A 57,671-nucleotide genomic window follows, 5' to 3' on the forward strand; every position below is an offset into this window, starting at 1 on the left:
TCGCTTCAATTGGACAAAGTTTGCTTCAATGGTCCCCGAAGGGCCTGAACAGGATTTGCCATGCACGGGTTTGCCATTCCCTTTCTGCGCCATTTCAAACGCGCGGCCAACGCAATTACAAAGCGACCTACGATCAAAAACGAACGGTCCTTCGCATCGGACGAAAGCGGTGCTATTGCCGTTATTTTTGCAGCCGTCTTGATACCGATAATACTGATGCTCGGAGCTGCGGTTGATTATTCCCGCATCGCACTGACCCGCTCCGAAACTCAGGATGCGATTGACGCAGCGACGTTGGCCGCCGTCAAAAAAATCTCTCAAATGACCGACTCCGAAGTGCGCTCGATGATCGAGGCCTATGTGGACGCCAACTTGTCGTCCAGTGTCAGTGTCAATATTGATCTTGTTGAGATAGAACGCAATCCTAGCGCGCTAAAAGTCTGGGCCAGTGGCTCGACAGACACGACCTTCATGCGCATTGCTGGCATCAATACGTCTGATTTCAAGGCAAACAGCAGTGCGGTTGCGTCAGACAAGAGCATCGAAGTGGCTCTGGTGCTCGACAACTCGGGGTCAATGAGTGGCTCCCGCATCACAGCCTTGAAAGAAGCAGCGACGTCTTTGGTCGACATTCTGGAAGAGAACCAACAAAATACCGAAGACCTGAGTATTGGCGTCGTTCCTTTCAACCACCTTGTCCGTGTTGATACTGACAGTGCCGACGACACCTCATGGTTGGATCTGGATGTCAAAACATCAATCCACCGCAACAATCTGCCAACAAATTCCAACCGCTTTGACCTGTTCGAAACGTTAAAAGACCCCTACACAGGCAAATCGGAAGAATGGGAAGGCTGCGTTGAGGCGCGCATGCACCCCTACGATATCAAGGATACGGCACCAAACGACAGCTTCAAAGAAAGCTATTTCCTGCCATTCTTCTACCCGGATACGAGAGAACATTTCGACAACCAATATAATTCCTATAATTCTTATTTGCCGAACTCTGTAAGCAAAAACAGCCCTTCGAAAAGCATATGGAAAGAATTCGGCGAATATTATCAGCAGACCTTCACAAAGAACCGAGGCCCTAACTACAGCTGTTACGTCAAACGCCTGTTGCCTATGACAACGAATATGGATGCAGTGCGCACACACATCAGCGGTTTGGGAGCAAGCGGCAACACGAACATCCATCTGGGAACCATTTGGGGATTGCGCATCCTGTCACCTCAAGCACCTTACACTCAGGGCCGCAGTCATTCTGACGATGAGAATGTCAAATTCCTGATTGTAATGTCCGACGGAGCCAACACCTACAGCAGGTATCAAGCTTATGGCTGGAGCAACGATGGGCGTATCTCAGGGGCAAGCAGCACAGTAAAAGAAATGAACAACCGAACATTGGAGGCCTGTTCAGCGGCAAAAAGCGAAGGCGTCATCGTCTACACCATCGCTTATGGTAATGTCGGATCATCAACGACAACCATGATGCAGAACTGCGCCACATTGCCAGCCAATGCTTTTACTCCGCAAACCACATCGGACATGGTTGCCGTATTTAAAGAAATTGCCGCTGCACTCAACACCATTCGCCTTACAGACTAGGCAAAAAGAGCCGAGCAGCAATCAAGACCATCAGAAAACGGCTCAAAAACGTCATTTGGGCCGTTTTCCTATTTGCGCATGTGCAGCATTCCAAGTATACTAGGATTATTCCCTGCAGTTTTAGAGAATTTCCAGAAGGCCGATCCGGTTAAAATCCAGATTGAGCAACATTGAGGATGTACCATGTCGAATGCACCACTGATGCCGAAAGCTACCGCAGTTTGGCTTGTCGATAACACAGCCCTGTCTTTCGATCAGATCGCTGCCTTCTGCAAGCTGCACCCGTTGGAGGTTAAAGCTATTGCCGATGGAGAAGCAGCACAGGGCATTAAAGGGCTAGACCCCATTATGAACGGCCAGCTGACGCGCGAAGAAATCGAGCGGGCTCAGAATACACCGACCTATCGCATCAAACTTGCTGCGCCAAAAGTAACCGTTCCAGAGCCTAAACGCCGCGGCCCCCGTTACACACCGGTTTCCAAACGCCAGGATCGTCCCAATGCCATTCTTTGGCTCGTGCGCAATCACCCAGAGCTGAAGGATCCACAGATCATTCGTCTGGTTGGCACCACCAAACCAACCATTGAAGCCATCCGCAATCGCAGCCACTGGAACAGCGCACAGTTGAGTCCGATGGATCCTGTGACCTTGGGAATCTGCAAGCAGTTGGATCTTGATCTGGAAGTCAAAAAATCTGCAGCCGATGCGCCAGCGCGGCCTGAAATGGACGAACAGCAAACCCTGCTCTCCACCAGTGAAACAATCAATCCAGCAGATCCGTTTGGTAACTTCAAAAGCGTTGAGCAAGAGAAGCCCGATGACGAGAAAATACCGGACGCTGCATCTGTCTTTGCGAATTTCCAGCCCGCTGAACAAACAGACGAAGACGATCAGTAAAATGTCGCGCTAAAGCGCAAGCGATAAACAACAAAAGGCCGGGTCATTGACCCGGCCTTTTGTTGTTTATCGCTACGCAAGCTTCACAGAAAATCTAGAACCAGGATTTATTCCCTTGAACATAGACTCGCTCAAACTCTTCATCTGAGCGAGTGAGATATATAATGAATTCAACAAAAGCAATAAAGCCCATTATAAAAGTAGGAATGCCGATCAGAATGAGTCCTAGCAAAGATACGGCCAACATGATAACGCCCGCTGTATTTTTACCGAGATAGAATTTGTGGATGCCGAGCCATCCTAGGAAAAACGCAAGTAAAGCAGCTACAATCTTGTTTTTGCTATCAGTACCACTGCCGATCTCCATATAAATTTCACTTGCGTCGCCGGATGGATCCAATTGGAAATCCACCTTACCACCCGCACGCCCACCAAGAGATGACTTAATATCACCCTCAGAAAATACGTAGCGCTTGCCATCATCGCCACTGATCACACCTTGACCATTCGCAGCGTTAAAATCAAGTATTGTGCCCTTCATTGAACCATCCCTTAGAAACGATATACCCCACAACCACCCGCCAATCCAATGCGACGATTGGTTGTATTTAAGGCTTATCACTCCCTGTAATATCAATCAATAGATCATGCAATCGAAGGTAGTGCATTTGACCAGATAATAGGACACGATGCCGTTCGTAACGAGGGGCTTTGACACGGTTCTTTGGTCACTTATAAAATATGACTTAAAGCCCCCTTCTATAATGCGCCAAAAGATCACCAACTTACAGTATCTAATCCTAACGCCTGTTGCCGAGTGGATTGAAGTAAACGTTTCAAACCACTCGGCATTCTTAGACGGATAGACTATCCAAAAGCAATGAAGTGACCATTATGGCAAGCCCACAAAAACATCAGGCAACGAGCGTTCTGTTCACTAGATGCCATGCTCGCGCAGAGCCAGTTCGATTTCGTCCAGAATGGCAGGATCATCAATCGTAGCAGGCATTTTATAATCCTGATGATCAGCAATCGCTCGCATAGTGCCACGCAGGATTTTGCCTGACCTGGTTTTTGGCAAACGATCCACCGTCACAGCAATCTTAAAGGCTGCGACCGGCCCGATTTTCTGGCGCACCAGTTTGACCAACTCCTGTTCGATCTCAATAATCGGTCGATCTACTCCGGATTTAAGCACGACAAAGCCAGCAGGAAGCTGTCCTTTCAGCTTATCAGCGATCCCGATAACAGCACATTCCGCAACATCTGAATGACCGGCCAAGACCTCTTCCATCGCGCCTGTAGACAAGCGATGTCCAGCCACGTTGATGATGTCATCTGTGCGCGACATAATGTAGAGATAGTTGTTTTCGTCCATATAACCAGCATCGCCGGTCTGATAATAACCGGGAAATTCTTCCAAATAGCTGGTTTTAAACCGCTCATCATTCTGCCATAAGCCCGGCAGGTTGCCCGGTGCCATCGGCAGTTTAATGACGATATTACCCATCTCATTGGCGCCAACTTGATGACCATCAGCACCAACGATCTGCACATCATAACCCGGCATCGCTACGGTGGGCGACCCATGGATGACCGGCAAAAGCTCGATACCGACCGGATTGGCCGCAATCGCCCATCCTGTTTCGGTTTGCCACCAATGGTCGATAACAGGTACTTTCAGCATATCCTCGGCCCACTGCACGGTATCAGGATCGGCCCGTTCACCAGCAAGAAACAGTGTACGCAACTTTGAAAGGTCATACTTGCCGATAAAGGTGCCCTCGGGATCTTCTTTCTTGATTGCACGAAACGCGGTCGGGGCCGTGAATAACGCCACAACATCATGCTCGGCAATCACACGCCAGAATGTACCTGCATCAGGCGTACCCACAGGCTTGCCTTCAAACAACAGTGTGGTCGCACCATGCACTAACGGTGCATAGACGATATAGGAATGGCCAACCACCCACCCCACGTCAGATGCGGCCCAAAAAACCTCGCCGGGTTTAATGTCGTAGACATTCTCCATGCTCCATTCCAAAGCGACCATATGGCCACCATTGTCACGAACCACACCCTTGGGTTGACCGGTGGTACCTGACGTATACAAAATATAGAGGGGATCCGTCGCCAAGACCGGCGTGCAAGGCACTTCGCGACCAGCAGCAATAGCACTGGCAACAGCGGCACCGTAATCAACGTCACGGCCTTCGATCAGATCACAATGCAACTGTTCGCGTTGATAGACAATGCAAGCACTAGGCTTATGGGTCGCCAACGCCATGGCTTCGTCCAACAAGGGCTTGTAGGCAATGGTCCGGTTAGGCTCAATGCCGCAAGATGCTGAAATAATAGCCTTAGGCTTGGCGTCGTTCAGGCGGGTGGCAAGCTCATTGGCAGCAAACCCTCCAAAAACCACCGAATGAATAGCCCCAATCCGGGCACATGCTAGCATAGCAAATGCAGCCTGAGGAATCATCGGCATATAAATGACTACCCGGTCACCTTTCACCACCCCCCTATCCACAAGCACGGCAGCAAGAGCTTGAACTTGCGTTTTCACGTCAGCATACGAGAAGGTTTCTTTGCTATCTGTAATCGGGCTATCATAGATAATAGCGGCCTGATCTCCACGACCAGCATCAACATGACGGTCTAGGGCATTGAAACAAGTGTTGCACTCGGCCCCCGAGAACCAGCGACCATAAACACCAGCGTCCGCATCGAAGATTTTATCCGCGGGTTTGAACCAATCGATCTTCTCAGCAGCCGCGGCCCAAAAACCTTCTGGATCCTGCTTCCATCCTTCATAGACTTTTCTATATTCGGCGCTCATCAATGCCTCCCAGCGATTGTCGGTTTCCGCTTATGAATACCGCGTCAAACCGCCTCAGGTCTATTCGGCAAAAGGGGAAGGCAGGACAGATTTTCTTTGACTTTTTGCTGCAACCGAACGGATAAAGCGCACAACGCATTTTTTCCCACCCGAAAGCCACGGTATGATCACTGATTCGCTCTTCTATTTTGCCGCTGTTCCGGCAGTCATCCTCGTTGGGCTGTCAAAAGGCGGTTTTGGCGGCCCCTTAGCCATGCTGGGTGTGCCTATTATGGCTCTTGTGATATCACCGGTACAAGCCGCAGCGATCTTTCTGCCCATTCTGGTCATTATGGACATGGTGGGACTATATTCTTATCGCGGCAAAGCCAATTGGCCGGTTCTCAGAGGCATCTTGCCTTATGCCATGCTAGGCATTGGTGCTGGCTGGTACATGGCCGATCAAGTGGATGAAGAGATTATCCGCTTGATGGTCGGAGTGGTCGCCCTTGCTTTTGTCGCAGATTACATCTGGCGGGTTGTGCGCAAAAAACCGGTTGCAGCACGCGGATCCCTATCCGGAGTCATTTGGGGCTCGATTGCAGGCTTCACCAGTTTCGTCGCCCATGCGGGTGGCCCGCCTTATCAAATCCACACCCTTCCAATGGGCATGCATCGTGTGACCTTTGTTGCAACATCTGTTTATTTTTTCTCCATCGTCAATGCCGTAAAACTGATTCCCTATTTTGCACTGGGCCAATTCTCAACCCAGAATCTAACCACAACGCTTGTCCTACTGCCGATCGCTCCGCTGGCAACATTGCTCGGCATTTATCTGGTCAAACGCATCAGTCAGACCTTCTTTTATCGCCTTACCTATTTGGGTATGTTCCTATTGGCATTAAAGCTGTGCGCTGACAGCCTGCCCGCACTGCTGTAACAAAATCACGCAAAAAACCAAATTACCAATTGACGAAAGGTTCAGCTTGGCAATCATGGTATCAAGGGAAACACTTACCCAGACAGAAATTCCAGAAATGGCCGGAGCTGGCAAAGCAGACACAATCGGCAAAAGGCTTCAGTAATAGGAATGAGGAAAAGGCATAATGACCAATACTCCGTTTTCAACACATCTGGATCAGAATCCGGCCAATTATGTTCCTCTTTCCCCCATCACATTTCTGGAACGCGCAGCCACCACACACCCGGACCGGACCGCCTGGGTCCATGGCCAAGATCGCAAATCCTATCGAGACTTTTATGCCCGATGCCGCCAGCTGGGATCAGCACTCAGTCAGCGCGGACTGGGTCATAGTGATGTAGTTTCGGTTATGCTGCCAAACGTGCCTGCAATGCTGGAGGTCCATTACGGCGTGCCGATGATCGGGGCCGTAATCCATTCCATCAACACCCGTCTGGATCCGGCGATCATCGCCTTCCAGCTTGAACATGCCCAAAGCAAGCTGGTCATCATCGACACCGAATTTTCCGAGGTAATGAAAGAAGCCCTCGCCTTGGCTGACATCGATCCGGTGGTTGTGCAATATGAAGATCCGCAATTCACTCAGAACGGCCCCTATATTGGCGAGCTGGAATATGAGAATTTGCTGGATGAAGGAAATGCCGATTTCCAGTGGCCCGGTGTACCTGATGAATGGGATGCCATTGCTCTTAATTACACGTCAGGCACCACAGGGGACCCCAAGGGCGTGGTTTACCACCATCGCGGTGCTTATCTGATGGGGTATGCCAACATCATTTCAGCCAATCTGTCCAGACATCCGGTCTACCTCTGGACCTTACCAATGTTTCATTGCAATGGCTGGTGTTTCCCGTGGTCTATATCCGTTGTAGCGGGCACCCATGTCTGCTTGCGTTCGGTGCGAGCCAAACCGATCTATGACGCCATGGCTGATGAAGGCGTCACCCATCTGTGCGGTGCGCCTATTGTTATGTCAACGCTGCTCAGCGCCACAGAAGATGAAAAACGCGCCCTGCCTCATCAGGTGGACTTTATCACCGCGGCGGCCCCTCCACCCGAATCCATTCTTGCAGGCATGGCCAAGGCAGGGTTTCACGTCACTCATGTCTATGGATTAACCGAGACCTACGGCCCGTCAGTGGTCAATGAGTGGAAATCAGAATGGGATGAGTTAAATTCGGCCCAACGCGCCGCCAAAAAAGCCCGCCAAGGCATTCGCTACCCAGCGCTGGAAGGCCTGACTGTGATGAACAGCAACACGATGACGCCTGTTCCCGCAGATGGCGACACCATTGGCGAGGTCATGTTCCGTGGCAACATTGTCATGAAGGGCTACTTCAAAAACGAAGGCGCAACCAATCAAGCCTTCTACGATGGCTGGTTCCATTCTGGCGACCTCGCTGTACTGCACCCCGACGGCTATATTCAGCTCAAAGACCGCTCAAAAGATATCATCATTTCAGGCGGAGAAAATATTTCCTCTATTGAGGTCGAGGACGCGTTATACAAGCATCCCGATGTCGAAGCGGCCGCAGTGGTTGCCAAACCCGATAACAAGTGGGGCGAAACCCCTTGCGCTTTTGTTGAGCTGTCTCAAGGACACGAAACCTCAAAAGAAGATTTATTCAGCTGGTGCCGGGATCACCTCGCCCATTACAAAGTACCCAAAACAATCATTTTTGAAGACCTACCCAAGACCTCCACAGGGAAAATCCAAAAATATCTGCTGCGTAGAAAAGCAAAACATCTGTAGAATCGAAAACCTGCATACAAAAAAGCCGCAGTCACATCCGCGGCTTTTTTAACTGATTAGAGAGCGACGGTTAGCTCTCGGCCTTTAGCTGGGCAATTTCATCTCTTAATAGCAGTTTCTTTCGCTTCAATTCGGCTAAATCTAAGTCATCAACGGATGGATGGGCAAATTCCTCTTCGATCGTCTTATCCAGTTCATCATGCTTACGTTGCAGTTCCTGAATACGTGACTCTAACGACATACAGACCTCCATTGGTACGATTGAAACACTTCGATTGTTGCACAAGTATTTCAGACTGTCGACAGGTTTTGACACTTCACCAACACACTGTTTATTTTATACAACCAAACATTCCACTTTGTTAAATGTCATAAATGAAATAAATCTCAACTTGAAAATTACACGCATATAATATACTGAATTTGTTATCTTTTATCATACTGATTGCGGCACGATGACTCCCAAGGAAGAAGAAGAAATCCGCGCCAAAATGGCACAGTTAAAGACGGAACATTCGGATCTCGACATCGCCATTCAAGCGATGGTTGAAAGACCGGGCGGCAATGCCTTGCCCATTCAGCGTATGAAGAAAAAGAAGTTGTCACTCAAGGACGACATACAGCGCCTAGAAAACCGGCTTTTTCCTGATATTATTGCCTGATAGCAACTCTCTTGGACCAATATGAGACGCTGCAACAGCGCTTCCGGAACGGCAACGAATGAGCACCAAATGCGCACATCTTAAAGCTTGTCCCATATATAAACTTCTCTATACTCCCCGACCTTACACAGATTATCACCAGCCGATAAAATCTCTGCCAAGGATCTATCATGTCGCACTCCGGGCCATCCCCTCAGACTCCAGTCGCCATTATCATGGGTAGCCAGTCGGACTGGCCCACCATGCGTCATGCCGCTGAGGTCCTAGACACCTTGGGTGTCGCTCATGAAGCCAGAATCATCTCTGCCCACCGAACCCCGGATCGCATGGCTGATTTTGCTAAAGCAGCAAAAGCAGACGGATTTAAAGTCATCATTGCCGGCGCCGGAGGGGCAGCACACCTTCCTGGCATGACAGCAGCCATGACCCCCCTACCCGTTTTGGGTGTTCCGATTCAATCAAAAGCCTTGAGCGGACAGGACTCACTGTTGTCCATTGTTCAGATGCCCGCAGGTATTCCCGTCGGCACATTGGCCATTGGTCGCGCTGGCGCCGTAAATGCGGGGCTTTTGGCGGCGGCCATTTTAGCAACCACCGATGACGCCTTGGCAGAACGGCTAGATGCATGGCGCACGGCGCAATCAGATGCCATAGCACTGGCTCCGGTTGACCAAGATTAAAAGCAAACACAAAGGCACTCAATCATGCTGCAACCGGGCGATACTATCGGCATTCTTGGTGGCGGTCAGCTGGGCCGTATGATGGCACTGGCGGCGAGCCGGATTGGCCTCAAAAGCCACATCTATTGCCCAGACCCCAACAGCCCCGCTTTTGACGTAACGGCATTTCACACATGTGCCAGCTATGAAGACGAAGCAGCATTGGAAGCTTTTGCCCGATCAGTGCAGCGGGTCACTTATGAATTTGAAAATATTCCGGCTCCGACCGTTGAGTTTCTCAAAGCGCGCCTTCCTGTCCTTCCCGGCGACAATGTGCTCAAAACCTCACAGGATCGTCTGACAGAAAAGAACTTTTTCGCCTCAATCGACATCCCCACCGCGGGTTTCTACGACATTTCATCAGAACAGGACCTGCGCGATGGCGTTGCCAAACTGGGCCTACCTGCTCTGCTCAAAACCCGTCGCTTCGGGTATGATGGCAAAGGACAGGTTTTTCTCAAAAACGAAGCTGATTTGACAGGAGCGTTGGACGCAATTGGCAATCAGCCAGCTATTCTGGAAGCCTTTGTTCCATTTGAACGCGAAATTTCAGTCATCGCCGCTCGCAATGAACAGGGACAGACCGTCTCTTATGATATCGCTGAAAATGTGCACAAAAACCAAATCCTTAAGACAACCACAGTCCCGGCTCACATTAGCCCCGAGGTAGCGGCTCAAGCCCGTCAGATTGGCGAAAAAGTTGCGCAGGCTCTTGACTATGTCGGCGTGCTGGCCGTTGAATTATTCCTGTTACCAGATAGCTTTGATCAACGCCTTGTCGCCAATGAAATGGCGCCTCGGGTTCACAATTCTGGCCATTGGACAGAAAGCGCCTGCCTTGTCTCACAATTTGAACAGCATATCCGCGCGGTTGCGGGCTGGCCGCTGGGCGACACACGTCGGCATAGCGACGTTGTCATGACAAATTTGATCGGCGACGACATCAATGCTTGGCCCAAGCATCTCTCACATCCATCCAGTTCCTTGCATTCGTATGGCAAATCGGAGACACGAGACGGCCGGAAAATGGGACATCTGAATCAAATATCACCGATAAAAGGCGATTAAGCGCGGTTTTTAGTGATTTTTCATCAAAAGCTCTTGCTTACATATAGACAAGCCATCAACCGTCTGTTAGAACCGCCCAAACCTTCGGACACTGCCGAGGCGGTGGTCGATTTTTCGAAAATCCACACATCACGAACTTAGGGATTGACGCGTGCAAGTACTCGTCCGCGATAACAATGTTGACCAAGCCTTGAAGGCGCTGAAAAAGAAACTCCAGCGTGAAGGCGTGTTCCGTGAAATGAAAATGCGGAACTTTTATGAAAAGCCATCTGAAAAGAAGGCTCGTGAAAAAGCAGAAGCCGTTCGTCGTGCTCGCAAGCTGGCTCGTAAAAAGCTGCAGCGCGAAGGCCTACTTCCTTCCAAACCACGTCCTGCTCGCTAAGTTTTGCGAACAAGGTCCTTTGGAATGAATAGCGCAAACGGTTATGCAACAAGGTTTGGTGCCTGCTGATCAGGTCTCGCATGCGAGACCTGTTGTAAGTATGATGCAAACGCTTGTTCTTGTATCTAAGGCCCGATCAGGTTTTAATCTGATTGGTTATACTCCGAATCAGGTCTTCCAAGACTTTTCGGGGAGAACGTACGATTCGGCCAGAAATAGCGGGTAGTCGCCAAACTTTGAACAGACTTTCCTGTCAAAAGTGGCACACCCCTATTGCTCAATTTGAGCGTAGTCAATTTCTGACGAGGTCTGTCAAAAAATGCTCAGCAAGCGCCCTATCAAGCAGTTTCTTGCCATCACTTGTGTTTCTGTAACGCTCGCAGCGTGCCAGACGACAGGAATGGGTAATTCTTCTGACTTTGATCGAAATGCGGGTTCGGCTGACAACATCACCTCACTCAATCAGGTGATCGCACAGAATCCGAATGACGCGAATGCCTTTAACATTCGGGGCACGGCTTTTGGCCGTTCGGGACAGTTCAATCTCGCTATGCAGGATTACAATCGCGCTATTGCGCTTAATCCGCAATTCCATCAAGCTTTTGCCAACCGCGCCTTGATCCATAAAAAAATGGGAAATCTACAAGCCGCAGTTGATGACTATAATCGGGCAATTGTTCTCAATCCCGGTTATGACGTAGCCTTGATCGGTCGCGGTGACATTTTCCGCAATGAAAATGACCCCGCGCGCGCTATCTCGGACTATAACCAAGCAATTGTGGCCAAGACACGTGATCCGCGCGCCTATTATCATCGCGGTTTGATATTCCAGCAACAGCGCAATCACGATCAAGCAATTGAGGACTTTACTTTTGCCCTGAGTTTGGATGCTTCCAATACCGACGCATTCAGTTCACGCGGCATCAGCTATTTGGCTCAGAATGATATCAAAGGCGCGTTGGGTGATTTCTCCAATGCGGTCAGGATTGATCGAAGCAATTATCGGGCCTGGACCAATCAGGGCATCGCGCTGGAAAAAGTGGGCGACTACAGCAAGGCCTTCGATTCCTATTCCAGAGCCAAGGTTATAAATCCCAATTACAGTCCTGCTATCAATGGCATGAACCGTACGCGAAAGCTCAAAAATCAGAGCAAAGCGTAGGAACCAATCATCGCTGTATCACCGGAATCAAAAAGCACGCCCTTGAGCGTGCTTTTTCACTATTGCCTTGCTTATGCTGAGCCAACTTGATCAGAGCAATGTGATTGCCATGAAAACAAGAACTACAATCCCTACAATGGTGCCGTATTTGAACATTGCGATGAAACGATCATAGGTTTTGTTGTGTTCGTCATAGTCCATGACTGGATTGAGTTTGTCCGCCATTTATATCCTCCTCCAGCATCCCGCTGGGCCGATAGGTAATTTGTCTGCGGCAACATAGCGCATCAAACATCATGGTGCAATTAGTAGCTTAGCTGCATTGTCCTATTCGACCGGACCAAAGCTCTCATCAAACCCGCCAGGCGCGGCAGGCAACAACCGTCGAGCAGCACGCACACGCTCGGCAGAGAAATTCTCGATCTGCTTGTTGAACATATCATAGAAATTCAATTCCGCTTTCAGATGCAAGAAGACACCGCCCAGCCCGACGGCAGCACGGTTCATGAAAACAAATTCCCGCGGCACAGTCACCGGCCCCAAACGCTTTAATTCCTGACCAACTTGGAAAGCTTGCCGACGACCATACTCAGCAGGGCTGATACCATCAGCAATCGTGCGCACGCGATCATCTAGCATAGGACCATAGATGAATTTGGCCCAAACATTGAGCGCATGTACCATTTCCGTGCTGAGATTAGAAAAGCCCCACGTCTCATAAGCATGCACAATCTGATCGTGATCCTCGGCCAATATACCGTGATACAGGTCGACAACCCCCTGCACAAACTCGGGCCGAAAAATCCGGATGCAGCCATAGTCATACAGATTGATGCCACCGATCTCGCCATTCTCTTCAAACGCAGAGTAATTGCCCAAATGAGGATCACCGTGAATGATGCCCTGATGAGCAAACGGATACCACCAAGCGTCAAACAAACAGGTTGTTAGATAATTGCGCTCTTCTTGGCTATGGTTGCGATAATCCAACAGCTTACGGCCATCAAGCCACCCCATTGTCAGCAGGCGAGGTGTGGATAGCGTGTCAAAAACTTTAGGAACCCGAATGCCAGAATGGTCACGCAAGATGTTGCGGTACAAATGCATGTGCCAAGCTTCGCGCACATAGTCGAGCTCCTCACGCACCCGATCCCCCAGCTCCTTTGCCACTTCGCGCGTATCGATGGCACTCTGGATGCTACGATGCACAGCAAACAGCATATTCAGCTGCTTGAGGTCGGCCTCTACAGCGGAGGCCATATCTGGATATTGCAGTTTGCAGGCAAGCTGAGAGCCATCCTCCAGCGTTGCTTTATGCACTTGGCCCAACGAGGCCGCAGCGGCAGGTTCATGACTGAAGTCTGCAAAACGGGAGCGCCATTGAGCCCCGAGTTCAGACCGCATGCGGCGTTTGGTAAATGCCCACCCCATCGGTGGTGCATCAGCCTGCAGCTGCGCGAGCTCAGCTGAATATTCTGGCGGCACGACATCGGGCACAGTCGCCAGCATTTGCGCGACCTTCATCAAAGGACCTTTGAGATCACCCAACACACGGGCCAAATCGGCAGCCTCTCGCCCAATGTCATTGTTGTTGCGGCCCAAAATACGAGAACCGGCAGCGCGCGCAACAAAGCCGCCTACGCCCGCATTGACGCGGGCGTAGCGCTTAACGCGTTGTCCAAACCGGTTCTCATCGTCATAAGCGCCCCCCTTGTCAATAAGGGGCAATGCCTGATCATCAGGTGTCTTTTCTTTCGCCATAACAGCTACGCTCCAAGATCAACCTGACAAAGAGCTTTATGCGCCTTCCAGCGCTTCCAGCTCGTCAATCAGGGACTCCACAACCGAAAGACCTTTCGACCAGAAACCGGGATCGCTGGCATCCAGTCCGAAAGGTGCCAACAACTCAGAATGATGCTTGGTTCCACCTGCGCTCAGCATATCGAAATATTTCTGAACGAAGCTCTCATCGCTATTCTGATAGACAGAATAAAGCGAATTGACCAAACAATCACCAAAGGCATAGGCATACACATAGAATGGGGAATGTATGAAGTGCGGAATATAGGCCCAATAGGTCTCATATCCCTCACCCAATCGAACAGAAGGCCCCAAACTATCTGCTTGTACGCTCATCCATAGCTCGCAGATTTGGTCTTTCGTCAATTCTCCTTCACTGCGTGCCGTATGCAGCTTGCGCTCGAATAGATAAAAAGCAATCTGGCGCACCACAGTGTTCAACATATCCTCGACCTTGCCCGCAAGCATGGCACGACGTTCTGCAACAGACGATGTTTTGGCAAGCAGAGACCGGAACGTCAGCATCTCACCAAAAACACTGGCGGTTTCAGCGAGGGTCAATGGTGTCGGAGCCATTAAAGCCCCCTGTTTGGCGGCTAAGACCTGATGAACACCATGCCCAAGTTCATGAGCCAAAGTCATCACATCGCGTGGTTTCCCCATATAGTTGAGCAACACATAAGGGTGTACACTTGGAACAGTCGGATGGGCGAAGGCTCCGGGAGATTTGCCTTCTCGCACAGCGGCATCAATCCAGCCTTTAGCAAAGAACTGCTCGGAAATTTCGGCCATCTCAGGTGCGAAACCACCATAGGCCTCTTGCACGATATCCTTGGCTTCGGGCCATTCAATGGTGCGGGTCGGCACCGCTGGCAACGGCGCATTGCGGTCCCAGTGGTCCAAAGCATCTTTACCAAACCATTTGGCTTTCAAGGCATAATAGCGATGGGAAAGGCGCGGATAAGCATCCTCAACCGCGACCACCAAAGCATCGACCACTTCACGTTCCACACGGTTAGCCAAGTGGCGGCTATCTGCCACATCTTCAAAGCCGCGCCACGTGTCGGAAATAGATTTGTCTTTGGCCAAAACGTTGGAAATCAGAGAAAAGGTCGACAGGTTGTCTTTAAAGGTGGTCGACAAGGCATTGGCCGCCACACGCCGTTTCTCGCCGTCAGAATCCGTCATCAGGTTAAGCGTCTGCTCAATGGCCAACTCTTTGGTTTCACCATCGACCTCCACGGAGAAGCGCAACCCTGCCATGGTTTCGTCGAACAACCGGTTCCAAGCCATCGCGCCAGTGACAGACTTTTCATAGAAAAGCTTCTCAATGGCATCATCCAGTTGATAAGGCTTTTCCTTGCGCAAATCATCAAGCCAAGGCTTGTAATGGGTAAGCGCAGCACTGTTAGCGACGGAATCATCCAGCAACGCGTCTTCCACGCGGTTCAGTTCCAGCTCGAAGAACAAGAGTTGGGTTGATATCGTTGTGATTTTTTCCTGCACGTCACCATAGAATTTGGCGCGCGCGGAATCGGTGGTATTACCCGAATACATCAGACCGGCAAAACTGATCAACTTGCCCATACGCTCTTGCATCGCTTCATAACGCTTGAGGCCCTCAGCGAGACTATCACCGCCTTTTTCAGACAGCATCGCGCTGAGCTTGCCCTGAAAGTCAGCAGCGAATTGCTCAACTTCACTTTGGCATTGGGCAAAATCGGCTTTCAACGCCGGATCGTCCAGACCACTATACAGATCATCCAGATTCCATTCCGGCAGGTCTGCAAGCACTTTGTTGGCACCAGCCTGATCTTGAGCGGCAAATGCGGCGTTGAAGGATGAGAGAAGAGAAAGTGCAGCGACCATGAATGAGTTTCCAGAAAATCGGTGAATATGGGTGGCAGGATCGCATCCAACCAGCATGAGAATGCCCCTTTAAGATAGGCATTCATTCGGGCACGTCAAATGCCTTAGCCAAAATACAGGCAGCAATGAGGCTTTGCACAGAGCAAACCATCTTGTTTGACAGTATGTGCGCCCGGCTATGCACACAAATTTTTGCGAGACTATAACCATAAATTAATGTGCCATTAACCGATAGGCCGCATCGTGGTTCAAAATGAAACAACGATGGCCTGTGCACTGGCTCACTTGAAGGCAACGCATCAGCGCTTTCGTTCGTAGGCAGCACCTGCTCTGCTCGGGTGATTCTCCTTAAAACAAGGCATTGGCACAACATGAGTGAACATATCCTAGTTGTTGATGACGATCCGGTGCAACGCCGATTGCTTGAAGCGATTGTTCAAAAAAGCGGCTTCCAGTCAGTTAGCGCCGAAAACGGCGAGCAGGCTTTGGCTATTCTCGACCAGCATCCCAGCGCCTATTTTGACCTGATCATCCTAGACCTTGTTATGCCAAACCTTGACGGCATGGGGGTTTTGCAAGCACTGCAGAAAACCGCCATAAAGGCCCCGATCATCGTCCAGACAGCCCATGCTGGCATCGATACCGCGGTGAATGCCATGCGCGCGGGGGCCTTTGATTTTGTCATCAAACCCGTAGCCCCCGAGCGCTTGCAAATCGCCATGCGCAACGCCTTAAAGGTCAATGCGCTGGAAGAAGAAATCACCCGCATTCGATCAAAAAGCCAAGGCAGCTATAGTTTTAAAAGCATCATTTCTTCCAGCGAAGCCATGGCTCGGGTGCTCAATTTAGGCCAACGGGCCGCAAAATCACAGATTCCTATTCTGATCGAAGGAGAATCAGGAGTCGGTAAAGAACTGATCGCAAAAGCCATTCAAAATGCGTCCAATCGCGCCAACAAACCCTTTGTGACGGTCAATTGCGGTGCCATCCCCGACAACCTTGTCGAAAGCATCCTGTTTGGTCATGAGAAAGGTGCCTTCACAGGTGCCAGCGAAAAACACACCGGAAAATTTCTTGAGGCCAATGGCGGCACTTTATTTCTTGATGAAGTTGGCGAACTACCGCTGGAAACACAGGTCAAACTGTTGCGCGCACTGCAAGAAGGAGAAATTGATCCAGTCGGCGCGCAAAAACCGGTAAAAGTGGATTTCCGCCTCATATCCGCCACCAACAAGGATTTGATTCAGCAAGTCAAAGACGGAAAATTCCGAGAAGACCTGTATTATCGCCTCAATGTCTTCCCTATTCGCGTGCCCCCGTTGCGTGATCGCAAGGACGACGTTCCGGCGCTGGCAAAGAATTTCCTCACACGGTTCGCCGCCGAAGAGGGCCGCAAAAGCCTTTCCCACATCACAACACAAGCACTGTCTCTGCTGCAGACATATGACTGGCCGGGCAACATCCGCCAATTGGAAAACACGGTTTTCCGAGCGGTGGTTCTGTGTGACGGAGATCAGCTAACGATTGAGGAATTTCCGCAAATCGCCAGTCAGGTCAGCGCATTCAGCGAAACCGTCGTTAAGGCCAGAGCCCCCTACCCTGAGCATCTAATCTACACCGAGCCGATGCACGGGATTGAACAGCAACGAACAGGGGACGAAATACAAAACGTCGAGTCAGCTGTTCAATATTCCCCAACTCTCCCTCTTTCCAACCAAGACGCCCACAATGTTCAAACCATTCATGCTTCGACAGCGCCAGAAGCACCCCGCCAACAAGATCCTTGGGGCTTGCTTCGCTTGCTGGATGAACATGGCAACATTCGCCCTCTGGCCGAGTTGGAAGCAGAAATCATTGGTCGCGCCCTGACCCATCATGACTATCGGATGTCCGATGTCGCCCGCCGCTTGGGCATCGGCCGTTCGACTCTTTATCGCAAACTCAAGGATTATGGTCTTGAGCAAGAAGGAGAAGCATCAACAGATGAAGGCGCAAAAGCATCGTGATCGTTGCACAGCTGCTACACAACCGGATTGTTGTCGAAATTGTGATTCGATTTGTGTTGCTTCTTGGCTCCAACAACGCTTTTGATTTGTTCAGGGTGCAAAAAGATTCGGATAGCAGGACACAACATGATGATGAGGACCACAACGGCTTTGATGGCGATATTGATCGCAGCCACAGGCACCGCCATGGCGGCATCCCAGCCCTCCCTTTCGTCTCGAGAGCCCATTGAGCTTTTCGGGCACAGTCCTGAAACCGCTTTGCGCCCCGAAATCGAGGCTAGAAGCCGTATCAATCAAATCCTGAATAACATGGCGCGCGTTGACACTCACGGAGTGGATCAATTGGCCGATCAGGATACGTTCGATGCTCTGAAGGACGCCATTGGCAGCATTCCGCACACCAAAAATTTTCTACAAAAACGAGACAACGCAGCTCTGGTCGCATTTTATTCAGACCGCGATTTTCAAACCGCTTGGTTTGAAAATGGTGCATGGACCAAACAAGCGCGGAAACTGATTTTTGCACTATCTCGTGTCGATCAAGACGGCCTGAACCCTGCCGACTATGAGACCCCTTTACTTTCAATTGCCAGAAACAAAGGTGCCAGTGCTCAAGACATCGCCCTTGCTGATATCAAATTGTCCATCGCTTTGACTCGTTACACCCGCCATGCCTATGCAGGCCGAGTGGACCCCCGCAGCTTTTCCAAAAAAGAAGTCACAGTCAAACCGCACTATCCCGATTCAATAGAAGCACTGAACAGCATCGCAACCGCAAGCGACCCGGTCGCCTTGATGCGTAGCTACAACCCACCACTCAAAGGGTTTGTGCAGCTCCGCGAAGAATATAACCGCCTGCGCATGGCCAAAAAGGCAGAAACGACGCCCCCCATTCCGGATGGCAAAAGCATGAAAGCCGGCATGCAAGATGCGCGCGTGCCGCTGTTGCGCAAAAAGCTGGAGTTACCAGAAGCGCTGGAGAATCCAACGCTTTACAGCAAGGAGTTGGCGAAAGAAGTCAAAGCCTTTCAGGCTGATAACGGTTTGATTGCAGACGGAATTGCAGGCAAGGCCACTCTTCGTATCCTCAACGACAACCGCAAGGATCTTCTTGCTGATATCGTCGCCAATATGGAGCGCTGGCGCTGGTTGCCACGCGATCTTGGCGATTTCCACGTCATGGTCAATATTCCGACCTATCATGTTCAGGTGATGAATGGCGATCAGAAGCTCCACGAAACTCGTGTCGTCGTAGGCAAGTCATCCAACAAAACGCCGGTATTCTCGGATCAAATGGAATATCTAGTGGTCAATCCCTATTGGAACATTCCAAGGTCCATTGCCACCAAAGAATTGCTACCGCAGATCAAATCTGATCCTTCGGCTTTCTTTTCCAAAAGAAACTACCAAGTATTGGCCAGCGTAAAGGGGCGTACACAGGTCGTTGACCCGTCCCTTTTGGACTGGGACAAGGTGGACGCCAAGCAGGTGCGGCTGCGCCAACCACCAGGCACACGCAACGCGCTGGGCAATATCAAGTTTATTTTCCCCAATCAACATGCCGTTTATCTGCATGACACCCCGTCGCGCAGTTTGTTCAATCGGGACTATCGCGCATTCAGCCACGGGTGCGTTCGCGTTCAAAACCCGATGGATTTTGCAGAGATCATCCTGTCCCAGACTAAGAACTGGAACGCAAATCGGGTTAAGAAAATGATCGGTGGCAATGAACGCCGCGTGAATCTTTCCAAGAAAATCCCGGTTCATTTGGTCTATTTCACCACTTGGATGTCTGACACAGGCACGCTACAGATCCGCTCTGACATCTATGGCCACAACGCCAAAGTCAAAAAGGCGCTCAATCTCTAGCCTTTGGTATTGGTGGGTGCCTGCGCGCACCCATCGCCATCTTTTGCCCCTATTTTACTTATAAGCAAGATGCGTCTGTTCCACTATCACGGGACAAGCGGAGTCATAATTTCGCGTATTCTGCTTTCGTTAACCTAAAGCAAAGCATAATGCTGTTTGAAGCAACAACGAAATCAGCTAGCATAGACGTGTCATCGCCAGCCTTGTTATTTCGTTCCTAGACCTCTTGATCTGAAAGACAGGTTCAACGAGGTGGTGAAACTTAAGTCAGTGCCGAACACTGACAATTTAGTGGATATCCAGTGGCCAGACACCAAGACCATCTGTCCCGGTTCAGACCTGTCAATCAGGCCAGCCAGCAATCGCCAAGCGGTATAAAATCGCCTTGGTTCGCTGCCGCTTTGGCTTGTTTGCTGATGTTTATGATGTGGTTTCCCACACAGGCAACTGCGGCTAACAGGTCCCTGACACTGTATTTCACGCATACCAAAGAAACGACAACCATAACCTACAAACGCAATGGCAAGTTTGATGCTGATGGCTTGCGCCAACTTAATCGTTTTCTACGAGATTGGCGGCGAAACGAAAGCACTCAGATGGACCCGGCCTTGTTTGATTTGATTTGGCAGGTCTACAAGGAAACCGGCGCAAAAAAACCCATTCATGTCGTCTCTGCTTACCGCTCACCAGCCACCAACAATATGCTGCGTAGCCGTAGCCGCGGGGTCGCCAAAAACAGCCGCCATACCAAAGGGCAGGCGATGGATTTTTATCTGCCTGGAGTTTCAGTCGAGACAATCCGTAACGTAGGATTGCGTATGCAAGCCGGGGGCGTTGGCTACTACCCGTCATCCCGATCCCCCTTCGTTCATATCGACACCGGCAATGTGCGCCACTGGCCGCGTATGTCCCGAAAGCAACTAGCCAAGGTTTTTCCGAAGGGCAAAACCGTTCATGTGCCACGCGATGGTAAACCCTTCTCAGGCTATAAAGTTGCCAAAGCACAAGTTGCCAAACGCAAAGCAGACATGATTCGATCATCTCGGTCTGTGCGTCGCTTCAGCCAAGTTGCCAAGGCTGCCCCAAGCACGAAAAAACCAACCAAGGTTCAACTTGCCAAACTTTCCCAGAAGCAACAGCAAGAAAAAACCTCTCTCTTACAATCTCTGCTCAATCAAAAACCCAAGCAGCCACCCAAGCCTGTTTTGAATACGCAAATCACACCGGCCCCTATCGATCTACAGGGCACACCAACGGGTGGACCATTTGCGGCGACACCAGATTCGGCGATGCCACGCCAGTTGGCCACCTTACCCAAACGCCCACAGAACCGTCCCGATCCGGCGCTCAGAGATCAGGTACCACAAGCTCCATTGCCGTCTGATGAAACAACGGCAGAGATTGCTGTCGCTCAAGCGAGCGAACAAGAAGAGCAGCCGAAAGCTCAAGAGCCTGTGACAATGGCCTCATTGCCGCGCGCCCGTCCGGCTTCGGCCAAACAGAAACCTTTCCAACTGGCCAGTGCAGAACCAATAACAGTTCTTGATCCCATAAAGTCGCAAGTGGAAAACCAAGACCAGACAGACAAAGACACAACTGTTGCTGAGACGCCAACAAGCGGAGATACGCTGACGTTAGCCTCTTTGCCCAAAGCCAGATTGACAGCAGAAAAATCCGCCGAACGCACTTTGATCGCCCCAGAATCTGTGGAACCGGCTACAGCGATAGAGCCTGATGCGAGCGCCAGCGCTGTCTTGGCCAGTATGACTCAAAGTAAACCAGCAGATGACAAAGACCAACCGTCCAATCGTTTTGCCTATGCTGCGTCAGATGAAACCTTTGTGGCGGCCTTGCCCACACAGCGCCCACGCGCACGGTTACAAAAAGAGCTAAATGAATTGGGTGTCGCCTCCCTCCCCCAAGACGCCAAACGCACCCAACTGGCAGGTTTGACAAGCCCTTTGTTGACGCCCCCTGAAGCAACCGCCAACACACTGGCAGCACTTCCTCGTACAGCACGACCGGCTTCTTCTTCTGTTGTAACCAAAACGCCGGCCCCACAACAACGCAGCCAGTCGAATCAAATGGCCAAACTGACTTTTGCCTTTGGGCCATCAGGAATGGCGCATTTTGCCCATATGAAGCAATCCACCAAAACGGCAACCTTCGCGCGGTTATCCCGTCCGATCCCGGCCAATCTGCATGGCTTGGTTAGCAAGCCGACAAGCATGATCGAGCAAACTTTCAGTCATCAGACTAGCCAACAGATTGGTGATGCCCATTTTGCTGGAGCAGCCATTGCACATATGGCCGTGCGTAGCTTCAACTAATCCCTGCCTTGCCAAACCATTTGCATATGGCTGTGACGCGCCCCGGCATCATCGGCATATAGCAATGCGATATTCCAATCAGAATCTAATGGTTCAGATCTCTAGATACCCGTTCAAGGGTGGAAGTGTATTTAATATTTGAATGACTTATTACGCGCCTTCAAGAGCATGAGGAATTCAAACATTTGAGCCTATTTGTTAGCGCTGGAATTTCAGAGTTAGGCCAGCTTTGTTTTCTGAATATTCCGAGCCAATTTGTGTGCTATTGCGGCGCTCATGACCAACACTTGCTATCAATTGTGAATATCGATTGAACGAATATTCGGCGCTTAATGTTCCATCGAATACACTATCCCGTCGGCCAATTCCATTATAGACTTCACGCGACAGCGTAGTGCTTGCACCCAGATCCAGATTGTCGCGCACCGCATAGCTGGCTGAGAAACTGGCCGTATAAGTCGCAACACTCGTCGCTCCCGTCGAGCTTGATGTCAAATCGGTTTCAAGCCCGCCAGTCAAGGACCACAAAGCATTGGGAGACCAAGTCAAGCTGGCATCGGCGAATAACATAGAATCCCCCTCCTGCCCGCTAATTTTGGGTCGCCACGATATCAGACCGATGGAGGCTTCACCCGAAAGCGTTTCCCGATTGTTTACCTCCAAACCAATTGAACCACGCAAGCTGTCACCATTCTGGGTGTTGGTGCTCTGCCGATAGACCTTGCGACTCATCTCCAGATCAACAAAGGGAGTGACCTGATCGGTCAGCGCAAATCCTGTGCGCCCCCCAAATGTGAAGGTTTGGAAATCCCGCGTGCTATCTTCCTCATAAGACTCAGCGGCCATAGCACCGCGCAACTGAAAGCGGAAAATACCTGCCCCCTGATCGAGCACAGCTCCGGTGGAAAAAGTAGACTGAATCTCGGCTGTTCCACCCGATGCGACAAGCTCCACACTGTTGGCAGCCTCACGCTCTTGCTGCGCACTGCCCGTTAAGGTCAACTTGGATTGATCAGCCAAATCCAATTCCAAGGAACCATCGATAAACTGCTCGGTATCCGGTTTTCGATTTGGTTCATTATAACCGGTCATGCCCAAACGTGTGGTTACCGACAATGCGTGTCGGCTCCAGTCGGACTCAGCACGCAATTCTAATTCAGTTGTTCCCGATTGCCCGTTCACCCCGACGCTCACATCGTCAATATTGTCCGTCGCTTCAATGGTAAAACTGATCGAAGGATACAGAACAAAGGTCCCCAGCTTGAGCCCTTGGGCCTCATAGGCATCGCTTTGGTCATCCCCATCGCGCCCTGGTCCTTGCAAAGGTTGAACGGGAGTAACAGCCTGATTGGCTGGAGTGACGGGCGCCACTGGGCCTACAGGATATTGAATACGTCCGCGCAATTGAGGCAAAGCAGTCACTGTTGTAGCCGCAGCACCAACATCAGTCGCAGTGTTCGTGGATGTTTCGGAGGCTGTTGATTGCGCTTGATCAACCAACAAATCACCCATAGCATCAGTAGATACGCTCTGTCCCCACGCAGCAGAAAGGGGTATAAAAACCCCAGCCATGAGAGTTGATGTGAGCAACAGCCGCATGTAACAAAGCTCCGAAAATAATTGGTGCCAGATCGGGCCTATCCGCTGATTGGGCCACATGACACATGCGCGGTCTATGCACTGACGGGCTTCACAAAATTTAAAGGTGCCGCAGAGCACAGACAATCCTTTCCAGATCGTAAACAAGTTTGGTTAACAACTCCTTGTCAAACAAACAGCAAGGCTCGCGTAAACATTCCTATTCACCTTTTGTCAGGCCAGCTTCAGTCACCTCTTTCATAGAGCGGCGCTTTGGTATAGAAGTCATTCAAACAACCCCCACACAGCAGGATACCGAATGTCGACGCAATTGGACTGCGAAGTTATTTCGCCCATTCAATCCGCCCATTACACCATCGACAATGAAATTTCAGGCCTTCAGGCCCTGAAACTGGCCTTGGACGGTTCGCTCAAAGAACCGTTTGAGAAGGCGGTGGCGACGATCATAGGGGCCAAGGGGCGCCTGATCGTAACCGGCATGGGCAAAAGTGGCCATATCGCACGCAAACTGGCCGCAACCCTTGCTTCCACTGGTACGCCCGCCTTTTTTGTGCATCCGGGTGAAGCCAGCCATGGCGATTTGGGCATGATCCGCGACGTAGATGTCGTATTGGCAATGTCTTGGTCAGGCGAAACCGCCGAGCTTGCGAGCATCATTTCCTACACCCGACGCTTTAAAGTACCTCTCATTGCCATGACCTCTAAAGAGACGAGCACTTTGGCAGAACAATCTGACATCGCGCTATGTATGCCCAAGATCAAAGAAGCCTGCCCCCATGGCCTTGCACCTACCACATCGACCACAGTGCAGTTGTGCTTGGGCGATGCCTTGGCCGTTGCCCTATTGGAAAGCCGTGGCTTCACACCAACTGATTTCAAAGTTTTCCATCCCGGTGGTAGCTTGGGTGCCAATCTGCAATATGTACGCGACCTGATGCACAAGGGCGACCAAATGCCATTGACCGGCATCGATACCCGCATGAGCGAAGTCATCTTGATCATGTCGCAAAAGGGCTTTGGCTGTGTGGGCATTACCGATAGTGATGGCAAACTTGTCGGCATGGTGACAGACGGCGACTTGCGCAGACACCTATCCGATGACCTGCTGACAAAGTCCGTAAGAGGCGTCATGACTGAAGGGCCAAAAACACTCTCTCCCGACACGTTGGTCCCTGCTGCCATTGAAACAATGAACAGCTCCTCTATTACAGCAATTTTTGTGATTCAGGATCACATGCCAGTGGGGCTGCTCCATATGCATGACATTCTTCGCATTGGCGCGGCTTAAAGCATAGAAATTAGGATCGCTCGCGGTCCTAATTTCATACCGCTAATATGATCACACGCCATAACCATTTGTTATCCCTTTGGTAACCCTAACTAAAATTCCTTCAGATTCATCGTATTTCTGCCCATTCATTAGCAATCCATTAGACCTGATTTCATAAACTGCCTGAGACAAGAAAAGACATCGGACGCAAGATCCGAGATCTGGAACAGGAAATCAGCAATGGATATTGCAACTCTCATTGGTATGGTCGCATCCTTCGCCGTCGTTCTTACAGCTATTTTGCTGGGCGGCACCTTGGGTCAGTTTGTCGACATTCCCTCTGTCCTCATTGTGGTCGGCGGCGGTCTATCCGCAACGCTCATCCGGTTCACATTGGGTGGTATCGGCGGGGCGATTGTTACCGGTGGTAAAGTCGCCTTCAGTGGCAAAAGCTCCAATCCTCGCGATATGATCGAAAAAATCACAGAGCTTGCTGACGTGGCCCGTAAAAGTGGACCTCTCGGACTCGAGAATGTTGAAGTGGTCGATCCCGTTCTAGCCAAAGGCGTCCAGTTCATCGCTGATGGCTATGAGCCAACATTCATTCGTGAAAGCATGGAACGAGAACGCGACCTCTATATCGAACGCCTGCAAGAGGGCAAACGCTTTTATAAACAATTAGGAGATGCAGCACCGGCATTCGGCATGATCGGAACACTCGTTGGTCTGGTACAGATGCTCGCCGCTATGGATGATCCAGCCGCGATTGGCCCTGCGATGGCTATTGCGCTGTTGACCACACTGTATGGCGCTTTGATTTCTAACGTTATTTGTATCCCGATCGTCGACAAACTGGACGCCAAATTGGACGGGGAAGACCTCAATCAAACGCTTATCATCGATGGTGTGATGCAGATCCGAGAGAATAAAAGTCCCAACCTGATCCGTGAAATGCTAATTGCCTATTTGCCGGAAAAAGCACGCGCCAGCTTGCAGGATGAAGCTGCCTGATCGCAGCTTGGATAGTTTGAAATTTTAAGAAAAGAGCAAAGCAATGGCAAAGAAAAAACAACAAGGCGGAGGTGGTGCACCTGATTGGCTCGTAACATTTGCTGATTTGATGTCGCTGCTTGTCTGCTTTTTCGTTTTAATCATTTCTTTTTCCATTCAGGACAATGAAAAATTGCAGGTTGTCGCAGGCTCCATGAAAGATGCATTCGGTGTCAAACCGGTGATGCGTAAGGCAGGCATGATTGAAATCGAAGGCATGCCCGTCCGTGAGTATGTCAAGGAAGTCGCAGCCGTAGCACAAGAGAACGATTCCGAATTTGCGCAAGAACGCCATGACCAGCGCAGCAAACAAGGCCCCGAAGCAAACACCCACGATATCGAAAAAACTCAAATCGAAAAACCGCGCATGTTTGCCACTGCCGCAGCATCCTTGCGTCAGGCTTGGCAGGAATTGCCCGAAATCGCCGAAATCTCGAAGCATATTATTATCGAAGAAAACGAAGACGGACTGAACATCCAAATGGTCGATCAAGACGGGCGTTCGATGTTTGCCGAGGGCTCAAAATATCCCTATGACTTCACGCGCCGCCTACTCATCGCGATGGCCCCCGTGCTGGCCCGCATGCCAAACCGCGTCAAGATTTCAGGCAACACCACAGCGTCCAACGTGCCGGTCAATTCTGGATATACCGGCTGGGAACTATCATCGGATCGCGCCAATGCAGTCCGCGCAATCCTGATGGAGCATGGTCTGCCCGCAGATCAACTTTTTGCGGTTGTGGGTAAAGGGGATACAGATCCGTTGTTCCCCAACGATCCCTATCTGGCAGCCAATCGGCGCATAACAATCTTATTGATGTCCGAGGAACCGCCGCTGCCCCCGACCCATCAGCCTTGATGCGCAGACCAACCGAATAAAGAAAAAGCAAAAGCCGGCTTAGTGCCGGCTTTTGCTTTTTAAATTATCCCTCACCTCACTGAGATGGCTCTACATCCAAGATAGTTCCGTCACTACCGGTCACAACAACCTTGCTACCAGCAGGACAATCGAGGCCCCTGACACGCCAGTAACTATCATTGACTTTAACCCGCCCCTGTCCATTTTCAATCGGCTCATCCAAATGGAAAGAGCGCCCCACCAAGGCTAAGGCTCGTTGATTGAGCAAGGGTTGATCACTCACCGAGCCCCCACTCCGTTTGAGAAGCATCCGCCCCACAATCACAGAAACAAGCGACAAGACACCAAACAGAATGAAGGCGAACTGCCAACCAAAATCAATAACAAAGCTGATACCACCAACGACAACTGCAGCAACGCCAAACCAAAGGAACATGGTGCCTGGAGCTGCAATTTCCAAAACCAGTAGAACCAGCCCAAGGATCAACCAGAACCAAGGCCAGGATGAAGGGCCAAGGTCTGTAAAAAATTGCTGTATCATCTCACTCTCTTTCTCTCAATGGATGCCCATTTCCGTTCCTTGGATTATTGTTCATCCTTGACAGTGGGAACGCGGGACGCGCGTTTGGAATTGACAATATCCTTGCCAAACGCTTCTTTGCTCAACTCGCCAATGCCGCCAAGAGCACCAAGGATAGAGGTGGCTTCAATAGGCAACATGATAACTTTCTGGTTCGGCGCCTTGATCACTTCACCCAGCATGTCGACATATTTGGTCGCAACAAAATAATTGACAGCCTGAACATCACCCTCAGCGATGGCTTTACTGACCATTTGCGTCGCTTTGGCTTCCGCCTCAGCAGCACGTTCACGGGACTCAGCATCCAAAAACGCAGCAGCACGTGCACCTTCCGCCTGCAAAATACGCCCCTGTTTATCACCTTCAGCGCGCAAAATTTCAGATTGGCGAGACCCTTCAGCTTCAAGAATAGAGGCGCGTTTTTCGCGTTCCGCTTTCATCTGGCGCCCCATGGCTTCAACCAGATCCCGAGGGGGATTAATATCCTTGATCTCAATACGTGTGATTTTAATGCCCCACGGTGCAGCCGCTGCATCCACAACACCCAGCAAGCGGGCGTTGATCTCATCGCGATTAGATAACAACTCATCAAGATCCATCGACCCCATCACTGTACGGATGTTGGTCATCGTCAGGTTGAGCAAAGCATTTTCCAGATTATTGACTTCATAAGCAGCGCCTGCTGCATTCATCACCTGATAAAAGGCAACACCATCCGACGTGATGGAAGCGTTATCACGGGTAATAACTTCCTGGCTTGGCACATCCAAGACCTGCTCCATCATGTTCAAACGGGCACCCACGCGGTCAATGAAAGGGACGATAATCGACAGGCCCGGTTTCAGGGTGCGTGTATAAGCCCCAAACCGTTCAATCGTAAAATTATAGCCCTGAGGTACAACCTTGATACCTGCGAGCAAAATGAGAATGAATAGAACCACCAGAACAATGGCAACAATATCAAATCCAACGAAATTCATAGGTTAGTCTCCCTTCTTGGTTCGAAATGTCTGATACAGACTGAATGTTATCCAGCCGGTCTCAACACAAATACAATTGGGATTGTAAAAAGTCAGAGCCATAAAACCCTTGGTATCAAACCACCAAAGGCCATTGGCAAAATCATGCCCCATCAAGTCAATATGGTGCTTGTTACGACCAAGCACAATTACATTTCAACAGCTATTCCTAGTTCGTTTGAGGCAAGACTTAGGCATAAACGCCAAAACCGACACGCCCAAGCATTTGATCCTGCGATAAAAGCAGCGACCGCTTATAGCTGGACATAACCGTATGTCAGCAGCATACATCTCATTTACCTATTTTTCAGTCATTTCTGTCAAATTTGTTTGGTTAGGGATTTGGGAAACCTGACATAAAATTCCGCGATGGGGACCACTGATGTTGAGAAAGATCCAGCATGGCTCGGCTATACTTGTAGACCGAAATGGGTATCAGCTTAAAATGCTGCGCACTTTGCTGCGGTCATCTGGTTTCAATCGTGTCACAGAGTTTGACGATATCGAAACCGGTTTGAATGAAGCTGGAAGATCTCATCCGGATTTTTTGTTCGTCGATTTTGATACCGCCCAGCATTCAGAGCTTTTGCGCGGTCAAAAAAACCTTCGCCGTTCCTATCTCAGCCCGAATACCCATCTTCTCTTTCTGATGCAGAATCCAACCCGAAAACGAGTTATAAAGGCCATTACATGCGGAGGAAGTTGGGTGGTCTCTCGTCCCTTCTCACCGACCAGCCTCAATCGGCGTATCCGTGCCATATTGGATCAAGATTATGGCGTAGCCCTCAAGTCACTCAAACAGTCAGCCAAAAAGGCGACGCCTAAACCAGCGCAAACCGCTAAAGAAGACCTGACTATGAAAGAACTGGCACGTCAAATGGATAATTTGCTCAAACAGTCTAAATTTTTCAAAGACGGGCAATGGGGTAATAACAGTCAAAACCGCAAGGAATTGCTCTCTAAATTTGAAAATCTGGAATCAGAAGCCCAATCGCGCCAAAGAAAATCAAAGACTGAAACTGACGAAGACATTTTCCTCATTTAGGAATAGTCTTCTCACGGTTTGCTGCACTCTATGCCAGAGAAAAAAGCGCTAACACACATATTATACTTGCCTAACTCTGAAACATCAATTATTCATGATATATGGATAACGCCCAAGCAACCACAGCATTTGCGGCACTCAGCCAACAAACAAGGCTCGATGTCTTTCGCCTTTTGATTAAGGCCGGGGCCGACGGTCTCTTGTCTGGAGAAATGGGTGAGATCCTAGCTGTGAAGCAAAATACAATGTCTACAAACCTCAATATACTTTTGCGTGCGGGATTGATCCGCAATCAAAGACATGGACGATCTGTGCGCTATTTCGCAGATATGCAAGGCATTGGCGGCCTTATTGACTATCTACTGCAAGATTGCTGCGGTGGAGCACCGGACCAATGCAAGCCGATCATCAGTACAATATGTGGACCAAACACCAACGCATCAAAAACACAAGACAAGACTGAATAGCGCCCATAAAGAACCACGCTGGTGATCATCGGAAGACAGGCATTCACGCGATTGTCGCGGATTTTCTCAATATATCCCCAAGGCGTCAAAACAGAGGGCGAAGAAGCAGGCCCGATTGATACCACATGCCAAGGTAAATAAAATAATGAGCCCCATCAACATTGACCTTTCCAACTCTGATTTCAATGCAAGGGACCATTTGGCAGACCCAAGCCTGTTGCATCCCATCGATCACAGCTATTTGGCAGGACCGGACGATCCGGGCCATGCCCCGCGCATATTGTTGTTGTATGGTTCTCTGCGTAAACGTTCATTTTCTCGCCTCGTCGCCGAAGAATCAGCCCGCATCTTGACGCAACTGGGTGCAGACACGCGCATTTTCAATCCCTCAGGTTTACCACTGCCTGATGACACCGATGCTGACCACCCCAAAGTGCAGGAATTACGAGCCCTCGCTTCTTGGGCAGAAGGCATGGTCTGGGTGTCTCCCGAACGCCACGGCGCGATGACCGGCATCATGAAAGCCCAGATCGATTGGATACCTCTGTCTCTGGGCGCCGTGCGTCCTACACAGGGCAAGACACTAGCTCTGATGCAGGTAGAAGGCGGATCTCAAAGCTTCAACGCAGTCAACCAAATGCGCATATTGGGGCGCTGGATGCGGATGATCACCATCCCCAACCAGTCCTCCATTGCCAAGGCCTTCACCGAATTTGACGACAAGGATCGCATCAAACCATCCCCCTATTACAACCGCATTGTCGATGTGTGCGAAGAGCTGATGAAATTTACATGGATGACTCGTAGCCGCTCAGACCATTTGGTCGACCGCTATTCTGAACGCGTTGAAACAGGTCAACAATTGATTGATCGTGTGAATTTGAAAAAAATCTAAAGCCTGTCAGCACTCGCATTATAAGCCTGTGAACCGATATAGCGAAGAAAGTCCGCGAGAGTATCCCGCGGGCTTTGTTTTGACTTTACGGTCCAATTAGACTTCTATCTGGCTTCAAGTTGAATAGTCTCGTTCATCAGCGATCACCTTGCCATCGTTTGGCAGGCTTCCCAACGGTACAAGCTGAACGCTACCACCGATTTTAGTCACCTCACGCAAAGCGACAGTCAACTCCATGACAAAAGCGTCGTCTTTGCCGTCGGCTTCGGCCTTAAGCACCATAACATCTTGATCCTGTTGCCGAGAGACTTCTAGCCGCACCTTGCCAAGAGCGTCAAAGCGTTTAACCAAACTGTCCATCTGAGCGGGATCAACAAACATGCCCTTTATCTTAGTGCGTTGATCGGCGCGGCCCATCCAGCCCTTGATTCGCATCGCCGTGCGCCCGCAGGAGCTCTGGCCGGGCAATATGGCAGACAAGTCTCCCGTTGCAAAGCGGATCAACGGGTAAATATCGCTAAAGCAGGTCACCACCAGTTCCCCCACCTCTCCCGGCGTAACGGGGTCTCCCGTTCCGGGGCGCACAATTTCGACAATCACATCTTCATTGACCAACATGCCTCCATGCCCGAGGCTCTCATAGGCAATGATTCCCAGATCAGCTGTTGCATAACACTGTGAAGTCGCAATGCCGCGCCCCTGATAGGCCTCACGCAGTGCGGGAAAAAGAGCCCCACCCGATACCAAAGCCTTTTTAAAACTATCCAACGAGACTCCCATCTCATCAGCCTTGTCGAGCAACAATTTAAGATAATCCGGCGTGCCGACATAAACGCAAGGACGCAAAGCAGCAATGGCCTCGATTTGGGTTTCTGTGTTGCCCACCCCTGCGGGAAAAACAGCGCAGCCCAAAGCCCGCGCGCTCTCATCAAGAATGAACCCACCGGGTGTCAAATGGTACGAGAAAGCGTTGTGAACAATATCGCCCGGTCGCAATCCAGCGGCATACAAAGCCCGCGCTCCGCGCCACGGATCAGCAGCCAGCCCTTGCGGCTCCCAGATTGGGCCCGGCGACATAAACACGCGGCCATAATCAGCAGGCTGCCCAACAACAAAACCACCGAACGGTGGGCTTTCTTGCTGACTTGCAAACAAATCTGTTTTTCGTAGAATCGGAAACTTGGCAAGTCCCTGCCGATCGATAAGACTTGCCGGATCATTGTCCTTCAAATGCAGCGCCCAACCCGGAGCACATTCCTTGGCCTTGGCAACCAGCGCAGGCAGGCGTGCGAAAAGGCGCCGCTCACGAGCGTCCGGATCTTGTAAATCCCGGTCGTCATAATAATCAGACATGGAAAGCTCCATTGCTCAAGCCAGCCAGCGTTTGCGGCGCTTGTAATGCTTCACATTGCGGAAAGACTTTTGACCGTCCCCGCCAACACCCAAATAAAATTCTTTGACGTCCTGATTCTCGGCCAAATCCTTGGCCGCCCCGTCCATCACGACACGTCCGCCTTCCAGAATGTAACCATAAGAGGCATAGCGCAGAGCAACAGATGTATTTTGTTCGGCCAAAAGGAAAGAAACCCCCTCGTTGACATTGAGCTTTTTGACAATTTCAAAAATCTCTTCCACCAACTGAGGAGCCAGCCCCATAGAAGGTTCATCGAGCAAAATCATTGAAGGATTGGCCATCATTGCCCGACCGATAGCACACATTTGCTGCTCACCGCCCGAAGTGTAACCGGCTTGGCTTTTGCGGCGTTCCCGTAAGCGAGGGAAATAGTCATACACCATTTCAAGATCGCGCTTGATAACGGCAGCCCCTTCTTTACGGGTATAGGCGCCGGTCAACAGGTTCTCCTCAATTGATAGATGGCCAAAACAATGCCGCCCCTCCATAACCTGAATACAGCCGCGTCGGACCAGATTGTTCGGCGACAAGGCCTGAACTTCCTCGCCCAAGAATTCGATTGAGCCTTTGGTCACGTCTCCGCGCTCAGCACCCAGCAAATTGGAAATTGCTTTTAGGGTCGTAGTCTTGCCCGCACCATTGGCCCCAAGAATGGCGACAATGCCACCACGAGGAACCGTAAGCGACACGCCCTTGAGCACAAGGATGACGTGATCATAGATGACTTCAATGTTATTCACCGATAGAATGGTTTCGTTGTTCACATCACTCACGGCACTCTCCTCCCTGACAGGCACATCAGGCTTTTCGGTCGTCTTTTGATTTTTATGATTATTTGGCCGTGCCCCAGAGCAAGCTCCGCGACACGGTAAAGGCATATCTCACATCAAGCGCAATTAGTTACACGCACGTTCTGTGATGCCGTTTTCTTTGGCATAGGCTTCAGAATCAGCCTTGATCAATGGCGCGGTGACATCATCCATTGGCTCGACAAAATCACTGATGATAGCCCATTTTTTGGCTTTTGCATCCCATTGCTGAACGGCAATACTGGATGGCCCACGGTGATCGGCGCACGTCACATTCACCGGACCGGTAAAGCCAGCCAAGCCCAACTCGGCCCATTTATCAGCAGAAATTTCCAGATGTTCAAAACCGTCTTTTACCATTTCAGCGGTGACCTGATCAGTCCCATGGATTTCCATTGCCTTGCGGATGGCTTCGGCAACAAGAACGCCAGCATAAACCCCACGATTGTAATGGGTCTCACCAATACGAGATTCAAAGTCAGCATCAACAGCTTTACCTTTGCCATAAACGTAGGTCTTGATGTCTTTGTGCAGCGGGAAGTCAGCACCCACGTTCACAAAATTGACGGCTTTGTAGCCATGTGCGTCATCACCAGCAGGCAAAACGTCATTCTCGCCACCTGACCACCAAACACCAACAAATTTCTCCATGGGGAAACGAATGGATGCAGCTTCCTTAATAGCAACTTGGTTCATAACACCCCAGCCCCACATGAAGACCCAATCAGGGCGCCCACGCCGGATCTGCAACCATGTTGCTTTTTGCTCTTGACCAGGGTGATCAACAGGCAAAAGTGTCAGTTCAAACCCAAGCTGCTCAGACAGTTTTTCCAAGGTCCGGATAGGCTCTTTGCCATAGGCAGAGTTATGATAAACAAGCGCAATTTTTTTGCCTTTAAGCTTATCAGCGCCGCCTTCCGTATCGATCACATGCTTGACTGCAACGGTGGCACCATCCCAATAAGTGGCGGGTGGGTTGAAGACATATTCAAAGACTTTCCCATTGCTTACAGATGTTCGGCCATAGCCGATAGTAACAAGTGGAATTTTATCCTGTGTCACTTTTGGGATCAGCTGATAGGTGATGCCGGTGGACAGCGGCAAATATGCCAATGCACCAGACCCGATATCTTTGGTCTTTTCATAGCATTCCACACCTTTTTTGGTGTTGTAACCGGTCTCACAAGGCACAACCTTGGCCATAACACCATTGATCCCACCATCACGCTCATTGAGCAGAGCGAAATAGTCAGCATAACCGTTAGCATAAGGAATGCCACCCGGAGCATAAGGTCCGGTTCGGTAATCAAGGGAAGGCAAAATCAATTCATTCGCCATGCCAGCCACAGGAGCCAGCAAGGAGGCTGCCAAAACACCGGCGACCATTTTTGCTTTAAACATCTTCATCTTTGTTCCTCCAATAATAGTGCCTGCCTGCTTGTTTTTATAAAGGTCAGGCACTCCTCCAGAATATAAGCTCAAGCGATGAGCTGGGGCAGCCCGCCCCGCACATTTGCTTAATGCGGGAATGGCCAAATTCGTAGTTTTTCCTTCAAGATCTGCCACAAGCGCGCCAGCCCGTGAGGTTCAACAATCAGGAAGAAAATGATCAGAGCACCCATCAACATGATTTGAAAATGCTCTGACATAGCGGTGGACAGGCCAACCGTGTCCACCATGAAATTTTTGAATGCAATCGGGAAAAGCCAAAGGAATGCGGCCCCCAAAAAACTCCCCAAAATGGTCCCTAGTCCGCCAACGATGACCATAAACAAAAGAAGGAAGGACTGGTCGATGCCAAAGGCTTCTGTCGGTTCGGCAGCTCCCAACCAGACCCCGAAATACAGCGCGCCTCCCATGCCGATCAAAAAGCTGGAAACAGCAAAAGCCATCAGCTTGGTGGTTAACGGACGCACCCCGATCAACTCCGCAGCAATATCCATATCGCGAATAGCCATCCATTGACGACCGATACGGCCACGGACAATATTTTTGGTTACCCAGGCAGCCAACGTCACAAAAATCAGACAGAAGAAATACTTATACAGAATTGGCGTGCTAGAGCCGGTCACATCAATGAAGAAGGACGAGCGCGTCGGTGCCGTGATCTGGCCCGTAGCGGAATAATTGTAGAACCATTCCACCTTGTTAAAGAGCCAGATAATGAAAAATTGCGCCGCAAGTGTCGCCACCGCCAGATAAAAGCCCTTGATACGCAAGGATGGCAGGCCAAAAAGCGACCCGACAACAGCCGTAATCAAGCCCGACATCAGCACAACAACGGCAAAATCCAGCCCGGGGAACGATGTCATCAACTTGAAGGACGCATAGGAGCCCACCGCCATGAACGCCCCTGTACCAAGAGAAATCTGACCGCAATAGCCTACCAGTACATTCAGCCCCAACGCGATGAGGGAATAAATCAACAACGGCACAAAGATAGCGTTGCCCCAGTAATCATCGATAAAGAAGGGAACAACCAAATAGGCCACAGCCAAAATCGCCATGATGCCGTAGCGGTCCTGCCGTATCGGAAATATCGCACGATCGTCGGTATAGTTGGTCTTGAATTGACCTGTTTCGCGATAGAACATCTGCTAAACCCTTTCGATGATCTTTTCGCCGAACAGACCCTGAGGCCGGACCAGCAGAAAGGCGAGTGCCAACATATAAGCAAACCAGTTTTCAACGGCGCCGCCAACGAACGGCCCCATATAAACTTCGGCAACTTTTTCACCGACGCCAATAATCAAACCACCAATAATCGCGCCCGGGATCGACGTAAAACCGCCCAGTATGAGCACGGGAAGTGCTTTGAGTGCAATCAGCGACAAGGAGAACTGCACGCCTGACTTCGATCCCCACATGATCCCTGCGACCAAGGCAACGATGCCGGCAACGGACCAAACAACCACCCAAATGGTATTGAGCGAGATGCCGACAGACAAAGCCGCCTGATGATCATCGGCCACAGCGCGCAACGCGCGTCCGACGCGGGTTTTCTGGAAGAACAGAGCCAAAACTGCCACCAATATCGACGCAATGATTGCCGCGACGACTTCCAGCTTTTCGACATACAGGTTATAATTGTCGAGCAGATAGTCCGACGCACCTTGAGGCAAACCGATATCCAAAGGTTTGACATCAGATCCCCAAAGAACATCGCCCAAACCTTCAAGCACATAGGCCAGACCTATGGTCGCCATAAACAAAATGATCGGATCCTGATTGACCAGATGACGCAAAATCAACCGCTCGATCAACCAGGCAAGCAAAATCATTACGCCAGCCGCTGCGGGCAAAGCCAGCCACACAGGCAGCCCTAATTTCTCCTGCACTCCAACAAAGGTGAGCGCGGCGAACAAACACATGACCCCTTGTGCAAAGTTAAAAATGCCAGAAGCCTTGAAAATCAAAACGAAACCAAGCGCCACCAGCGCATACATAACACCAGCCATCAGGCCCGATATGACAGTCTCTAGAAAGAAGCCGAATTCCACACTCATGGATTTGCCTCCGAGTGTTTATAGTGCAAAGAAGAAGCGGAAAACATCAGTGTGACACACCCAAATAGGCGTCGATCACCTCTTGATTGGCCTGCACCTCAGCGGGCGGCCCATCACCAATTTTCTTTCCATAATCGAGAACAACCACACGATCCGACAAGTCCATAACAACCCCCATATCGTGCTCGATAAGGGCAATTGTGGTGCCGTATCGTTGATTGGTTTCGATAATAAAGCGCGACATATCCTCTTTTTCTTCAAGATTCATGCCTGCCATCGGCTCATCCAGAAGTAACAGATCGGGCTCCATCGCCAAGGCACGCGCAAGCTCAACACGTTTTTGCAAACCATAAGGCAACTTGCCGACGGGCTTGTTGCGGATATGCTGAATTTCCAGAAAGTCGATAATTTCCTCGACCTTCTCGCGATTGGCATTTTCTTCATGCAATGCCGGCCCCATATGCAGGCACTGCCACAGAAAACCGGCATTCATTTTCAGCCCGCGTCCGGTCATCACATTATCCAGTGTCGACATGCCCTTGAACAAAGCAACATTCTGGAACGTGCGAGCTATGCCGCTTTTGGCAGCTTCATGCGGCTTCATGCGTTTGCGCACTTTGCCCTGCCACATGATCGTCCCTTCCTGCGGATGGTAAAACCCATTGATGACATTCAGCATCGAGGTCTTACCTGCGCCATTTGGTCCAATAATGGCTCGAATCTCGCCCTTGAAAATATCAAAGGAAATATCGGTGATCGCCTTCACGCCGCCAAATGACAGCGAGACATGCTCAACAGCCAGCATCACCTCGGGGTCTTGATTGTTGTCTGCAGCCCTCAAATTTTCATTCACATTAGCCTGATTGGTCATTCTGCGGCCTCCCCTGCCTGTTTTTCAAAGGGAAACGTTTTAGCATTGGCCAATTTGACCGTGGCTTCGATAATGCCTTTGCGGCCATCCTCATAGACCACTTCGGTCTTAGTGAATTGCTCTTCCTTGTCCCCATACAGCGCCTCAATAAGATCGGCATAACGCTCTGCAACAAACCGGCGCCGAACCTTTTGGGTACGGGTCAACTCACCGTCATCGGCATCCAGCTCTTTGTGCAAGACAAGAAACCGTTTGATTTGCGAGGCGGCCATTATGGGCTCTTTGGACAGATCTTCGTTAACCTGTTCAATATGCTCACGGATCATGTCATAGACCTGCGGATGCCCGGCCAATTCCTGATAGGAAGCGTATGCGATATTGTTACGCTCGGCCCAGTTGCCAACAGCGCTCAAGTCAACATTCACAAACACGGTCGCGTGATCACGCCCATCGCCGAACGCCACAGCTTCTTTGATATTGGGGAAAAACTTGAGTTTATTTTCGATATATTTGGGCGCAAACAAAGACCCATCGGTTAATTTCCCGACATCCTTGGCCCGATCAATAATCTTCAAGTGACCACGGTCATCAAAGAAACCCGCATCCCCAGAAAAGACCCAACCATCATGATCTTTGGTGTCTTTGGTTGATGCGTCATTTTTATAGTAGGCCACAAAAACACCGGGTGAGCGGAACAACACTTCACCATTTTCAGCTATTTTAATTTCAACATCCTTGGATGGTTTGCCAACGGTGTCGGAATAGATCTCGCCATCCGGCTGAACCGTCACAAAAATCGAAGCTTCTGTCTGACCATAAAGCTGCTTGAGATTGATTCCCAAGGACCGATAAAAGCGAAAAATCTCAGGGCCGATTGCTTCACCAGCGGTGTACCCAATGCGAATATTGGAGAAGCCAAAATTATTCTTCAATGGGCCATAAACAAAGAATTCGCCCAACCAATATTTGAGCCGGTCCATGAAGGCGACGGGCTTGCCATTGAGAATATCTTCACCGACCCGCTCAGCATGCTTGATGAAATAGTGGAACATCTGCAGCTTGAAGGACCCTGCATCTTCCATACGGATCATCACAGAGGTGAGCAGAGCTTCAAACATACGCGGTGGCGCAAAAAAGAATGTCGGTCCGATTTCTCGAAGATCCGTTTGCATCGTCTCGGCGCTTTCCGGACAGGAAATGCAATAACCAGCGACATAAGACTGACAGTAGGAGAAGAGGTGATCGCCCACCCATGCCAAAGGCAGGTAAGCAAGAACCTCGTCCGTTTCTGATAGATTTTCTGTCTCACAGGCGTTAATCGCAGAAATCATGACATTGTCATTGGACAACATAACACCCTTCGGCTTGCCTGTTGTGCCAGAGGTGTAAAGCATCACCCCGATATCACTGCCTCTGCCCAGCGCAATCTGATCCAGCCATGCAGATTCTCGGCCAGATTCGGCAGCCAGAGCCGCGCGACCCCTGTCTTGTACGGCCTCAAACGCATGCAAATGCGTTGGATCATAGGCGCGCAATCCCTTGGAATCGTCATAAACGACTTCTCTGAGCGCAGGCAGCTGATCCGAAATTTCAAGGATTTTATCGACCTGCTCCTGATCTTCAGCGATCACCAGCTTGGCGTCCGCATGCTCCAGAATATAGACCAATTCATCCGCCGCAGAATCCGCATACACGGGAACGGGCACAGCCCCCAATGCTTGCGCCGCAGCAAATGAAAAATACAAACGAGGGCGATTGGCGCCCAGAATGGCGACGTGATCACCGCGTCCAATGCCAAGCTCTGCCAGACCGATCGAAAAGGCTCGCACTTCCTCCAAAGTGTCCGCCCAAGACCATGTCTGCCAAATCCCGAGATCTTTTTCTCGCAATGCAGGCCTATCACGCCATATTTTCGCATTCCGCAACAACACGGCTGGAAAAGTTTCCAGGCGTGGCGTTACAGTCTCCTCCGCAACTGACATAGGTATTTCCTCTGTTCCCATTTTTTGGGTTATCAGTGTTTTTTGTAATCTAACGCCCAAAGGCATGGACAAATCAAGGCCTACCAAGCCTTACTAGTCGAAGGGTGAAGACCCGAAACCATCAAATTAAAAAATTTTCATATTACACAAGTAAATGATTTATAAGAATACTTTTGACTTCCGTTTACGTCATTTGTCGAAATTGTATGGCGATATCAGTGGCTTCTTGCAGCGCCACACAACGCACCACTTGTCAATTACGTAAACGGAAGACGCATTCTCATCAGCCTAGATCGAAAATGCATAGCTTAGTGAGCAGTAAGTCGCTTTGCACCCAGCCTGTGAATAACAACCAGATGCCTTGTCATAATTCCCAAAAGGCAAACTCGACCGAGACTCAACACTATTGGCGCCAGGCTGAGCCACCCTTTGCCACAAAACAAAAATGCCGGACCAAAGGCCCGGCATTTTGCATGTCAATCAGAACGATGGCTCGTCCATTTATCCATAAATCACATGAGGCAACCAAGTCGCCAAGCTTGGCAGATGCCACAGCAAGACCAGAGCCAAGATTTGGATCATCACAAAGGGTATGATGCCCTTATAGATTTGGATCGTGCGCACAGAAGGCGGAGCAACCCCTCGCAGATAGAACAGCGCGAATCCAAATGGTGGCGTCAGGAACGACGTTTGAAGATTGACGGCCATCATAATTCCCAGCCAAACAGGGCTCATTGGGTCGCCGTTTGGCATTTCCAGTTGCAGCAAAACGGGAGCAACCATCGGAACGACAACAAACACAATTTCAAGGAAATCGAGGAAGAAACCAAGAAAGAACATCAAAAGCATCACGGCAATCATGGCACCAACAGCGCCGCCGGGAATATCTTTCAGGGTTTCCTGAATCATTTCCTCACCGCCCAACCCGCGGAAGACCAGCGAGAACAGCGACGCTCCGATCAGGATGATGAACACCATGGAGGTCACCTGTGTGGTTCCCTCCATCACCGGAACAAGCACTTTCTTGCGGTAAATCCGGTAAAGAGCACTCAGGATACCAAAAGCCAACAGCAACGCACAGACCGCAGCACCAACAGTCGCAATCATGTCTGCCTGTGAAATATCATTGCGCGCAACACGCAAATCCACATTGGCAGTCAAAATCAGCATCACAATCAGCGCGATCGCCGCCAGAAATATCGGCCAACTGTGATTTTCATCCAACCGATATCCAGCCAACAGAATAGAGCCAACAGCCCCAACAGCGGCCGCTTCGGTAGGTGTGGCAATTCCCCCAAGAATGGAACCGAGCACCGACAGAATCAGGAAGATCGGAGGCAAAAGCGCATGGATAACTTCCCGAGCTGTCACACCGGGATTCTCGGCCTTGGGAATGGATGGCGCTGAACTGGGACGAATGATCGCAATGAACACCTGATAGATGATGTAGAAACCCACCAGCATCAAACCAGGAAGCAATGCCCCAGCAAACAAGTCACCAACCGAAACTGTCTCGGGAGAGAAGATCCCCATTTCCAACTGCGCTTTTTGATAGGCATTGGAAAGCTGATCTCCCAGAATAACAAGAACAATAGAGGGCGGAATAATCTGCCCGAGCGTACCGGCTGCCGCAATCGACCCACAAGCCAATTCAGGAGAATAACCACGCTTGAGCATGGTCGGCAATGATAGCAGCCCCATGGTGACAACCGTTGCGCCGACAATCCCCGTGGAGGCAGCCAGCAGGGCACCAACAATAGAAACAGCAATGCCCAAGCCACCGTGAACGGACCCAAGCATGCGCCCCATCGTATCGAGCAATTCTTCGGCCACCTTGGACCGTTCAAGCATGACACCCATGAAGACGAACAGCGGCACCGCCAACAAGGTCTCATTGGTCATCGTTCCAAAGATACGCTGCGGCAAGGCCGACAAAAACGACATATCAAAGACACCGACCAACCAGCCAATCAGAGCAAAGGCCAGCGCAACACCTGCCAAGCTAAAAGCGACAGGAAAGCCGAGCATCAGAACAACACAGGCAGCGCCAAACATCGCCAAATCGAGAGAATGTGCAAGTGCTTCCATCAGTGATTTCCTCCGATCTGCATGCGACGCAATTCAACTTCGTCGCCTTGCAACGCAGCCCACGACCGAACGGCCATCACAAACGCCTGCAACCCCATTTGCACAGCAAACCCTATAATCGCACTCTTGAGAAGGAAGCGCGCCTGAATACCGGATGTTTCCTGACTGCCTTCCAAAATCGACCAACTGTTGGCCACATAGGCCCAAGAAACATAGATAATCAAAATGCAGAAGGGCATCATCAAGAAAAGCGCCCCGAACAGATTAACCTTAGCCTTGGTACGCGGACGCGCCTCACGATAGAAAATGTCAACCCGCACATGGCCTTCTTTGGAAAAGGTATAAGCGGACGCCAGCATAAACAGAAAGGCGTGCAAATAAATAATGAGCTCTTGCATCCAAATAGAGCCAACACCAAACACGTAGCGCATCAACACCACGGAAAATTGTATGAGAACGATGAAAAGGGTAAACCAGGCAAGTCCTTTGCCCGATGCCACATTGACCCGATCAATCAGGTCCGCGAGTGCACGCATTTATCAAACTCCTGTCCCACCCTGCCCTGACGCAACCGCGGTTAACAACCAAGCCAAAGGCTCTCTTATCAACACGATTTAAGGCAAGAAGACCGTTTGTCGCACGCATGAACAAGAAGCGTGCAACTGCCTTTACGGCTTCCAAATTATAAAGGTGTCCTCCCGGACAAAGAAGCTCCCCCCAAAAAATCGGGAGGAGCCAAAGCATAGGTGTCGTAGTGAGCTGATTAACCCAGCACGCGATCGCGGCTAAGGGTATAGGTCTGCTCAGCAATACGACCCCAATCGCCTACGTTTTTACGGGCTGTGATGTAGCTGTCATAGATGCGCTTGGAAAGCTCATCGGTATCAGCCACTTCTGCAACAACCTCTTCGGAGACTTTGCCAATCGCATCGAACACTTCGTCAGGGAACTGCTTGAGGTTGACACTATGCTTATTGAGCAATGTTTCCAGAGCCGCACCGTTTTTGGCGTTGAACTCGGAATACATGAAATTGTTTTCTGCCATGCAAGCATTCTGCACCACAGCCTGATCGGCTTTGGACAGGCTGTTAAACAGGTCAAGATTCACACCACAAGACAGGCCTGAACCTGGCTCATGAAAACCGGGATAGTAGTAGAATTTGGTGATCTTGTAGAACCCAAAGGCAAGGTCATTCCAAGGGCCGACCCATTCGGTCGCATCAATCGCACCAGACTGCAGGGATGGGAAAATTTCACCACCCGGCAAAGCCACAGCGGACGCCCCCATGCGGCGAAGAACTTCGCCACCAAGGCCAGGCATACGCATTTTCAGGCCTTTGAGGTCTTCAAGAGAATTGATTTCCTTGTTAAACCAGCCGCCCATCTGAACGCCAGTGTTACCAGCCATGAAAGGCTTGATGTTAAATTGTGCGGCCAGCTCGTCCCACAATTCCTGACCACCACCATTGAGAATCCAGGCATCCAGCTCATTGCCGGTCAGGCCCATTGGTACAGCGGTAAAGAAGTTGAAGGCCTTGTGCTTGCCTTGCCAGTAATATTCAGCACCATGATACATGTCTGCTGTACCGGTAGAAACCGCATCGAAGCACTCGAACGGAGGCACCAATTCACCAGCACCGTAAAGCTTGACGGTCAGACGACCATCTGTCATGGCAGTGATACGGTCAGCCATACGCTGAGCACCTGTGCCAAGACCAGGGAAGTTTTTAGGCCAAGTTGTGACCAATTTCAGCGTGCGTTTGTCCTGAGCAATTGCGGGGGCAGCCAAAGTGGTTGCGGCCGCTGCGCCAGACGCGAGCGTAGCTTTCTTTAGAAAGGAACGACGATCCATATATTTTTCTCCTCCAGATGCAATCTATTGTCGATTGCGGACCATTTAGGCCAGTTTTAGTGCTTACAGAAACGCCGATGGACCGGCTAGAGTAGTATCAGCGAGCAATATTGCGTAGAACTACACAATTCCTCAGCCAAAGGCGCAACATGAGCAAGATACGAACACAAAAGCTTTCCAATGCCAACGTAAAATTACCTTTTAAACTCAAAATTTTACTAATTGCTATATTGCCCATTATCGCCGTTTCAGCGCTCACTGGTTGGCTGATCCACATCGGAGCAAACAGTCTCATTGAGGTGGAGACTCGGCTAATTGAAAAGCGCATCCTCGATTTCCGCCAGCAAGAGCTCAAAAATTACATCTCGCTGGCACGCACCGCAATAGACCAAGACTATGTCGACGAAACCGTAGACATCCGAGTGGCACAAAAAGCGGTTCAGCAAATTTTGCACAATCTGAATTATGGTGATGACGGCTATTTCTTTGCGTATGATCGCAAAGGGACCAGCCTTGTTAACGCGCCGTCACCAGATCTCATCGGGAAAAATATTTGGTATATCAAAGACGAAGACGGAAAGTTTCTAATTCAAGACTTGATGCAGAAAGCTGTGAATGGCGGTGGCTTTACCAACTATATTTGGAACAAGCCCTCAACGGGCGAAAAAACACTAAAGTTGGGTTATTCGATCTACCTACCAAAATGGGGATGGATGCTCGGTACAGGTCTTTACCTGGATGACATCAAGCAACAAATAAACTCCTCGAGGGCCGACATGCGCGCCTCTACGCGTAAGGCAGAAACAATATTGTTCCTTGTCGCCCTTCTCGCCGTTGTGGTCACCGCCATCGCCGTCGCAGCCCTGCACTATAACGAACATAAACTCGCCGATGAAAAACTCAAAGCCTTGACCCGTCGCATCGTCGATGTGCAGGAGGAAGAACGCAAACGCGTATCCAATGACCTGCATGATGGCATCAATCAGCTTTTAGTCAGCGTGCGCCACCGTCTGGAGCTGGCCATTGATCATATATCAAAACCGGACAAAGCCTTACCTCTTATGAACAAAAGCCTATCCATTCTCGACACCTCAATCTCGGACGTGCGCCGCATCTCCAAAGCATTGCACCCTTCAGCACTGGACAACATCGGCCTCGCCGTCGCGATCAGGGAACTGGGGAGCGATTTTGAAGAAAGCACCCAAATCGAGACCCAAATAAGGGCTGATACCATTGGAAATCGCCTATCTGAGACAGCCAAAATTGCTATCTACAGGGTGGTTCAGGAAGCGTTGACCAATGTGGTACGTCACGCCAACGCCAGTGTGGTACAAATTGAAATGAAGGTGGATGACGACAACAAGATTGTGACATTGAAAATCTGGGACAATGGCGAGGGATTAAAAACGCCTGATCAACCCTCAAGCGGCAATGGCTTGGGGCTGCGCAATATGGTAGAACGGATGGAAAGTCAGGGTGGCAATTTGAGCATCCGCAATGGCGTATCAGGCGGCTTGGAGCTTATCGGCCTTATGCCACAAGTCTAACAATCCCTGTCCAACGCAGGGCTCAAGCCTTCACTTACTTGGCCTAGACCAGAGGAAAAGCCTCAATTGCTAGACCAAGTGGCTTTGCATTCTCCGGCGCATAGGCTATTTGGAACAAAACACTTGGGTAAACAGACGGAACCGCGTGATACAATGACCAATTCTGCATCCAACGAAGCGCAGAGCACGGATAAAAAAATCAGGATCGTGATTGCCGACGACCACGCTTTGGTGCGTGACGGCATTCGCGCGCGGCTGGAACTTAGCGACAATCTGGATATCGTTGCCGAAGCGGTCGATGGCTTGGAAGCAGTCAAACTCACCCGCTTGCATCAACCCGATGTTGTTATGCTCGACATCTCGATGCCCAATTGCAACGGATTGGAAGCAGCTCGTCTTATCCGCCAAGAAAACAAAGATTGCCGCATTCTGTTCCTCTCGATGCATGACAATCCTGAATATGTGCAAGCAGCTGTCAAAGCAGGAGCCAACGGCTTTTTACTCAAAGATGTCTGTGCCTCAGGCATGACATCGGCAATCGCATCTGTGGCCGCCGGCGGATATTATTTTTCCAAAAGCATCTCGCTGGAAGCCCTCAAAGAAGACAACGACAAGGCCGAAAACAACCCCTACAATCTCACGGACAGAGAGCTCGATGTCCTCAAAGGGATTGCAGAAGGCAAAGCCAACAAAGAAATTGCGTCCATTCTGGGCATCGGAGTCCGCACAGTGGAGAGCCACAGGCAAAGAATGCGCGAGAAGATCGGCGGCGGGAATTCCGCTCAATTGACCCACATTGCCATGGAAATGGGACTTGTCGGCCCGACGACAGAAAGCTTTCTCGATCTTTAGCAACTCTTGCTAATGGATAGCACAAAACATTTCCCCCAATATTTCTGGGGTTTGCACGGCAATCCATCAAATTGTTTTGATCATTTGATTCCTCAGAAAATGCCGAATGGTTTGCAACATCAGGTTCAAACCACCAGGACCAATCTTCACAACAGATTGGCCAACAACAGCACAAGACCAAATCCAAGCACAACGAGCCCGGCCAGCAACAAGACAGCAGCACCGAACCAATCCAGCATTCTATGCGACATACCCCGCTCTGCCAGAGTCTGCGAGAAGCTCCGTGCATAGGCAGCAACCAGAGCAAGCATAGCGATGGTCAATCCTGTACCCAACCCCATCGCATAGGCTGCAAGAACACCAGCCCAAAACACTTTCTGAGACAACGCAAAAACCAAAACGATCAACGCCCCTGAACAAGGCCGCAGCCCCATCGAAACCACAGCAAGAGCCATCCCGCGCATGCCGTGCGCCTCTTCAACCAACTCAAGTGCAGGCGCATGAGAATGACCACAACCACAGCCTTCCGCATGGTCATGTTTATGCTCATGGATGTGCAAGCTGTCGTGATGCTGTGAGGGACCATGGACATGCGAGTGCGTGTGGGCGTGACTATCCGTTTTATTAGCTACATTACCCAAAGCACGCACAGAGAGGTAGGCACGCCAAGCGCGCAACAACAGCCACAGCCCCAACAGCACGAACATGCCATAGGACGCCAATTCCAAAAGCTGTGCTGTCTGGGTGATGGCAACCGCAGTGAGATTAAGTGCAACTGCTGCTATGCCGATCAAAAAAACCGCCACCGAAGCCTGCACCATTGCAGCTATGAGCGCCAAAAGGGCACCTTTTCGAGCGGTCGCACCACTGGCAAACAAATAAGTCGTCAGCACCACTTTGCCGTGGCCAGGCCCCGCCGCATGGAAGGCCCCATAGGCAAAAGACAACCCTAACAAAGCCCCCAAAGCAGCCCAACTGCCTTCAACCAACTTTACTGCATCTTTAAGAGCCATGTAGAACTCAGACTGACGCGCCAAAATCCAGCCTTGTATGTCTCCCCAAACCCCAGATCCCATGAGCGGCCCTGTCGTTTCGGGCAATGCAACGCCAAATGGCGACTTTGTGGCAAAGGCTTCCGCCCCGGGCAAGAACCCTGCCAGCAGCACCATCGCAGTCGCTAAAAGAATCACTGCAAAAATGATTGACGCAGATCGCATACGCTCAGACATGTCTATTCGCATGTCAAAATCACCTGATTGGCCATAGTGGATGTCATCTGCATCAAATCATCCGGAATCTCGCGTTGATCCGCAGGAATCTGAGCCAGCAATCCCATCGTCTCATCATCAAGCGCTTCGGCCTGTTTGACGCGAATGGAACACCCCTGATGAGCGCTGGTCAACTTGGCTGGCTCCTTCGCCGCAAAAGAAAAGTCTACGAAAAAACTGGGATCATAAACGTCAAGCAACACCTCTTGCTCCACCTTAACATCCGCGACCACCGGCAAAGTGAAATGCAGCACCAGCGTTTCACCCTTCACTGAAAGCCAATAGTCTTTTGGATCGCCAAAGGTTGAAGCTTCTGTCTCTGGGGCACCCTTAATATAGAGATCAGAAAAATAGGCATATTCCGAGAGAGACTCAACATTCACCTGCGCCAGAGGTTGCAACTCCTCTCGCGAGAGAACCCCATCCCCACTGTCATCCAACCCTTGGCTGGCAAAAGCACTGAAAGCCTCATCAAAGGTCCACTGATAACGCACTTCTTTGACGGACCGCTCTTGCATGACCACTTCAGCCTGCACCGTCACCCATACGTGGGGGTGCGCCTTCGCCACCGACAGAGGTGCCGCACAAGCAATAATGAATAAAGGCAGAGAGTGCAGAATAGGACCCAACAACTTGAACATCGAAACACCTCTGAGAAACAAGAAAACAGCAAAACCATCCAGCAGAATCACTACCATATGACCATAGCAGACGCAGCAGTCTAACTTTCTAGGCAAGCAGTTCGGCAAGAACATGTCGCACAGGCTCATCAACAGGAATATGAATTTCGACACAGCAATAAAACAAGAGGATTATTTCCGATATCTCCCGAATTCTTAGAAAAATAAATGCGATATTTTCAAACAATTGATTGATAATTTCCAAAACAATTACATTTGAGGGAATTATGAACCTGATCACCAACAATATAAAAATGCCTGCGACATTTGATCACCCTGAATTTCATGACCATGAACAGGTCTTGTTTTGTTCGGATAAAAAAAGTCGATTGCGCGCCATCATAGCCGTCCACAACACCAATCTCGGCCCCGCCATAGGCGGCTGTCGCATGTGGGCCTATGATACTGGCGACGCAGCATTAACTGATGCACTGCGCCTTTCTCGGGGCATGACCTATAAAAACGCTCTTGCAGGCCTGCCCCATGGCGGAGGGAAATCGGTTATTCTGGGCGATTCCCACACGGATAAAACCCCGGATCTACTGCGCGCGTTTGCCCATCATGTCAAATGCCTGGCAGCGCGCTACATCACGGCAGAGGATGTAGGCATCACCAATAAAGACGCCGATTTAATGGCCTCAATCGCACCCAACGTTGGCGGCACCTCTCAATCCAGTCTGGGAGACCCAAGTCCCTTCACCGCGCTTGGCGTTTATTGTGGCATCAAGTCAGCCGCACAGCATATGTATGGCTCCGATAATCTCGCTGGAAAATATATATCCGTGAAAGGGCTGGGCAATGTCGGGTTCCGACTGGCCGACTATTTGCACAAAGACGGTGCCAAACTGATCCTGTCCGATGTCTATGAACCCAATCTCAAACGAGCCGTCGAGGCCTTTGGTGCCCAAAGCGTCAGCCCAGACGAAGCCCACGCAGTCGATTGTGATATTTTTGCTCCTTGTGCACTGGGTGCCGGCCTGAACAGTCAAACCATTCCGGCCATTCAGGCAGCCATCGTCGCTGGCGCCGCCAACAACCAGCTAGAAACCAACCAAGACGGGGTCCGGCTTATGGAACGGGGCATCTTATATGCCCCCGATTATGTTATAAACGCGGGCGGCGTTATTGCCGTCGCCGAGCCCCTCGGCCCCAATGCTGCATCCAACACCATCGCCAGAACACGCGCCATCGGCAATACTCTCAGTCAAATTTTCACTGACGCACAGAAAAGCGGCAAACCCACAGCTGTGATCGCCGATCGCTTGGCTGAACAGCGCTTCATGGCCTGAACTATCCGTAGCAAGAGTTAGAAACAGAGCCAGACAGCATCAATCAGTCTGTCTGGCTTTCCAACGGCGCAAAAGCAAGGCATTACTCACCACAGAGACCGAGCTAAAGGCCATTGCGCCACCGGCTAGAGCGGGATTGAGCATCCCTAAGGCGGCCAGCGGTATGCCAATAATATTATAGAAAAACGCCCAGAATAGATTCTGCCAGATCTTTTTATACGTCCTCTGGGCAATATCGAATGCAGCCCCCACCAAGCGGGTATCCTCACGCATCAATGTTATCGCAGCCGCGCCGATAGCCACATCTGTACCCGACCCCATGGCGATGCCGATATCAGCCTGAGCCAAAGCAGGGGCGTCATTGAGACCATCGCCCACCATCGCCACCACATGCCCCTCTTTTTGCAAGCTTTCCAGTTTGCTCAGCTTTTGACGGGGCGAAACACCACCGATGGCCTCATCCAAACCCAAGATTTCACCGACACGACGCACGGTCTCTGGCGCGTCACCACTCAGCAGAATTGTTTTCAGCCCCTTGGCTTTAAGCTCGGCAACGGCTTGCAAAGCCTCTTCTCGAACCTCATCGCGGAATCCCAGCAGCGCCACCAATACGCCGTTTTTAGCCACAGCGGAAACCGTCAGACCCTCAGTTTGAATATCATGGCGCGCGGCATCCGCAGCAGACAATTCAACAGATTGAGCTTCTAAAAAACCAAAGGTCCCAATCAAGTAATCCGCTCCATTGACCCGGCCAGCCACACCTTCCCCGACATGGGCAACAATTTGCTCGGCAGACGGAATGGAACAGCCAAGATTCTGCGCAGCATTCAAACACGCCTTGGCCAACGGATGCTCACTCCCTGCCTGAACCGCGGCCACATCACCGATCAAATCCATCTCTGAATCTTGGGACAGCATGCGCGTGGTGACAAGACTTGGTTTGCCTCGGGTCAGTGTGCCGGTTTTATCAAACACCACATGGCTGACTTTGCCTGCGCGTTCCAACACGTCAATATCGCGGATCAAAACACCGCTTTTGGCCGCAGCACCCGTTCCCGCCACCAGAGCCGTGGGCGTGGCAAGCCCCAACGCACAAGGGCAGGCAATCACCAAAACGGAAACAGAGGCCACCAGCGCCTGTTCCAGCGTGCCACCCGACAGCATCCAGACAGCAAAAGTCAACAAAGCGATGCCAACAACCACCGGTACAAAAATAGCAGATATCCGGTCTGCCAGACTCTGCATTTTGGCCCGCCCCGTCTGGGCCTGATCGACCAATCGGATAATTCGAGCCAGCACGGTATCATCGCCCAGCGCCACAACTTCCAGCACCACAGCACCCACACCGTTGATCGCTCCGGTAATAACTTTCTCACCTGCTTGCCTTAACACCGGCTCGCTTTCGCCTGACAACAGGGCTTCGTTGAACTCACTGCGTCCTTCCTTAATGATTCCGTCTACGGGCACCACTTCACCCGGTAGCACGCGAATAAGATCGCCGGCCTTCACCGCTTCGATCGCCACGTGATGATCAGTTGAACCATCGGTACCAATCAGCCGCGCCTCTCGCGGCCGCAACCCCATCAAGGCATGCAGGGCATCCGCAGCACTGCGACGCGCGCGGCCTTCCAGCCACTTGCCAAAAACAATCAGCGTCAAAATCGCAGCCGAGGCCTCAAAATAGAGATGCCCCACCGCCCCATCGCCTAACGTCAGCATTTGATACAGTGAAAAAAGAAACGCAGCACTGGTTCCCAGTGCGACCAAAACATCCATATTGGCCGAACCACTGACCAACGCCTTGACCGCGCCTTGATAGAACCGCGCGCCAACAATAATTTGAACCGGCAACGCCAAAGCCAACTGAAGCATTGGCGACAAATGCCACTGCACCCCAAACCAACCCAGCATCATCGGAGCAACCAACGGCAGGGTCAGCACAAGCGAGAATAAAAACAGATAAAAAGACTGCCTTTCTTCACGTGCCCGATCAGAATCCAGTTTTTCCGCCTGTGCTTTGCGCTCAGACAGACTGCCTTGGCGCAGGCTCGCACCAAAACCGGTTTTCTCGATCATGGCCTTGATGGCTGAGGCGTCATACCCATTATCGACGGTCACATCAGCCCGCTCAAGCGCCAAATTGACGTGCGCTTCAATGCCTTCCTTAGCATTGAGCACTCGCTCGACGCGCGAAGAACAGGCGGCACAATGCATACCGGTGATGTCAAACACCAAAGTCTTGTCTGCGTGCGAGGCATTAGATTTGGCAATCGGAGAAGCGTCGGAACTTGGAGACATATCTGTTACCGCCAGAATGATTGAATGCAAGAGAGGTACAGTCTAAAGCCTCCAGTGGCTGGAAGGTCAAGCCATTCCTATCTGCAACCGCTGGACTTCTCGGGCATATACCAAGAATTCTTGAGCGATATTGGCCAAAAGCGTTTCGCCCTTCTCTGCACTCGCAATTCCAGCATTGCCAACCACTCCCGCCCCATTCAGATCCGAAGCCATCCAGCCGACTGACTTGCGCCCATAAAAGCGCACATGTTTATTTTGTTCAGCCACATCTTGCTGCAGCGATTTAAAGTTAGACGCCTTGCTCATATCAACAAGATTTGGCGCCATTGCGAGCATCAAGGATGTTTCAACCGCCCCGCCATGAATGCCAAAGGCGATTTCGTCAGTTTCAAACAATCCGTCAGGATAGCCGAAGCGCAGCCAATTGGTTGCCGAAGCGAGCATGTTGTGATGGACCCGCAAATCCTGAATGAGAATTTCCATCAAAGGCACATTGCCGCCGTGGCTGTTGATGATGATAAGACGCTTTATTCCCGCCCGTTTCACCGACAGACAAATATCCATCCAGACCGGTAACAAATGCTTCCAGCTTGACGTCAACGTACCATCGCCATCCAAATGTTCTTCTGACCAACCCACCTGTTGAACGGGTAGAAAAACCAGCGGCAAGTTTATAGGTTTGCTTGCCACGACCCGTTCAATATAGCCTTCAGCCAGAACGGCATCCGTACCGGTTGGCAAATGCGGTCCATGCTGCTCAATAGCAGCAATAGGCAACACAGCCACCGCCTCTGCCAATCTGGGATCAGCAAAATCATCACGTCCCATTTCGCGCCAATGGCTTTTGATCATTGAATTTCCTCGTTTGATCCGTTGGCTTAATCTAACCCCATTCTTTACCTTAGACCAGTAGCTCAACGGACTTTACGCGCGCTCGGGCACCGCCTATCTTAGCCGCAAACAACAATCTGACAGCTGGGAGGCCACATGCTTAGACCCATATCCAATTTTGAAAGCCTCGGCGATGAGAATGCCTTTGCCGTTCTGGCACGCGCCAACCAATTGGCCGCAGAAGGCCGCGATATCATCAATCTGGGCATTGGTCAGCCCGATTTTAAAACGCCCGACCATATTGTTCAGGCAGCCATTGATGCCCTTAACGCCGGAGAGCATGGCTATACACCGGCCATTGGCATCCCCAAACTACGCGAAGCAGTGGCAGATGATTTGAACCGCCGCCACGGTGCGAGCATCAGCCCCGATGAAGTCATGATCATGCCCGGTGGCAAAGTCACCATGTATATGGCCATCACCATGTTCGGTCAGCCAGGCGCCGAAATCCTATATCCAGACCCGGGCTTTCCCATTTACCGCTCAATGATTGAATTCACCGGTGCAAAACCAGTGCCTGTGCCTCTGCGCGAGGAAAACGGCTTTGCCTTTTCGGCAGACGAATTGCTAGGCCTCATCACGCCTGCCACGCGCTTGATCATCGTCAACAGCCCCTCCAACCCGACCGGAGGTGTCACCCCCAAAAGCGAAATCGACAAATTGGTCAAGGGATTGCAGGCTTTCCCCGATGTCGCCATCATGTCCGATGAAATCTACTCCCGCATGACCTTTGACGGTCTGGAGCATCAAAGCCTGACCTCTTATCCTGAACTCAAAGATCGGCTGATCCTGCTGTCCGGTTGGTCAAAAACCTATGCCATGACCGGCTGGCGTTTGGGATTTTCTGTCTGGCCCAAACAATTGTATGATGATGTACGCAAGCTGGCGGTCAACTCCTACTCATGCGTCAATAGCGCAGCGCAGTTCGCCGGCATTGCCGCCATCAATGGGCCACAAGAGGCCGCTGACGCAATGATGGTGGAATTTGACACCCGCAGAAAGGCAGTCGTAGAAGCATTAAACGGCCTGCCAAGCGTGTCCTGCGTGACACCCAAAGGCGCCTTTTATGCTTTCCCCAACATCAGCCAGACTGGGTTCAAAGCCAAAGACCTTTCGTCACGGCTTCTGGAAGAAGCTGGAGTTGCAACAATCGGAGGACCCGATTTCGGGGTCTATGGCGAAGGCTACATCCGCCTGTCCTACGCCAACAGTCTGGACAACATCCTCAAAGCAGTTGAGCGCATGGGGGAATTCCTAAGCAAAAACGGCTAATTTTTTAACCCGTAGAGCCCGACTTGGATTGCACGAGGGCGAACCTGCGCGGCATCAAAACGAGCAGAAACCGCAGGGCTCAACTGAACATCAGCCGTTCCCTACGGTGATATAACAAGAAAAGCCGCATCATAATCAAAGATGCGGCTTTATCAATTGCTCAGACAAGAGGTCGTTTAAGCCCCATGGCTTTATCGCGTTACGATCTCCGGCCCCATCAAAGCGGTAGGGATCGCCGTAGAGAGCCACGGAATATAGGTAACCAACACAAGGAAGATCATCAAAATCCCTACCCATGGCAAGGCCGCTCGCACCACCTGAAAGAGCGACATGCCAGTGATACCCGAGGTCACAAACAGATTGAGACCGATAGGCGGTGTGATCATACCGATCTCCATATTCACCACCATGATGATACCCAAGTGAATAGGATCAACACCCAATTCAATAGCAATCGGGAAGACAACCGGAGCGACGATCAACAATAGCCCTGACGGTTCCATGAACTGCCCACCAATCAACAACAGCACATTGACGGCAATCAGGAAGGTGAACCAGTTGAAACCGGCACCAACCATCAAATCGGTGATTTGTTGAGGAATGCGCTCGGTCGTTAAGACATGAGCAAACAGCAATGCGTTGGCAATGATGAACATCAGCATGATGGTCGTCTTGGCCGAGTCGGTCATGACCTTCTGTGTATCACGATGCACCAGAGCCATCGGAAAGCGCGTGATCGTCATATAGAGATTGCGAAACACCAATTCCGGCAGGCTTTCGCTTGGCCGGCGCCACAAGACACCGCGCAATGGCCCCATATCGCGATAAACAAACAACGCCACAAACGCTGCATACACAGCAGCAACAGCAGCCGCTTCAGTTGGTGTAAATACCCCGCCGTAAATCCCCCCGAGAATGATGACAATCAGGAACAGGCCAAAGGACGAATCCAAAGCGGCAGACAAAAATTCACGCCGTCCCTGCCATGGCTGGCGCGGATAATTGTTGCGTTTGGCCGAAATATAGATTCCGACCATCAACATGGCACCTGCCAGAAGACCAGGTATGATCCCCGCTAGAAACATACGCCCGACGGACACATCCGTGGCAGCCGCATAAACCACCATCACGATCGACGGCGGAATAAGAATGCCCAACGTGCCAGCATTGGCGATAATGCCTGCGGCAAACTCCTTGGGATATCCAACTTCTTTCATACCCGCAATCACGATCGTACCGATCGCCACCACAGTCGCGGGAGACGAACCGGACAGCGCTGCAAACAACATACAGGCAAAGACCCCAGCCATCGCCAATCCGCCAGGGAATGGCCCTACGACCACAATAGCAAATCGAATGATCCTCTTTGCTACCCCTCCAGTCGCCATAAAGCTCGACGACACCACAAAGAAGGGAATAGCCAAAAGCGTGTAATGCTCAGTCGCTTCGAACAGCTTTTGTGCCATCGAAGACAAGCTGTCATTTGAGAAAAATTGAATGAAAACAACGCTAGACAGACCCAAAGAGATTGAAATGGGCGCACCCAACAACAGCAGGCTCAAGACCATGCCAAATAGAAATAGAGTATCCATGAAGCCTGTCTCCTAAACCGCATCTTTGTTTTCAGCGACAAGGTCTTCGGCCTCGTGGCTAGCAATCATCATGCGCCGATCGCCGGTTATGATCTGCCATGCGGCTTGCAAACAGCGAAAAGCAAATAAGACCAATCCAATGGGTAATATCGAAAAGGCAAACCAACGTGGGACTTCATTGTCAAAAATCTCCCAGCCGATTGCAGGCGCCACACCATTAGCAAACCAATCGGGAAACCTCAGGTCCTGCATGCCCAAACTGAATTTATGCAATTTAGAGAGATAGGTTATTGAGCCATCCAGCAGCATCAGCGCGTAGAGAACACCCGTCAACGCACCAAACACCGCGACAATGCGAAACAAGCGCTTGGGCAACAGAGCCACAATGGCATCAACACCCAAATGCGCACCGATTTTGACCCCATAGGACATGCCAAACAGAATCATCCAAGCATACATCAAGGTGGTAGCCTCAAGTGCGGCCCCCCACCCGGTGTTGAAAACATAACGAGCAATCACCTGAGAAAAGGTCAGCAGCACCATGCCTGCCATCAACAGCGCGATCACGGTCTCTTCAAATTTGGTGACAATCCGAGAAAGTCGTTCCATATCAGCCCCCCCTGCACTGCCAGAACAGCGCATTAGTGTAAAAGAAGGGCAGATACGCCGCCCTTCTTCATGACTGTCGAATTTTGTAAGGAAATTAGTTGTTGGCAGACAACGCCGCATCGATCAGATCCTGACCAATATCATCTTTAAACTGATCCCAGACCGGATTCATGGCATCCACCCATGCTTGACGCTGCTCTGGTGTCAATTCACGGATCACACTGCCAGCTTCAGCGATTTTTGCGCGGTTTTGCTCGTTGATCTCGGTGGACATGGCATTACGGGTCGCGGCCACTTCATCCATAATGGTTTTTAACTGGGTGCGGATGCCCTCGTCCAAACCATCCCACCATTCAACAGACGTAACCACGAGGTAATCAAGCACCTGATGATTGGTCACAGTGACACCGTCCTGCACCTCAAAGAATTTTTTGGTGTAAATGTTAGACCAAGTATTTTCCTGACCATCAACAACGCCGGTTTGCAAGGCACCATAGACTTCAGCGAAAGCGAGTTTCTGAGGGTTGGCGTCCAAAGCTTCGATCATAGCAACGGCCACTTCAGAGGTCTGCACGCGGAACTTCATGCCGGCAGCGTCCGTTGGCAAAAGCAGCGGTTTGCCCGCAGAAAAATGCTTGATGCCATTATGCCAATAACCAAGACCCTGAAGGCCTTTGCGTTGCATGGAATCAAGCAATTTTTGACCATCGGCAGAGGTCTGGAAGCGATCAACCGCATTGATGTCTTTAAACAGGAAAGGCAAGTCGAAGATGCGAAATTTTTTGGTAAAACGCTCGAATTTAGCCAAGGAAGGCGCCGCCATCTGAACATCACCAAGAAGCAGTGCTTCAAGCACTTTATCATCATTGAAAAGTTGGGAGTTCGGGAAAACTTCCATGCATGCTTTGCCGTTCATTTCTTCATTGACACGCTTTGCCAACAATGCTGCGGCTTCCCCTTTGGGATGGCCGGTGGCAGCAGTCACATGGCTGAACTTGATAACAATCTCGCCCTCGTCACAATTGGCAAATGCAGGGGCTGCACTCAAAGCAAAGGCGGTAGCCGCAGCGGCCATAACCAGTTTCTTCATTCTTGTCTCCTCCCAGAGAATCATAGTCATGATTAAACCCAACAAGGGTATGATCTGAGAGTTAGCAAGCCTCGTGCCAGTTGCCCAAACAAGTTGCTCATTACTCGTAAAGGCTTGAATTCAAAGCATACCAGCCATGTAACAATGGCATACTCAGTTCAGTTGCTTGAAATCTCTGGGTAGGTTCCCACACAAACACACCTCCACCTGCGTGGAAACCCACACAAATTATGCAAGACAATTGATCAATCGAGGCCATACTTGGTCAGTTTGTCATAGAGCGTTTTGCGACCGATACCCAAAAACTCGGCGGTCTTTGTACGGCAATCGTCTTGTTGTTTGAGAGCCTCCATGATCAATTGCTTTTCATAAGCACCAACACGCGTTGGCAGCGACGCGTTGCTCGCAGCAAGCACCCCGGTCTCTTCTTTCCCCAGTTTTAAAGGCAAACCAAGAACAAAGCGATCCGCAGCATTGCGCAATTCGCGCACATTTCCTGGCCAATCATAAGAGATTAGACGGTCCAAAACAGCCGTCGTCAGATCGGGAATGTCCTTGCGATAACGAGATCGCGCACCCCGTACCAGAAAATTAAAAAGATCAGGAATATCTTCTTTGCGCTCCCGCAATGGCGGGATTTGCAAAGTAACCACATTCAAACGATAGAACAGGTCTGGACGAAAACGCCCATCCCGTCCTGCCAGATCAAGATCTATCTTGGTGGCCGCAATGAAACGAACATCAAGTGGGATCAGGTCATTGGTGCCCAGCGGCTCTACAGCGCGTTCTTCAATTACCCTCAAAAGTTTAACCTGTAATTCAAGAGGCATAGCCTCGATTTCATCGAGAAAGACAGTGCCGCCGTTGGCGTGCTGCAATTTACCGATTCGTTTGGCAGATGCTCCGGTAAAAGCACCCAGCGCATGGCCAAACAACTCGGACTCAATGATATCAGCAGGCAATCCGCCGCAATTGAGCGCCACAAATGGCTGCATTGATCGTCGCCCTTCTTCGTGCAACGCCCGTGCCACCATTTCCTTGCCGCAGCCTGT

Annotated in this window: 49 protein-coding genes (1 of these 49 only partly in view); 22 read left to right on the plus strand and 27 right to left on the minus strand. The window is 50.7% G+C overall.

The genetic code is table 11. From position 1 onward, the window contains the following. The first annotated feature begins 60 nt into the window (after window positions 1-60). Window positions 61-1,608: a TadE/TadG family type IV pilus assembly protein gene (locus tag C0081_RS20720; protein ID WP_101535646.1), complete on the plus strand. Its 1,548-nt coding sequence runs from the start codon at window positions 61-63 to the stop codon at window positions 1,606-1,608. Between the two features lie 183 nt (window positions 1,609-1,791). Beyond that, entirely contained in the window at window positions 1,792-2,505 is a 714-nt protein-coding gene (locus C0081_RS20725; protein WP_101535647.1) for a DUF1013 domain-containing protein, read from the plus strand. A 94-nt stretch (window positions 2,506-2,599) separates the two neighbouring features. Here C0081_RS20725 and C0081_RS20730 read toward each other — a convergent pair whose 3' ends face one another. Together C0081_RS20730 and C0081_RS20735 are read right to left on the minus strand one after the other, a co-directional pair. Further along, on the minus strand, window positions 2,600-3,046 hold the full coding sequence (locus C0081_RS20730; RefSeq protein ID WP_101535648.1) for a TM2 domain-containing protein: 447 nt from the start codon (window positions 3,044-3,046) through the stop codon (window positions 2,600-2,602). A gap of 396 nt (window positions 3,047-3,442) precedes the next feature. After that, complete coding sequence (locus C0081_RS20735) at window positions 3,443-5,344, minus strand: propionyl-CoA synthetase (protein ID WP_101535649.1); 1,902 nt, start codon at window positions 5,342-5,344, stop codon at window positions 3,443-3,445. A gap of 163 nt (window positions 5,345-5,507) precedes the next feature. On the opposite strand from C0081_RS20735, the gene C0081_RS20740 reads away from it, so the two are divergent. Both C0081_RS20740 and C0081_RS20745 read left to right on the plus strand, forming a co-directional pair. Continuing rightward, window positions 5,508-6,263 carry a sulfite exporter TauE/SafE family protein gene (locus C0081_RS20740; RefSeq protein ID WP_101535650.1) on the plus strand — a complete coding sequence of 252 codons (756 nt, stop codon included), beginning with the start codon at window positions 5,508-5,510 and terminating at the stop codon, window positions 6,261-6,263. Window positions 6,264-6,429: 166 nt separating this feature from the next. Next, window positions 6,430-8,058: an acyl-CoA synthetase gene (locus tag C0081_RS20745; protein WP_101535651.1), complete on the plus strand. Its 1,629-nt coding sequence runs from the start codon at window positions 6,430-6,432 to the stop codon at window positions 8,056-8,058. Window positions 8,059-8,128: 70 nt separating this feature from the next. Here the strand turns inward: C0081_RS20745 and C0081_RS20750 are convergent, their stop codons facing one another. Continuing rightward, window positions 8,129-8,299 (minus strand): YdcH family protein, encoded by a 171-nt coding sequence (locus tag C0081_RS20750; RefSeq protein ID WP_101535652.1) that lies wholly within the window; start codon window positions 8,297-8,299, stop codon window positions 8,129-8,131. A gap of 214 nt (window positions 8,300-8,513) precedes the next feature. Here C0081_RS20750 and C0081_RS20755 point away from each other — a divergent pair, with 214 nt between their 5' ends. The 5 genes from C0081_RS20755 (at window position 8,514) to C0081_RS20775 (ending at window position 12,051) form a co-directional block, all read left to right on the plus strand. Next, window positions 8,514-8,720, plus strand: a complete 207-nt coding sequence (locus C0081_RS20755; protein ID WP_101535653.1) for a YdcH family protein — start codon at window positions 8,514-8,516, stop codon at window positions 8,718-8,720. 170 nt (window positions 8,721-8,890) lie between these two features. Then, window positions 8,891-9,400, plus strand: coding sequence for a 5-(carboxyamino)imidazole ribonucleotide mutase (gene purE, locus C0081_RS20760; RefSeq protein WP_101535654.1), 510 nt, complete (start codon window positions 8,891-8,893; stop codon window positions 9,398-9,400). 24 nt (window positions 9,401-9,424) lie between these two features. Beyond that, window positions 9,425-10,507 (plus strand): 5-(carboxyamino)imidazole ribonucleotide synthase, encoded by a 1,083-nt coding sequence (locus C0081_RS20765; RefSeq protein WP_101535655.1) that lies wholly within the window; start codon window positions 9,425-9,427, stop codon window positions 10,505-10,507. Between the two features lie 151 nt (window positions 10,508-10,658). After that, the gene (gene rpsU, locus C0081_RS20770; RefSeq protein WP_101535656.1) at window positions 10,659-10,889 is read left to right on the plus strand and encodes a 30S ribosomal protein S21; all 231 of its coding nucleotides are present in this window, start codon (window positions 10,659-10,661) and stop codon (window positions 10,887-10,889) included. 319 nt (window positions 10,890-11,208) lie between these two features. Next, entirely contained in the window at window positions 11,209-12,051 is an 843-nt protein-coding gene (locus C0081_RS20775) for a tetratricopeptide repeat protein (RefSeq protein ID WP_101535657.1), read from the plus strand. Window positions 12,052-12,141: 90 nt separating this feature from the next. On the opposite strand, the gene C0081_RS20780 is transcribed toward C0081_RS20775, so the two are convergent. The 3 genes from C0081_RS20780 to C0081_RS20790 form a co-directional block, all read right to left on the minus strand. After that, window positions 12,142-12,276, minus strand: coding sequence for an aa3-type cytochrome c oxidase subunit IV (locus C0081_RS20780; protein WP_101535658.1), 135 nt, complete (start codon window positions 12,274-12,276; stop codon window positions 12,142-12,144). A 102-nt stretch (window positions 12,277-12,378) separates the two neighbouring features. Continuing rightward, window positions 12,379-13,812, minus strand: coding sequence for an ABC1 kinase family protein (locus tag C0081_RS20785; protein ID WP_101535659.1), 1,434 nt, complete (start codon window positions 13,810-13,812; stop codon window positions 12,379-12,381). A gap of 36 nt (window positions 13,813-13,848) precedes the next feature. After that, a complete protein-coding gene (locus C0081_RS20790; protein WP_101535660.1) occupies window positions 13,849-15,720 on the minus strand; it encodes a M3 family oligoendopeptidase in 1,872 nt (623 codons plus the stop codon). Window positions 15,721-16,091: 371 nt separating this feature from the next. Between C0081_RS20790 and C0081_RS20795 the strand changes: the two genes are divergently transcribed. The 3 genes from C0081_RS20795 (at window position 16,092) to mepK (ending at window position 21,925) form a co-directional block, all read left to right on the plus strand. Then, a complete protein-coding gene (locus C0081_RS20795; RefSeq protein WP_101535661.1) occupies window positions 16,092-17,726 on the plus strand; it encodes a sigma-54-dependent transcriptional regulator in 1,635 nt (544 codons plus the stop codon). 126 nt (window positions 17,727-17,852) lie between these two features. Then, on the plus strand, window positions 17,853-19,595 hold the full coding sequence (locus C0081_RS20800; protein ID WP_101535662.1) for a L,D-transpeptidase family protein: 1,743 nt from the start codon (window positions 17,853-17,855) through the stop codon (window positions 19,593-19,595). A gap of 302 nt (window positions 19,596-19,897) precedes the next feature. After that, a complete protein-coding gene (gene mepK / locus C0081_RS20805) occupies window positions 19,898-21,925 on the plus strand; it encodes a peptidoglycan L,D-endopeptidase MepK (RefSeq protein ID WP_245418011.1) in 2,028 nt (675 codons plus the stop codon). Between the two features lie 198 nt (window positions 21,926-22,123). Here mepK and C0081_RS20810 read toward each other — a convergent pair whose 3' ends face one another. After that, window positions 22,124-23,524: an outer membrane beta-barrel protein gene (locus C0081_RS20810; protein WP_180966990.1), complete on the minus strand. Its 1,401-nt coding sequence runs from the start codon at window positions 23,522-23,524 to the stop codon at window positions 22,124-22,126. A 298-nt stretch (window positions 23,525-23,822) separates the two neighbouring features. Here C0081_RS20810 and C0081_RS20815 point away from each other — a divergent pair, with 298 nt between their 5' ends. The 3 genes from C0081_RS20815 to C0081_RS20825 all read left to right on the plus strand — a co-directional run bounded on the left by C0081_RS20815 (window position 23,823) and on the right by C0081_RS20825 (window position 26,703). Beyond that, on the plus strand, window positions 23,823-24,812 hold the full coding sequence (locus tag C0081_RS20815; protein WP_101535664.1) for a KpsF/GutQ family sugar-phosphate isomerase: 990 nt from the start codon (window positions 23,823-23,825) through the stop codon (window positions 24,810-24,812). A 222-nt stretch (window positions 24,813-25,034) separates the two neighbouring features. Further along, a complete protein-coding gene (locus C0081_RS20820; protein ID WP_101535665.1) occupies window positions 25,035-25,805 on the plus strand; it encodes a MotA/TolQ/ExbB proton channel family protein in 771 nt (256 codons plus the stop codon). 43 nt (window positions 25,806-25,848) lie between these two features. After that, window positions 25,849-26,703, plus strand: a complete 855-nt coding sequence (locus tag C0081_RS20825; RefSeq protein WP_101535666.1) for an OmpA/MotB family protein — start codon at window positions 25,849-25,851, stop codon at window positions 26,701-26,703. 76 nt (window positions 26,704-26,779) lie between these two features. Here C0081_RS20825 and C0081_RS20830 read toward each other — a convergent pair whose 3' ends face one another. Next, complete coding sequence (locus C0081_RS20830; protein WP_101535667.1) at window positions 26,780-27,244, minus strand: NfeD family protein; 465 nt, start codon at window positions 27,242-27,244, stop codon at window positions 26,780-26,782. Between the two features lie 44 nt (window positions 27,245-27,288). Further along, entirely contained in the window at window positions 27,289-28,263 is a 975-nt protein-coding gene (locus C0081_RS20835) for an SPFH domain-containing protein (protein WP_101535668.1), read from the minus strand. A gap of 421 nt (window positions 28,264-28,684) precedes the next feature. Here C0081_RS20835 and C0081_RS20845 point away from each other — a divergent pair, with 421 nt between their 5' ends. From C0081_RS20845 to arsH, 3 genes are all read left to right on the plus strand, one after another. Next, window positions 28,685-29,347 carry a response regulator gene (locus tag C0081_RS20845; protein ID WP_101535670.1) on the plus strand — a complete coding sequence of 221 codons (663 nt, stop codon included), beginning with the start codon at window positions 28,685-28,687 and terminating at the stop codon, window positions 29,345-29,347. A 101-nt stretch (window positions 29,348-29,448) separates the two neighbouring features. After that, window positions 29,449-29,814: an ArsR/SmtB family transcription factor gene (locus tag C0081_RS20850; protein WP_101535671.1), complete on the plus strand. Its 366-nt coding sequence runs from the start codon at window positions 29,449-29,451 to the stop codon at window positions 29,812-29,814. 145 nt (window positions 29,815-29,959) lie between these two features. Next, window positions 29,960-30,709 (plus strand): arsenical resistance protein ArsH, encoded by a 750-nt coding sequence (gene arsH / locus C0081_RS20855; RefSeq protein WP_101535672.1) that lies wholly within the window; start codon window positions 29,960-29,962, stop codon window positions 30,707-30,709. A 114-nt stretch (window positions 30,710-30,823) separates the two neighbouring features. Here arsH and C0081_RS20860 read toward each other — a convergent pair whose 3' ends face one another. From C0081_RS20860 to C0081_RS20905, 10 genes are all read right to left on the minus strand, one after another. After that, window positions 30,824-32,062 (minus strand): phenylacetate--CoA ligase family protein, encoded by a 1,239-nt coding sequence (locus C0081_RS20860; RefSeq protein ID WP_101535673.1) that lies wholly within the window; start codon window positions 32,060-32,062, stop codon window positions 30,824-30,826. 15 nt (window positions 32,063-32,077) lie between these two features. Then, a complete protein-coding gene (locus C0081_RS20865) occupies window positions 32,078-32,896 on the minus strand; it encodes an ABC transporter ATP-binding protein (protein WP_245418012.1) in 819 nt (272 codons plus the stop codon). Between the two features lie 123 nt (window positions 32,897-33,019). Beyond that, the gene (locus C0081_RS20870; protein ID WP_101535675.1) at window positions 33,020-34,339 is read right to left on the minus strand and encodes an ABC transporter substrate-binding protein; all 1,320 of its coding nucleotides are present in this window, start codon (window positions 34,337-34,339) and stop codon (window positions 33,020-33,022) included. Window positions 34,340-34,449: 110 nt separating this feature from the next. Then, window positions 34,450-35,526 (minus strand): branched-chain amino acid ABC transporter permease, encoded by a 1,077-nt coding sequence (locus C0081_RS20875; RefSeq protein ID WP_101535676.1) that lies wholly within the window; start codon window positions 35,524-35,526, stop codon window positions 34,450-34,452. Between the two features lie 3 nt (window positions 35,527-35,529). Then, complete coding sequence (locus C0081_RS20880; protein ID WP_101535677.1) at window positions 35,530-36,438, minus strand: branched-chain amino acid ABC transporter permease; 909 nt, start codon at window positions 36,436-36,438, stop codon at window positions 35,530-35,532. A 46-nt stretch (window positions 36,439-36,484) separates the two neighbouring features. After that, a complete protein-coding gene (locus C0081_RS20885; RefSeq protein WP_245418014.1) occupies window positions 36,485-37,243 on the minus strand; it encodes an ABC transporter ATP-binding protein in 759 nt (252 codons plus the stop codon). Window positions 37,244-37,305: 62 nt separating this feature from the next. Further along, entirely contained in the window at window positions 37,306-39,291 is a 1,986-nt protein-coding gene (locus tag C0081_RS20890; protein ID WP_101535679.1) for an AMP-binding protein, read from the minus strand. A gap of 501 nt (window positions 39,292-39,792) precedes the next feature. Then, on the minus strand, window positions 39,793-41,379 hold the full coding sequence (locus C0081_RS20895; RefSeq protein WP_101535680.1) for a TRAP transporter large permease: 1,587 nt from the start codon (window positions 41,377-41,379) through the stop codon (window positions 39,793-39,795). Further along, window positions 41,379-41,915: a TRAP transporter small permease subunit gene (locus C0081_RS20900; RefSeq protein ID WP_101535681.1), complete on the minus strand. Its 537-nt coding sequence runs from the start codon at window positions 41,913-41,915 to the stop codon at window positions 41,379-41,381. The genes C0081_RS20895 and C0081_RS20900 overlap by 1 nt, the downstream gene beginning before the upstream one ends. A 227-nt stretch (window positions 41,916-42,142) precedes the next feature. Further along, window positions 42,143-43,231: a TRAP transporter substrate-binding protein gene (locus C0081_RS20905; protein ID WP_101535682.1), complete on the minus strand. Its 1,089-nt coding sequence runs from the start codon at window positions 43,229-43,231 to the stop codon at window positions 42,143-42,145. A 149-nt stretch (window positions 43,232-43,380) separates the two neighbouring features. Between C0081_RS20905 and C0081_RS20910 the strand changes: the two genes are divergently transcribed. Both C0081_RS20910 and C0081_RS20915 read left to right on the plus strand, forming a co-directional pair. Beyond that, the gene (locus C0081_RS20910) at window positions 43,381-44,778 is read left to right on the plus strand and encodes a cache domain-containing protein (RefSeq protein WP_101535683.1); all 1,398 of its coding nucleotides are present in this window, start codon (window positions 43,381-43,383) and stop codon (window positions 44,776-44,778) included. A gap of 153 nt (window positions 44,779-44,931) precedes the next feature. Further along, window positions 44,932-45,630 (plus strand): response regulator transcription factor, encoded by a 699-nt coding sequence (locus C0081_RS20915; protein WP_101535705.1) that lies wholly within the window; start codon window positions 44,932-44,934, stop codon window positions 45,628-45,630. Window positions 45,631-45,776: 146 nt separating this feature from the next. Here the strand turns inward: C0081_RS20915 and C0081_RS20920 are convergent, their stop codons facing one another. Then, window positions 45,777-46,859 carry a nickel/cobalt transporter gene (locus C0081_RS20920; RefSeq protein ID WP_180966991.1) on the minus strand — a complete coding sequence of 361 codons (1,083 nt, stop codon included), beginning with the start codon at window positions 46,857-46,859 and terminating at the stop codon, window positions 45,777-45,779. Window positions 46,860-46,861: 2 nt separating this feature from the next. Next, window positions 46,862-47,539 (minus strand): DUF1007 family protein, encoded by a 678-nt coding sequence (locus C0081_RS20925; RefSeq protein ID WP_210200582.1) that lies wholly within the window; start codon window positions 47,537-47,539, stop codon window positions 46,862-46,864. 266 nt (window positions 47,540-47,805) lie between these two features. Here C0081_RS20925 and C0081_RS20930 point away from each other — a divergent pair, with 266 nt between their 5' ends. After that, the gene (locus C0081_RS20930; RefSeq protein WP_101535686.1) at window positions 47,806-48,867 is read left to right on the plus strand and encodes a Glu/Leu/Phe/Val dehydrogenase dimerization domain-containing protein; all 1,062 of its coding nucleotides are present in this window, start codon (window positions 47,806-47,808) and stop codon (window positions 48,865-48,867) included. Window positions 48,868-48,906: 39 nt separating this feature from the next. On the opposite strand, the gene C0081_RS20935 is transcribed toward C0081_RS20930, so the two are convergent. Together C0081_RS20935 and C0081_RS20940 are read right to left on the minus strand one after the other, a co-directional pair. Further along, window positions 48,907-51,165: a heavy metal translocating P-type ATPase gene (locus C0081_RS20935; RefSeq protein WP_101535687.1), complete on the minus strand. Its 2,259-nt coding sequence runs from the start codon at window positions 51,163-51,165 to the stop codon at window positions 48,907-48,909. A gap of 66 nt (window positions 51,166-51,231) precedes the next feature. Continuing rightward, window positions 51,232-52,017 (minus strand): creatininase family protein, encoded by a 786-nt coding sequence (locus C0081_RS20940; RefSeq protein WP_210200583.1) that lies wholly within the window; start codon window positions 52,015-52,017, stop codon window positions 51,232-51,234. A 135-nt stretch (window positions 52,018-52,152) separates the two neighbouring features. Here C0081_RS20940 and C0081_RS20945 point away from each other — a divergent pair, with 135 nt between their 5' ends. Continuing rightward, window positions 52,153-53,328, plus strand: coding sequence for a pyridoxal phosphate-dependent aminotransferase (locus tag C0081_RS20945; RefSeq protein ID WP_101535688.1), 1,176 nt, complete (start codon window positions 52,153-52,155; stop codon window positions 53,326-53,328). Window positions 53,329-53,519: 191 nt separating this feature from the next. Here the strand turns inward: C0081_RS20945 and C0081_RS20950 are convergent, their stop codons facing one another. From C0081_RS20950 to C0081_RS20965, 4 genes are all read right to left on the minus strand, one after another. Further along, the gene (locus tag C0081_RS20950) at window positions 53,520-54,920 is read right to left on the minus strand and encodes a TRAP transporter large permease (protein ID WP_101535689.1); all 1,401 of its coding nucleotides are present in this window, start codon (window positions 54,918-54,920) and stop codon (window positions 53,520-53,522) included. A 12-nt stretch (window positions 54,921-54,932) separates the two neighbouring features. Continuing rightward, window positions 54,933-55,529 carry a TRAP transporter small permease gene (locus C0081_RS20955; RefSeq protein WP_101535707.1) on the minus strand — a complete coding sequence of 199 codons (597 nt, stop codon included), beginning with the start codon at window positions 55,527-55,529 and terminating at the stop codon, window positions 54,933-54,935. Window positions 55,530-55,623: 94 nt separating this feature from the next. Continuing rightward, entirely contained in the window at window positions 55,624-56,619 is a 996-nt protein-coding gene (locus tag C0081_RS20960; RefSeq protein ID WP_101535690.1) for a DctP family TRAP transporter solute-binding subunit, read from the minus strand. 245 nt (window positions 56,620-56,864) lie between these two features. Beyond that, window positions 56,865-57,671 carry the 3' portion of a sigma-54-dependent transcriptional regulator gene (locus tag C0081_RS20965; RefSeq protein WP_101535691.1) on the minus strand. It continues 525 nt past the right edge of the window, so only the last 807 of its 1,332 coding nucleotides appear in the window; its start codon lies beyond the right edge, outside the window; the stop codon is at window positions 56,865-56,867.

It is taken from the genome of Cohaesibacter celericrescens (assembly GCF_002866925.1).
In the GTDB taxonomy this organism is placed as follows: Bacteria; Pseudomonadota; Alphaproteobacteria; order Rhizobiales; family Cohaesibacteraceae; genus Cohaesibacter; species Cohaesibacter celericrescens.

Excerpts from the sequence above, each read along its gene's own strand:
- C0081_RS20720 (WP_101535646.1), top strand. The coding sequence starts at position 61 with ATGCACGGGTTTGCCATTCCCTTTCTGCGCCATTTCAAACGCGCGGCC.
- C0081_RS20725 (WP_101535647.1), top strand. The coding sequence starts at position 1,792 with ATGTCGAATGCACCACTGATGCCGAAAGCTACCGCAGTTTGGCTTGTC.
- C0081_RS20730 (WP_101535648.1), bottom strand. The coding sequence starts at position 3,046 with ATGAAGGGCACAATACTTGATTTTAACGCTGCGAATGGTCAAGGTGTG.
- C0081_RS20735 (WP_101535649.1), bottom strand. The coding sequence starts at position 5,344 with ATGAGCGCCGAATATAGAAAAGTCTATGAAGGATGGAAGCAGGATCCA.
- C0081_RS20740 (WP_101535650.1), top strand. The coding sequence starts at position 5,508 with ATGATCACTGATTCGCTCTTCTATTTTGCCGCTGTTCCGGCAGTCATC.
- C0081_RS20745 (WP_101535651.1), top strand. The coding sequence starts at position 6,430 with ATGACCAATACTCCGTTTTCAACACATCTGGATCAGAATCCGGCCAAT.
- C0081_RS20750 (WP_101535652.1), bottom strand. The coding sequence starts at position 8,299 with ATGTCGTTAGAGTCACGTATTCAGGAACTGCAACGTAAGCATGATGAA.
- C0081_RS20755 (WP_101535653.1), top strand. The coding sequence starts at position 8,514 with ATGACTCCCAAGGAAGAAGAAGAAATCCGCGCCAAAATGGCACAGTTA.
- purE (WP_101535654.1), top strand. The coding sequence starts at position 8,891 with ATGTCGCACTCCGGGCCATCCCCTCAGACTCCAGTCGCCATTATCATG.
- C0081_RS20765 (WP_101535655.1), top strand. The coding sequence starts at position 9,425 with ATGCTGCAACCGGGCGATACTATCGGCATTCTTGGTGGCGGTCAGCTG.
- C0081_RS20775 (WP_101535657.1), top strand. The coding sequence starts at position 11,209 with ATGCTCAGCAAGCGCCCTATCAAGCAGTTTCTTGCCATCACTTGTGTT.
- C0081_RS20780 (WP_101535658.1), bottom strand. The coding sequence starts at position 12,276 with ATGGCGGACAAACTCAATCCAGTCATGGACTATGACGAACACAACAAA.
- C0081_RS20785 (WP_101535659.1), bottom strand. The coding sequence starts at position 13,812 with ATGGCGAAAGAAAAGACACCTGATGATCAGGCATTGCCCCTTATTGAC.
- C0081_RS20790 (WP_101535660.1), bottom strand. The coding sequence starts at position 15,720 with ATGGTCGCTGCACTTTCTCTTCTCTCATCCTTCAACGCCGCATTTGCC.
- C0081_RS20795 (WP_101535661.1), top strand. The coding sequence starts at position 16,092 with ATGAGTGAACATATCCTAGTTGTTGATGACGATCCGGTGCAACGCCGA.
- C0081_RS20800 (WP_101535662.1), top strand. The coding sequence starts at position 17,853 with ATGATGATGAGGACCACAACGGCTTTGATGGCGATATTGATCGCAGCC.
- C0081_RS20810 (WP_180966990.1), bottom strand. The coding sequence starts at position 23,524 with ATGCGGCTGTTGCTCACATCAACTCTCATGGCTGGGGTTTTTATACCC.
- C0081_RS20815 (WP_101535664.1), top strand. The coding sequence starts at position 23,823 with ATGTCGACGCAATTGGACTGCGAAGTTATTTCGCCCATTCAATCCGCC.
- C0081_RS20820 (WP_101535665.1), top strand. The coding sequence starts at position 25,035 with ATGGATATTGCAACTCTCATTGGTATGGTCGCATCCTTCGCCGTCGTT.
- C0081_RS20825 (WP_101535666.1), top strand. The coding sequence starts at position 25,849 with ATGGCAAAGAAAAAACAACAAGGCGGAGGTGGTGCACCTGATTGGCTC.
- C0081_RS20830 (WP_101535667.1), bottom strand. The coding sequence starts at position 27,244 with ATGATACAGCAATTTTTTACAGACCTTGGCCCTTCATCCTGGCCTTGG.
- C0081_RS20835 (WP_101535668.1), bottom strand. The coding sequence starts at position 28,263 with ATGAATTTCGTTGGATTTGATATTGTTGCCATTGTTCTGGTGGTTCTA.
- C0081_RS20845 (WP_101535670.1), top strand. The coding sequence starts at position 28,685 with ATGTTGAGAAAGATCCAGCATGGCTCGGCTATACTTGTAGACCGAAAT.
- C0081_RS20850 (WP_101535671.1), top strand. The coding sequence starts at position 29,449 with ATGGATAACGCCCAAGCAACCACAGCATTTGCGGCACTCAGCCAACAA.
- arsH (WP_101535672.1), top strand. The coding sequence starts at position 29,960 with ATGAGCCCCATCAACATTGACCTTTCCAACTCTGATTTCAATGCAAGG.
- C0081_RS20860 (WP_101535673.1), bottom strand. The coding sequence starts at position 32,062 with ATGTCTGATTATTATGACGACCGGGATTTACAAGATCCGGACGCTCGT.
- C0081_RS20870 (WP_101535675.1), bottom strand. The coding sequence starts at position 34,339 with ATGAAGATGTTTAAAGCAAAAATGGTCGCCGGTGTTTTGGCAGCCTCC.
- C0081_RS20875 (WP_101535676.1), bottom strand. The coding sequence starts at position 35,526 with ATGTTCTATCGCGAAACAGGTCAATTCAAGACCAACTATACCGACGAT.
- C0081_RS20880 (WP_101535677.1), bottom strand. The coding sequence starts at position 36,438 with ATGAGTGTGGAATTCGGCTTCTTTCTAGAGACTGTCATATCGGGCCTG.
- C0081_RS20885 (WP_245418014.1), bottom strand. The coding sequence starts at position 37,243 with ATGCTGGCTGTTGAGCATGTCTCGCTGTCATTTGGCGGCGTGAAGGCG.
- C0081_RS20890 (WP_101535679.1), bottom strand. The coding sequence starts at position 39,291 with ATGTCAGTTGCGGAGGAGACTGTAACGCCACGCCTGGAAACTTTTCCA.
- C0081_RS20895 (WP_101535680.1), bottom strand. The coding sequence starts at position 41,379 with ATGGAAGCACTTGCACATTCTCTCGATTTGGCGATGTTTGGCGCTGCC.
- C0081_RS20900 (WP_101535681.1), bottom strand. The coding sequence starts at position 41,915 with ATGCGTGCACTCGCGGACCTGATTGATCGGGTCAATGTGGCATCGGGC.
- C0081_RS20905 (WP_101535682.1), bottom strand. The coding sequence starts at position 43,231 with ATGGATCGTCGTTCCTTTCTAAAGAAAGCTACGCTCGCGTCTGGCGCA.
- C0081_RS20910 (WP_101535683.1), top strand. The coding sequence starts at position 43,381 with ATGAGCAAGATACGAACACAAAAGCTTTCCAATGCCAACGTAAAATTA.
- C0081_RS20915 (WP_101535705.1), top strand. The coding sequence starts at position 44,932 with ATGACCAATTCTGCATCCAACGAAGCGCAGAGCACGGATAAAAAAATC.
- C0081_RS20920 (WP_180966991.1), bottom strand. The coding sequence starts at position 46,859 with ATGTCTGAGCGTATGCGATCTGCGTCAATCATTTTTGCAGTGATTCTT.
- C0081_RS20925 (WP_210200582.1), bottom strand. The coding sequence starts at position 47,539 with ATGTTCAAGTTGTTGGGTCCTATTCTGCACTCTCTGCCTTTATTCATT.
- C0081_RS20930 (WP_101535686.1), top strand. The coding sequence starts at position 47,806 with ATGAACCTGATCACCAACAATATAAAAATGCCTGCGACATTTGATCAC.
- C0081_RS20935 (WP_101535687.1), bottom strand. The coding sequence starts at position 51,165 with ATGTCTCCAAGTTCCGACGCTTCTCCGATTGCCAAATCTAATGCCTCG.
- C0081_RS20940 (WP_210200583.1), bottom strand. The coding sequence starts at position 52,017 with ATGATCAAAAGCCATTGGCGCGAAATGGGACGTGATGATTTTGCTGAT.
- C0081_RS20945 (WP_101535688.1), top strand. The coding sequence starts at position 52,153 with ATGCTTAGACCCATATCCAATTTTGAAAGCCTCGGCGATGAGAATGCC.
- C0081_RS20950 (WP_101535689.1), bottom strand. The coding sequence starts at position 54,920 with ATGGATACTCTATTTCTATTTGGCATGGTCTTGAGCCTGCTGTTGTTG.
- C0081_RS20955 (WP_101535707.1), bottom strand. The coding sequence starts at position 55,529 with ATGGAACGACTTTCTCGGATTGTCACCAAATTTGAAGAGACCGTGATC.
- C0081_RS20960 (WP_101535690.1), bottom strand. The coding sequence starts at position 56,619 with ATGAAGAAACTGGTTATGGCCGCTGCGGCTACCGCCTTTGCTTTGAGT.